This is a genomic window from Lactiplantibacillus daoliensis (genome assembly GCF_005405005.1).
GTDB lineage: Bacteria > Bacillota > Bacilli > Lactobacillales > Lactobacillaceae > Lactiplantibacillus > Lactiplantibacillus daoliensis.
The window spans coordinates 1-57,671 of sequence record NZ_BJDH01000001.1 but is presented as its reverse complement, the minus strand read 5'-3'; the positions used below and the strand labels follow the sequence as shown (position 1 = coordinate 57,671).

General features: G+C 44.7%; 50 protein-coding genes and 1 tRNA gene (1 of these 51 running past the window's edge). 37 read left to right on the top strand and 14 right to left on the bottom strand.

From position 1 onward, the window contains the following. Nucleotides 1-1,642 carry the 5' portion of a KxYKxGKxW signal peptide domain-containing protein gene (locus FFM64_RS00255; RefSeq protein ID WP_137606009.1) on the bottom strand. Its footprint begins 719 nt before the window's first position, so only the first 1,642 of its 2,361 coding nucleotides appear in the window; it begins with the start codon at nt 1,640-1,642; its stop codon lies beyond the left edge, outside the window. A 456-nt stretch (nt 1,643-2,098) separates the two neighbouring features. Here FFM64_RS00255 and FFM64_RS00250 point away from each other — a divergent pair, with 456 nt between their 5' ends. From FFM64_RS00250 to cydC, 4 genes are all read left to right on the top strand, one after another. After that, entirely contained in the window at nt 2,099-3,538 is a 1,440-nt protein-coding gene (locus FFM64_RS00250) for a cytochrome ubiquinol oxidase subunit I (protein WP_137606008.1), read from the top strand. Further along, nucleotides 3,531-4,526 (top strand): cytochrome d ubiquinol oxidase subunit II, encoded by a 996-nt coding sequence (gene cydB / locus FFM64_RS00245; RefSeq protein WP_137606007.1) that lies wholly within the window; start codon nt 3,531-3,533, stop codon nt 4,524-4,526. The genes FFM64_RS00250 and cydB overlap by 8 nt, the downstream gene beginning before the upstream one ends. A 117-nt stretch (nt 4,527-4,643) precedes the next feature. Next, on the top strand, nt 4,644-6,377 hold the full coding sequence (cydD, locus tag FFM64_RS00240; protein WP_137606367.1) for a thiol reductant ABC exporter subunit CydD: 1,734 nt from the start codon (nt 4,644-4,646) through the stop codon (nt 6,375-6,377). After that, the gene (gene cydC / locus FFM64_RS00235; RefSeq protein WP_137606006.1) at nt 6,377-8,119 is read left to right on the top strand and encodes a thiol reductant ABC exporter subunit CydC; all 1,743 of its coding nucleotides are present in this window, start codon (nt 6,377-6,379) and stop codon (nt 8,117-8,119) included. Before cydD ends, cydC begins: the two co-directional genes overlap by 1 nt. Before the next feature lie 540 nt (nt 8,120-8,659). On the opposite strand, the gene FFM64_RS00230 is transcribed toward cydC, so the two are convergent. Both FFM64_RS00230 and FFM64_RS00225 read right to left on the bottom strand, forming a co-directional pair. Then, complete coding sequence (locus tag FFM64_RS00230) at nt 8,660-8,908, bottom strand: DUF3781 domain-containing protein (protein WP_137606005.1); 249 nt, start codon at nt 8,906-8,908, stop codon at nt 8,660-8,662. Nucleotides 8,909-8,925: 17 nt separating this feature from the next. After that, nucleotides 8,926-9,903, bottom strand: coding sequence for a polyprenyl synthetase family protein (locus tag FFM64_RS00225; protein ID WP_137606004.1), 978 nt, complete (start codon nt 9,901-9,903; stop codon nt 8,926-8,928). 120 nt (nt 9,904-10,023) lie between these two features. Between FFM64_RS00225 and FFM64_RS00220 the strand changes: the two genes are divergently transcribed. Both FFM64_RS00220 and FFM64_RS00215 read left to right on the top strand, forming a co-directional pair. Beyond that, nucleotides 10,024-10,935: a 1,4-dihydroxy-2-naphthoate polyprenyltransferase gene (locus tag FFM64_RS00220; protein ID WP_137606003.1), complete on the top strand. Its 912-nt coding sequence runs from the start codon at nt 10,024-10,026 to the stop codon at nt 10,933-10,935. Nucleotides 10,936-11,020: 85 nt separating this feature from the next. Further along, the gene (locus FFM64_RS00215) at nt 11,021-11,497 is read left to right on the top strand and encodes a hypothetical protein (protein WP_137606002.1); all 477 of its coding nucleotides are present in this window, start codon (nt 11,021-11,023) and stop codon (nt 11,495-11,497) included. A 99-nt stretch (nt 11,498-11,596) separates the two neighbouring features. Here the strand turns inward: FFM64_RS00215 and FFM64_RS00210 are convergent, their stop codons facing one another. Next, nucleotides 11,597-12,571 carry a Gfo/Idh/MocA family protein gene (locus FFM64_RS00210; protein ID WP_137606001.1) on the bottom strand — a complete coding sequence of 325 codons (975 nt, stop codon included), beginning with the start codon at nt 12,569-12,571 and terminating at the stop codon, nt 11,597-11,599. A gap of 133 nt (nt 12,572-12,704) precedes the next feature. Here FFM64_RS00210 and FFM64_RS00205 point away from each other — a divergent pair, with 133 nt between their 5' ends. From FFM64_RS00205 to rlmD, 12 genes are all read left to right on the top strand, one after another. After that, the gene (locus FFM64_RS00205; RefSeq protein ID WP_137606000.1) at nt 12,705-13,346 is read left to right on the top strand and encodes a glycoside hydrolase family 73 protein; all 642 of its coding nucleotides are present in this window, start codon (nt 12,705-12,707) and stop codon (nt 13,344-13,346) included. Between the two features lie 76 nt (nt 13,347-13,422). Further along, nucleotides 13,423-14,007 carry a xanthine phosphoribosyltransferase gene (locus tag FFM64_RS00200; RefSeq protein ID WP_137605999.1) on the top strand — a complete coding sequence of 195 codons (585 nt, stop codon included), beginning with the start codon at nt 13,423-13,425 and terminating at the stop codon, nt 14,005-14,007. Between the two features lie 22 nt (nt 14,008-14,029). After that, nucleotides 14,030-14,575: a DUF2179 domain-containing protein gene (locus FFM64_RS00195; RefSeq protein WP_137605998.1), complete on the top strand. Its 546-nt coding sequence runs from the start codon at nt 14,030-14,032 to the stop codon at nt 14,573-14,575. A gap of 101 nt (nt 14,576-14,676) precedes the next feature. Further along, entirely contained in the window at nt 14,677-15,849 is a 1,173-nt protein-coding gene (locus FFM64_RS00190) for a 5-(carboxyamino)imidazole ribonucleotide synthase (RefSeq protein WP_137605997.1), read from the top strand. Nucleotides 15,850-16,248: 399 nt separating this feature from the next. Continuing rightward, nucleotides 16,249-18,507 (top strand): DNA helicase PcrA, encoded by a 2,259-nt coding sequence (gene pcrA / locus FFM64_RS00185; protein ID WP_137605996.1) that lies wholly within the window; start codon nt 16,249-16,251, stop codon nt 18,505-18,507. 23 nt (nt 18,508-18,530) lie between these two features. Continuing rightward, the gene (ligA, locus tag FFM64_RS00180; protein WP_137605995.1) at nt 18,531-20,573 is read left to right on the top strand and encodes an NAD-dependent DNA ligase LigA; all 2,043 of its coding nucleotides are present in this window, start codon (nt 18,531-18,533) and stop codon (nt 20,571-20,573) included. Next, nucleotides 20,570-21,745, top strand: a complete 1,176-nt coding sequence (locus FFM64_RS00175; RefSeq protein WP_137605994.1) for a CamS family sex pheromone protein — start codon at nt 20,570-20,572, stop codon at nt 21,743-21,745. The genes ligA and FFM64_RS00175 overlap by 4 nt, the downstream gene beginning before the upstream one ends. 40 nt (nt 21,746-21,785) lie before the next feature. After that, nucleotides 21,786-22,100 (top strand): Asp-tRNA(Asn)/Glu-tRNA(Gln) amidotransferase subunit GatC, encoded by a 315-nt coding sequence (gene gatC, locus FFM64_RS00170; RefSeq protein WP_137605993.1) that lies wholly within the window; start codon nt 21,786-21,788, stop codon nt 22,098-22,100. Beyond that, the gene (gatA, locus tag FFM64_RS00165) at nt 22,100-23,563 is read left to right on the top strand and encodes an Asp-tRNA(Asn)/Glu-tRNA(Gln) amidotransferase subunit GatA (protein ID WP_137605992.1); all 1,464 of its coding nucleotides are present in this window, start codon (nt 22,100-22,102) and stop codon (nt 23,561-23,563) included. The genes gatC and gatA overlap by 1 nt, the downstream gene beginning before the upstream one ends. Beyond that, nucleotides 23,563-24,987 carry an Asp-tRNA(Asn)/Glu-tRNA(Gln) amidotransferase subunit GatB gene (gatB, locus tag FFM64_RS00160; RefSeq protein ID WP_137605991.1) on the top strand — a complete coding sequence of 475 codons (1,425 nt, stop codon included), beginning with the start codon at nt 23,563-23,565 and terminating at the stop codon, nt 24,985-24,987. Before gatA ends, gatB begins: the two co-directional genes overlap by 1 nt. Before the next feature lie 184 nt (nt 24,988-25,171). Next, the gene (locus tag FFM64_RS00155) at nt 25,172-26,182 is read left to right on the top strand and encodes a diacylglycerol kinase (RefSeq protein ID WP_137605990.1); all 1,011 of its coding nucleotides are present in this window, start codon (nt 25,172-25,174) and stop codon (nt 26,180-26,182) included. Nucleotides 26,183-26,400: 218 nt separating this feature from the next. Continuing rightward, nucleotides 26,401-27,771, top strand: a complete 1,371-nt coding sequence (gene rlmD, locus FFM64_RS00150; protein ID WP_137605989.1) for a 23S rRNA (uracil(1939)-C(5))-methyltransferase RlmD — start codon at nt 26,401-26,403, stop codon at nt 27,769-27,771. 62 nt (nt 27,772-27,833) lie between these two features. Here the strand turns inward: rlmD and FFM64_RS00145 are convergent, their stop codons facing one another. From FFM64_RS00145 to FFM64_RS00130, 4 genes are all read right to left on the bottom strand, one after another. Beyond that, nucleotides 27,834-28,166: a type II toxin-antitoxin system RelE/ParE family toxin gene (locus tag FFM64_RS00145; RefSeq protein ID WP_137605988.1), complete on the bottom strand. Its 333-nt coding sequence runs from the start codon at nt 28,164-28,166 to the stop codon at nt 27,834-27,836. Between the two features lie 3 nt (nt 28,167-28,169). After that, complete coding sequence (locus FFM64_RS00140; RefSeq protein ID WP_223876864.1) at nt 28,170-28,469, bottom strand: type II toxin-antitoxin system RelB/DinJ family antitoxin; 300 nt, start codon at nt 28,467-28,469, stop codon at nt 28,170-28,172. A 563-nt stretch (nt 28,470-29,032) separates the two neighbouring features. After that, nucleotides 29,033-29,782, bottom strand: a complete 750-nt coding sequence (locus tag FFM64_RS00135) for a DUF4811 domain-containing protein (protein ID WP_137605987.1) — start codon at nt 29,780-29,782, stop codon at nt 29,033-29,035. Beyond that, a complete protein-coding gene (locus tag FFM64_RS00130) occupies nt 29,779-31,221 on the bottom strand; it encodes an MDR family MFS transporter (RefSeq protein WP_137605986.1) in 1,443 nt (480 codons plus the stop codon). Before FFM64_RS00130 ends, FFM64_RS00135 begins: the two co-directional genes overlap by 4 nt. Nucleotides 31,222-31,387: 166 nt before the next feature. Here FFM64_RS00130 and FFM64_RS00125 point away from each other — a divergent pair, with 166 nt between their 5' ends. After that, nucleotides 31,388-31,945 (top strand): TetR/AcrR family transcriptional regulator, encoded by a 558-nt coding sequence (locus tag FFM64_RS00125; RefSeq protein ID WP_137605985.1) that lies wholly within the window; start codon nt 31,388-31,390, stop codon nt 31,943-31,945. Between the two features lie 215 nt (nt 31,946-32,160). Then, the gene (locus FFM64_RS00120; protein WP_171000242.1) at nt 32,161-32,994 is read left to right on the top strand and encodes a helix-turn-helix domain-containing protein; all 834 of its coding nucleotides are present in this window, start codon (nt 32,161-32,163) and stop codon (nt 32,992-32,994) included. Here the strand turns inward: FFM64_RS00120 and FFM64_RS00115 are convergent. After that, complete coding sequence (locus FFM64_RS00115; RefSeq protein ID WP_137605983.1) at nt 32,985-33,914, bottom strand: zinc-binding dehydrogenase; 930 nt, start codon at nt 33,912-33,914, stop codon at nt 32,985-32,987. The two genes, FFM64_RS00120 and FFM64_RS00115, sit on opposite strands and share 10 nt — an antisense overlap. 203 nt (nt 33,915-34,117) lie before the next feature. Here FFM64_RS00115 and FFM64_RS00110 point away from each other — a divergent pair, with 203 nt between their 5' ends. The 4 genes from FFM64_RS00110 to FFM64_RS00095 all read left to right on the top strand — a co-directional run bounded on the left by FFM64_RS00110 (nt 34,118) and on the right by FFM64_RS00095 (nt 38,577). Next, entirely contained in the window at nt 34,118-34,477 is a 360-nt protein-coding gene (locus FFM64_RS00110) for a PadR family transcriptional regulator (RefSeq protein ID WP_137605982.1), read from the top strand. Further along, a complete protein-coding gene (locus FFM64_RS00105; protein WP_137605981.1) occupies nt 34,461-35,828 on the top strand; it encodes a DUF4097 family beta strand repeat-containing protein in 1,368 nt (455 codons plus the stop codon). Before FFM64_RS00110 ends, FFM64_RS00105 begins: the two co-directional genes overlap by 17 nt. A 555-nt stretch (nt 35,829-36,383) precedes the next feature. Continuing rightward, entirely contained in the window at nt 36,384-37,709 is a 1,326-nt protein-coding gene (locus FFM64_RS00100) for a PTS transporter subunit EIIC (RefSeq protein WP_137605980.1), read from the top strand. After that, nucleotides 37,699-38,577 carry an alpha/beta hydrolase gene (locus FFM64_RS00095; protein WP_137605979.1) on the top strand — a complete coding sequence of 293 codons (879 nt, stop codon included), beginning with the start codon at nt 37,699-37,701 and terminating at the stop codon, nt 38,575-38,577. Before FFM64_RS00100 ends, FFM64_RS00095 begins: the two co-directional genes overlap by 11 nt. A gap of 76 nt (nt 38,578-38,653) precedes the next feature. Here the strand turns inward: FFM64_RS00095 and FFM64_RS00090 are convergent, their stop codons facing one another. Further along, nucleotides 38,654-40,153 carry a gluconokinase gene (locus tag FFM64_RS00090; protein WP_137605978.1) on the bottom strand — a complete coding sequence of 500 codons (1,500 nt, stop codon included), beginning with the start codon at nt 40,151-40,153 and terminating at the stop codon, nt 38,654-38,656. 106 nt (nt 40,154-40,259) lie between these two features. Here FFM64_RS00090 and FFM64_RS00085 point away from each other — a divergent pair, with 106 nt between their 5' ends. Together FFM64_RS00085 and FFM64_RS00080 are read left to right on the top strand one after the other, a co-directional pair. After that, the gene (locus tag FFM64_RS00085; RefSeq protein WP_137605977.1) at nt 40,260-41,150 is read left to right on the top strand and encodes a MurR/RpiR family transcriptional regulator; all 891 of its coding nucleotides are present in this window, start codon (nt 40,260-40,262) and stop codon (nt 41,148-41,150) included. A gap of 30 nt (nt 41,151-41,180) precedes the next feature. After that, complete coding sequence (locus FFM64_RS00080) at nt 41,181-41,957, top strand: GH25 family lysozyme (RefSeq protein WP_137605976.1); 777 nt, start codon at nt 41,181-41,183, stop codon at nt 41,955-41,957. A gap of 141 nt (nt 41,958-42,098) precedes the next feature. Here the strand turns inward: FFM64_RS00080 and FFM64_RS00075 are convergent, their stop codons facing one another. Continuing rightward, nucleotides 42,099-42,482 (bottom strand): DUF4828 domain-containing protein, encoded by a 384-nt coding sequence (locus FFM64_RS00075; protein WP_137605975.1) that lies wholly within the window; start codon nt 42,480-42,482, stop codon nt 42,099-42,101. A gap of 295 nt (nt 42,483-42,777) precedes the next feature. Between FFM64_RS00075 and FFM64_RS00070 the strand changes: the two genes are divergently transcribed. The 4 genes from FFM64_RS00070 (at nt 42,778) to FFM64_RS00055 (ending at nt 45,993) form a co-directional block, all read left to right on the top strand. Continuing rightward, nucleotides 42,778-43,788 carry a Gfo/Idh/MocA family protein gene (locus FFM64_RS00070; RefSeq protein WP_137605974.1) on the top strand — a complete coding sequence of 337 codons (1,011 nt, stop codon included), beginning with the start codon at nt 42,778-42,780 and terminating at the stop codon, nt 43,786-43,788. A 12-nt stretch (nt 43,789-43,800) separates the two neighbouring features. Continuing rightward, nucleotides 43,801-45,147 (top strand): DEAD/DEAH box helicase, encoded by a 1,347-nt coding sequence (locus FFM64_RS00065; RefSeq protein ID WP_137605973.1) that lies wholly within the window; start codon nt 43,801-43,803, stop codon nt 45,145-45,147. Nucleotides 45,148-45,197: 50 nt separating this feature from the next. Next, nucleotides 45,198-45,270, top strand: a tRNA-Arg gene (locus tag FFM64_RS00060). A 186-nt stretch (nt 45,271-45,456) separates the two neighbouring features. Further along, nucleotides 45,457-45,993 carry a DUF1697 domain-containing protein gene (locus FFM64_RS00055; protein WP_171000241.1) on the top strand — a complete coding sequence of 179 codons (537 nt, stop codon included), beginning with the start codon at nt 45,457-45,459 and terminating at the stop codon, nt 45,991-45,993. Between the two features lie 181 nt (nt 45,994-46,174). Here FFM64_RS00055 and FFM64_RS00050 read toward each other — a convergent pair whose 3' ends face one another. After that, the gene (locus FFM64_RS00050) at nt 46,175-46,615 is read right to left on the bottom strand and encodes a universal stress protein (RefSeq protein ID WP_137605971.1); all 441 of its coding nucleotides are present in this window, start codon (nt 46,613-46,615) and stop codon (nt 46,175-46,177) included. Between the two features lie 138 nt (nt 46,616-46,753). Between FFM64_RS00050 and FFM64_RS00045 the strand changes: the two genes are divergently transcribed. Continuing rightward, the gene (locus FFM64_RS00045; RefSeq protein WP_223876862.1) at nt 46,754-48,070 is read left to right on the top strand and encodes a PTS transporter subunit EIIC; all 1,317 of its coding nucleotides are present in this window, start codon (nt 46,754-46,756) and stop codon (nt 48,068-48,070) included. After that, nucleotides 48,057-48,923, top strand: coding sequence for an alpha/beta hydrolase (locus FFM64_RS00040; protein WP_137606364.1), 867 nt, complete (start codon nt 48,057-48,059; stop codon nt 48,921-48,923). Before FFM64_RS00045 ends, FFM64_RS00040 begins: the two co-directional genes overlap by 14 nt. Nucleotides 48,924-48,978: 55 nt before the next feature. Here FFM64_RS00040 and FFM64_RS00035 read toward each other — a convergent pair whose 3' ends face one another. Further along, nucleotides 48,979-49,179, bottom strand: coding sequence for a hypothetical protein (locus FFM64_RS00035; protein ID WP_137605970.1), 201 nt, complete (start codon nt 49,177-49,179; stop codon nt 48,979-48,981). 193 nt (nt 49,180-49,372) lie between these two features. On the opposite strand from FFM64_RS00035, the gene FFM64_RS00030 reads away from it, so the two are divergent. Both FFM64_RS00030 and FFM64_RS00025 read left to right on the top strand, forming a co-directional pair. Beyond that, the gene (locus FFM64_RS00030) at nt 49,373-49,819 is read left to right on the top strand and encodes a hypothetical protein (protein ID WP_137605969.1); all 447 of its coding nucleotides are present in this window, start codon (nt 49,373-49,375) and stop codon (nt 49,817-49,819) included. Nucleotides 49,820-50,693: 874 nt separating this feature from the next. After that, entirely contained in the window at nt 50,694-51,257 is a 564-nt protein-coding gene (locus FFM64_RS00025) for a hypothetical protein (protein WP_137605968.1), read from the top strand. 78 nt (nt 51,258-51,335) lie between these two features. Here the strand turns inward: FFM64_RS00025 and gdhA are convergent, their stop codons facing one another. Continuing rightward, nucleotides 51,336-52,691 (bottom strand): NADP-specific glutamate dehydrogenase, encoded by a 1,356-nt coding sequence (gene gdhA / locus FFM64_RS00020; RefSeq protein WP_171000240.1) that lies wholly within the window; start codon nt 52,689-52,691, stop codon nt 51,336-51,338. Nucleotides 52,692-53,011: 320 nt separating this feature from the next. Between gdhA and FFM64_RS00015 the strand changes: the two genes are divergently transcribed. The 3 genes from FFM64_RS00015 (at nt 53,012) to wecB (ending at nt 57,521) form a co-directional block, all read left to right on the top strand. Then, a complete protein-coding gene (locus FFM64_RS00015; protein WP_223876861.1) occupies nt 53,012-54,088 on the top strand; it encodes a serine hydrolase domain-containing protein in 1,077 nt (358 codons plus the stop codon). A 149-nt stretch (nt 54,089-54,237) separates the two neighbouring features. Continuing rightward, nucleotides 54,238-56,271, top strand: a complete 2,034-nt coding sequence (locus FFM64_RS00010) for a serine hydrolase (protein WP_137605966.1) — start codon at nt 54,238-54,240, stop codon at nt 56,269-56,271. 131 nt (nt 56,272-56,402) lie between these two features. Continuing rightward, on the top strand, nt 56,403-57,521 hold the full coding sequence (wecB, locus tag FFM64_RS00005; protein ID WP_137605965.1) for a non-hydrolyzing UDP-N-acetylglucosamine 2-epimerase: 1,119 nt from the start codon (nt 56,403-56,405) through the stop codon (nt 57,519-57,521). Nucleotides 57,522-57,671 lie beyond the last annotated feature (150 nt).

Genomic DNA, 57,671 nt, shown 5'->3' with positions numbered 1-57,671 from the left:
CTGCCAATTCTAATGAATTTGTATAAGGAATAAAGTTGTCATCTTCGGTGTGAATTAACATCAATGGTACCGTGACCTTGCTTGCTGCGGTGGTCCCAGAAATATCAGCCAATGAGAAGCCTTGCTTTTGCTGTAATTCAGCATCAATGTCGGCTACAATTTTATCGTAAGACAGGAATGGCAAGCTAGTAATGGCTGGTAAACCAAACGATTGTAACTTAGCAGAGATTGCGCCGATGGCATTTTGGTAAAGGCTACTGCCCAAACCTGGCATCGTTGCATAACCGGCATCAGAAATAACCGCCTTAACAGATTTAGATAGGCCAGGAACGGATGCAGCTTCGATAACGGTATCGGCTCCTAGAGATTGACCATAGAAGACAACTTCACTATCAGCACCGTTCCGAGCGTCAACCATTTTAACCCAGTTGAGCCAGTCATATTTATCTTGATAGCCAAAAGTGATGTCGTTGCCGTCACTTAAAAATTGACCACGTTGACTTGGCATTAAGACGTTGTAGCCCAAGTCATACCAAATTTTAGAAACATAGCCGATCCAATCGGGTTCTTCAGTCCAGCCTTGTCCGATGACCACGGTCTTAGTTGAATCACCATTTTGGATATAAGTGGCCCGAACGAGCTGAGTTGGGTTGTTGTATTCTGGTAGTTCCCAAGTTTCTTTATTAACATTTTTATACCAAGTGACCGCTTCGGGATAATAGGTCTCAGAAGCAGCACGGTCAGCAGCGTATGCTACTGGGTCCAAACCAGTCCAAAAGTCTGAAACCGCGTAACGGCTAGGATCAAGCAGTGTACGGAACTTAGAGAGGGCTTGCGACCCAGAACCGGTAAAGGCAACCTGATACAGTGCCTTGGCAACCAGTGAACTGGCAATGTCGGTTGGCAACTCTTTTAAGTTGCTGATCATTTCGTCTAATTTGGCTTTGACAGCGGGGAATTTGCTACTGTTCTCTGCAGTTGCCCCAAGATCTTTCACGGCTGCCACGATATCGCTTACATCTAAGGTGACTGTCTTAGTGACGGTTTTAGTTGTGGTGTCAACACTCTTCCAAGTCACGCTGTAAGGGCCGTTCTTGGTTACCGTGATGGTGCCATGGTTATCTAATGTCGTGTCATCGGTGGTGTAGACGGGACCATGTTCGTTAGCAACCACTGAACTAGCCTGCACTGCCGGGGCAGTTGTTGGTTGAACTTTCTCAGTTAGCGTCGTAGTTGGTTGCGTGCCATCGTTGACAGTTGTGTTCGCAGCTGGTTCAGCAGGCACAGCCGGCGTGGTTGGTTTGACATCATCGTTAGTCACTGTCGTCGGTTGTGTCTCTTCGACTGGTGGTGTCACAACTGATGGGACTGTGGTAGGCATATTTGCCGTTGTGGTTGTTGGTTGAGTAGCCGGTGCTTCGACCGTTTCAGTTGGTGTCGTCGGCGCTGCCGTGGTAGGTTGAACGGTTTCTGAGACGGTTGTGGGCGTTGGTAAGGCATTGGTTGCCGCCATGGCATTTGTGGTCAACATTAAGCCACTTCCAAGCCCAGCGACAGTGATGCCGGCGTAGACCCAACGTCTGCCAGGCTTAAACATCTTGAAATGTGTTGTGGTGGGAATCCCCGAAGTTGTTTGATTCATATACTTACTCCTCTTAATAATTTATTCTATTCGACATTATGAATATACCATGTGAAAATGCGTTTAGTTCAATTTACGCAAGGATTCACCGACAAATAAGGCGGTTTTCAATGAACCCGGTAAGTTGTTCATAGTTAAAACGATTAATTGTGAAAAATAGTTACAAAAAGACTGATATACCGCTATTTGATTGAATTTGGCTCATATCGTTTTTGTGTAAAATTGTTCAATCTACCGTTATCCCACTGTTAGCAGCAATCTGGGCAAAAATGATTGTCAACTAACAAACTGAATAACAGGACCAACGCGGGTTTGAAAATTAGCGTATTTGACTAATTTTCGAATAAAAGTTGAGATTGATTGAATTTTCACTTATCAGTTGATATGATAGGGGTGAATCGATTGGTTCCGCTTACGCAGGTGAACCAACTAGTTTAATAAAAAGGGGGGACCTTTATGAATCTCGGATTAAGTATTTTATCCTTAGCGCGGTTCCAATTTGCGATGACAACGGTGTTTCATTTCTTCTTCGTGCCATTATCAATTGGGTTAGCATTAGTTGTTGCAATTATGGAAACAATTTATGTTGTAAAGAAAGATGTGCTTTACAAACATATGGCGCAATTCTGGGGACGGATTTTCTTACTTAGCTTCGCCGTCGGGGTTGTGACGGGGATTATTCAAGAATTCCAATTTGGGATGAACTGGTCTGATTATTCACGTTTTATGGGTGACATTTTCGGGGCGCCACTAGCGATTGAAGCGTTAGTTGCGTTCTTCATGGAATCCACGTTTATTGGGCTTTGGATGTTTGGTTGGGATCGTTTCAATGCCAAAATCCATTGTGCATTTATTTGGTTAACATCGATTGGGACTATGATCTCAGCGATGTGGATTTTAGCGGCAAACAGTTTCATGCAAAATCCAGTCGGGTTTATGATCAATGCTAAAACTGGCCGTGCACAAATGACCAGCTTTAGCGCAGTTATCAAGAACCCGCAGCTCTGGGTCGAATTACCACACGTGTTATTCGGTGCCTTTGTGACTGGATCATTTGTGGTTGCTGGGATGGCGGCCTTTTCACTACTCAGGAAGAAGAATGTGACCTTCTTCCGTAAGTCACTCAAAGTCAGTTTGATTATTGGCCTGGTTGCAACTTTAGGCGTTGTTGCTGTCGGTGATTTGCAAACGCGTTATATCATTAAAGAACAACCGATGAAGTTTGCGGCAACCGAAGGCTTATACAAAGACTCTGGTTCGCCAGCCGCTTGGTCCATTATTTCTGGTATGGATACCAAGAATCATAAAACCAATTGGTCTGTTGAAGTGCCATATGTCTTGGATATCTTGAGTTATCACAAACTATCTGGGAATGTTAAAGGTCAGAATACGATCAATAAGGAATTCCACGCGAAATATGATAAGAAGTTTGGTAAGAACATGAACTACTATGTGCCAACCAAGACTTTGTTCTGGAGTTTCCGGGTAATGACGATTTCTGGTGGGTTATTCGCCTTAATTGCGATTGTCGGGTTGATCTTTAATCGCGCCAGTTCAGATTTGATTATGCGTCAACGTTGGTTCTTATGGGTCCTTGGCATTTGCACGTTCTTACCATTTGCTGCCAATACAACTGGCTGGTTGATTACTGAATTAGGTCGTTATCCATGGGTTGTCTATGGGTTGTTAACGATTGCTGATGCGGTTTCACCAAATGTCAGCGTGGCGTCCTTATTAATTTCCAACATTGTTTACTTCTGTGTCTTCAGTGGTCTTGGCGTTGTCATGATTGTCTTATCACGACGGGCTTTGCATCATGGTCCAGATGACTTGTTGAAAGCCGCTGATGACGCACCATATGATCCTTATGGTAAGGGGGCGCTCAGTCATGAGTAACTTACAACTATTATGGTTTGTGCTAGTTGGCGTTTTATTTAGTGGTTTCTTCTTCCTGGAAGGATTTGACTTCGGGGTTGGGATGACGATTAAGAGTTTGGCCCAGACACGTGCTGAACGAGATGTTGTGATTCACACCATTGGTCCACATTGGGATGCCAATGAAGTTTGGTTAATTACTGCTGGTGGGGCGATGTTCGCTTCGTTCCCAATGTGGTATGCGAGCTTATTCTCCGGTTTTTATCTGATTTTACTTTTGATCTTGGTTGCCTTGATTATGCGGGGCGTTTCGTTTGAATTCCGAAGCCGGATGGAAAGTGATGCCGGTCGAAACTTTTGGGAATGGGCAGCTGCGATTGGGAGTTTCTTGGCAGCCTTCCTATTTGGGATGATGTTCACCGCGATGGTCAAAGGGATGCCAATCAATGCGCATGGCGACATGACCGCGCACTTCACTGACTACGTCAACCTATTCTCGATTGTTGGTGGGGTTGCAGTTACTTTGCTCTGCTACTTGCATGGGTTAAACTTTATTCGCCTAAAGACGACCGGGACATTGCGTGCCCGGGCCTTACAATGGGCTAAACCATTATATTGGGTATTGTTTGCTGGTGAAGTGGTCTTTGCCATTCTCTTGTACTTCAATACTGACTTCTTTACGAAGAAACCAATTTCAACTTTGATTTTGGTGGTGGTATTAGTTGTCTTGACTTGTTTAGCCACTTGGGGTGTTTATGGTAATCATGAATGGTTATCATTTATCAGCAGTGGGTTATCTTTGATTGATGTCGTTGTGCTGTTATTTAACGGTTTGTTCCCACGGGTCATGGTCGCTAACAATTCAGTTAACAGCATTTTAATTAAGGATGCTTCGAACTCACCATACACGTTACACTTGATGACTGTGATTGCTTTGAGTGTCTTACCAATTATGTTGGTTTACTTCATTTGGAGTTATTGGGTTTTCTACAAGCGTTTAGCTTCCTAGTGAGTTTTACCCACCAAATCATTAAAGCGGTGGTACAATTAAATTGCACGAACAGGGTCGTGACTTGGCCGAGTGCCAAGTCACGGCCTTTTAATATTTTAAGCGGGGGTGACGGAGATGTTTGATCCGGCGCTATTTAAACTTCCCGGAATGCGGCGGTTAACAGTGATTTTAGCCTTGTTGGCCGTGGTTGAGGGAATTTGTATTATTATCCAGGCTCAATTTCTATCCCTAGCGATTGTCGGGCTTTGGCAACTTAAGACGTTGGCAACGATCGTCCAACCAATGCTAATCTTTGCAATTGCTTGGACAGCTCGTCAATTGTTAGTTGTCTTTAAAAACCGATTGATGTATCCCATTGTTGAGAAAACCAGTGGTGACATGCGTCGTCAGGTGATGCAAAAATTATATCGGTTAGGACCAAGTTACGTTGCCAAGACCGGGACGGGTAATGTCGTGACCACCGCGTTAGAAGGCATTGATAAGGTGCAGACTTACTTAATGCTGGTGGTCATCAAGGTGATCGATATGATGATCATTCCGTGGGTGATTTTAATCTATATTGCGTGGCTACGTTGGCGTGAAGCGTTATTCTTGTTAGCTATCTTTCCATTAATTATTGTTTTTATGATTATTCTTGGTTACGCAGCGCAAGCGAAAGCCGACAAGCAATATGTCGGGTACCAACGGATGTCGAATCATTTTGTCGATACGTTACGGGGACTGCCAACTCTGAAGCAATTGGGGCTCAGCAAACAGTATGCTTCAAATGTTTATCAAGTGAGCGAGGGTTATCGTAAGCAAACGATGGCGGTTATTAAAGTTGCGATGTTATCCACATTTGCCTTGGACTTCTTCACAACACTATCGATTGCCGTAGTGGCAGTCTTCTTAGGCTTTGGTTTAATCAATGGCACGATTACGTTGTTGCCAGCGTTGGTCATCTTGGTGTTGTCACCAGATTACTTTTTGCCATTACGGACGTTTGCGAGTGACTACCATGCGACGTTGAATGGTAAAAATGCGTTTGCGGATGTGCAAAAGATGTTAGCGCTGCCGGTACCGACTCATCGTGATCAATTAGGTACAGAACCATTGGATTGGCAAGCTGGCAGCCGTTTGAGCTTAAGTCAGGTCGATTTTAGTTATGATGACGAACAACCGGCTTTAAAGCAACTGAATTTAACCGCGCATGGTTATCAGCGAATCGGGATTATCGGGGCGTCTGGCTCAGGTAAATCGACCTTGATCAACTTGCTGGGGGGCTTTTTATCACCAATGCCTGAACATGGCACGATTGAAGTGAATGGGCAAGCGGTCAGTCATCTGAATCAGACCGCTTGGCAACAGAGTTTCTTCTATATTCCTCAAAGTCCATATTTATTCCATGCGACACTGGCGGAAAATATTGCCTTTTATCAGCCAGATGCTGGCGTGAGTGCGATTGGACAGGCGGCAGCCAAGGCTGGTTTGACTGATTGGATCAAGACACTACCAGATGGCTTAAACACGCAAATTGGTGAAGGTGCCCGTGGGGTCAGTGGCGGACAAGCCCAACGAATTGCATTAGCCCGAGCATTCTTGGATAACTCACGGAAGATTCTCTTGTTTGATGAACCCACAGCCCATCTAGACATTGAAACCGAAGCTGAATTAAAGCAGACGATTTTACCCGTTTTTGAAAATCACTTGGTCTTTTTTGCGACTCATCGGTTACATTGGATCAATCAAATGGATTATGTGTTAGTGCTGGATCACGGTAAAATTGTCGAACAAGGCACGCCAGCTGAACTGGTAGCGCACAACGGCGCGTATGTTCGATTACGTGATGAAATGGTAGGTGCGATCTGATGAAAGCCTTTTTTGAAACTTTTAAGCATGATACTTGGGTAATGCCTTATCTGCGTAAGTATAAAAAACTATTAACATTAACACTCTTTCTGGGACTAATGACGTTTTTCTGTGGGTCGGCACTGATGTTTAACTCCGGTTATCTGATCAGTAAGGCGGCTCGCCATCCATATAATATTTTGATGATTTATGTCCCGATTGTGCTAACCCGTGCCTTTGGGATTGGTCGTCCTGCTTTTCGCTATGCAGAACGAATCACAAGTCACAATTGGGTGCTGCGTATCGTTTCAGATTTCCGAAAAAAGCTCTATCAAGCAGTTGCGAAGCACGCTGTAGCGATTCGCCAGAACTTTCAAACCGGTGATGTCCTCAGTATTTTAGCGGATGACATCGACCACATTGAAAATCTCTATCTGCGGACCGTTTTTCCAACAGTGATTGCCTGGCTGATGTATCTGGTTATTGTGATTGCACTGGGCTTCTTCAGTTGGTGGTTCGGGTTATTGATGTTACTAATGCTTGGATTGATTGTGATTGTCATGCCATTGTGGTCGGTATTGCTAAATGGCGCGCGTGAAACACAGAGCCGTAAGATTCAACAGACGTTTTATACACAGTTAACGGATGCTGTGATGGGCTTAGGCGACTGGTTGATCTCTGGTCGTCAAGCTGATTTCAACGATCGACAAACGGCGCCAATTGACCAAATTGCGACCATCCGGCGTGCGGATCACCGTTTCCAGTGGTGGCGCGACTTTACAATTCAATTGTTATTTGGAGTGATTTGTCTGGCATTATTAATTTGGAGTAGCTTTTATTGGACGACCGACAAGGCCAGCTCGAATTGGATTGCGGCATTCGTTTTATCGGTCTTTCCATTAGTGGATGCGTTCCAATCTGTGAGTCAAGGGGTCAGTGAATGGCCAAGTTATCAGCGCTCAATTCGGCGGGTCAACGCGTTGGATACGACGCCGACGGATGAAACTGATCAGACGAGTTTGACGGAGCCTTTTAGCAGTTTGCAGGTTGCAGATTTGGATTTCCAATACACGGCCGGCAATCGTCAAATCTTTAAACATTTGAATTTGAGTTTGACTGCGGGCGAAAAACTAGCTCTATTAGGGCCATCGGGTACCGGGAAGAGTACGTTGCTTAAATTAATTTTGGGCGATTTACAACCAACCAATGGCAGTATTCAGTTAAATGATGTGCCGATTAGCCGTCTACAAAATGAACGCGCCAAGTTATTCGGTGTGCTCGACCAACAGCCGTACTTATTCAATACGTCGATTATGAATAATGTCCGGATGGGAAATCCAGACGCGACGGATGAACAAGTTAAAGCGGCCTTGAAATCGGTCGAGTTAGCGCCACTGATTGAAAGTTTGCCGGCCGGTTATGACACGGTTGTCGAAGAAGGTGGCGCGCGTTTCTCTGGTGGTGAACGTCAACGGATTGCGTTGGCTCGTATCTTGCTGCAAGACGCGCCAATCATTATCTTGGATGAACCAACGGTCAGTTTGGATCCGATTACGGAAGCGCATTTGTTGGCAACTGTTTTCCGAGTCTTGCAGGATAAAACAATCTTGTGGGTCACCCATCATTTGGCCGGAATTAATTATGTCGATCAAGTTCGTTTCCTGGAAGCTGGGCAGTTCGATATGGCGGGGACACCGCAGGAACTTTATGCGACCGCGCCTCGGTTTAAACGGTTGTATGATTTGGATCAAGGGAACGACTAAAGTCTTTCTAAATTTCAAAAACAGTGTAACGACCCCGCAACCGAGTCGTTACACTGTTTTTGAGTTAATTACTAAAGGCTGTAAGCTAAAAGTTACCAGTCTGCGCCACGCTGTCAATAATCAGGTGGTGAGAGCTAGTCGATTGATACCGCTTCCGGTTGTTGCTGATAACATGCGAACGAGGGACCGGTTCAAGCCTCAGCAACGTCTTGAACCTCGCCCGGAAGCTTTGCCAAAACCGCAAATCTCCCGGACCGTCCGTGGTGTAAGACCGGCAGAAAACACCGGTCAAACGCCACCTGCACGTTCGATGCTATCAGCAACAACCTCCAGCTAATCAGTGGTTATCAGTTGATTACGTTTAGCAGAGTCAGTCAAAATCGGTGTGCAGTACACCAGACCGTGCTGTGGCTGGCGGTGTCCCCCACAGCACACTGGCTTTGACTGACGGAGTGCTAAATTTAGGTGAGTCTAGACGTAATGGTTACTGCTACCTTTGCGATGTTTTTGAGCCTTTCAACTTTTAGTTAATTAGGCAACTTAAAGGGCGTTTACCGTAATTAAGCGAGTGTTATTTGAATTAATGACAAGTTGGATTTGATGGCGCAGATTACTGACATAGTAATTTTTACCGCGCTTTTCAATTGAACTGGTCATATCAGTGAGAATTGTGGCGACCAATGTTCGGATCTCGGCTGGACTCAGATTGGTTCCAAGCTTCTTATTCACTCGTTGATAGACGAGTTCAGTGTAACAAACAGCTTTTTCGAGTTCAGTTAATTTTGACATGGCTTTACTGACTTGCACTAGTGATTTCGAACTAGGAGTTGTGTGACCAGTCGGCGGATGGTTTGCTGCGTTGCGCCAGCGGGCAAGTCGTTAATTAAGCTCAAGGCTTGTTGCGTGTACCCAGTCGCCAGCTGTTGAGCCTGTGTGACGCCGCCGAGTGCAATGACTTGATCGCGAATGTTCAGGAGCTGGTCGTTGTTAATCTCAGCACCTGGCATAGGAAGTTGCTCAGCTAAGCTAGGATCGGTTTGCAGGGCATAAATTAGGGGGAGTGAATAGACACCATCTTTCAGGTCACTCAAGACCGGTTTGTGGGTCAACTTTTCATCGCCTGCATAATCCAAAATATCATCAAGCATTTGATAGGCGAGTCCAAGTTGGTGTCCAATCTGTCGCGCTAATTGAACGATTTCTGCGGGAGCCTTGGCCAAATGGGCCCCTTGTTCACAGCTCAAACTAAATAAACGAGCGGTTTTGCCAGTAGCGACGGCTAAGTAATCGTTCAGTGTGGTGCTTGGATTAAAGTTATGTGCCATTTGGTCAAGTTCACCTTGCAAGATACCACGCATGGCCGCAGTGTTGCGAGTCACGTCGTCGCGACTCAGCGCTGCAATCAGCACTTGGTCAAAGTAACAGGTGAAGAGTAAATCACCGGCATAGATGGCGTTGCGCTGTCCATAGTCTTGATGAATGGTCGTAACGTGCCGCCGTTCTTTCGCTTCGTCGATCACGTCGTCGTGAATTAATGTGGCAACGTGCAATAACTCCATTGCTGCCGCACCAGCTTGTAACCGTTCAGGATTCTGGTCGGTGCCGTACGTGCTAAATAAATAAAAAAATCCTGGTCGTAAAAATTTTCCCCCGGCAGCTAGAAGCTCGTGAACCCGATCGTTAATCTCAGGGTTGTTTATTTGAACTTGCGCTAAAAGGTACGGTTTTAGCGCCTTTAACTGTTGATGTACTGGTGTATTTGGTTGCCAGATACTCTGAATCATACTTGTTCACCCCGTCGGTGGGGGTGTGTCAAAACTTGCAGCCCCACGCATTCTAAAATACAATCTAACTTAAAGGTACAAAACACTTGAAAACTTGTCAATCAAAAGGAGAGTCAATTCTTGAAACCGAAAGTTTTTCTAGAGTTCGTGGAGATAAAATCACTCATTGCGAGTGTCTTACCATTTGTCTTGGGTAGTTTGTATGCTGTTTATAATTATCATCAAGTTCATTTGGGTTATTTAATCTTATTTTTTATTGCTTCTTCATTATTTCATATGGCAACGAATGCCAATGATAATTATCAAGACTTTTTACATGCGCCACGGGACGCTGCCAACCAAGAATTCTTGGAAGATACTAACGTCGTCGGTGCCAATCAGATTTCAATCAAACAGGCGCGCACATTGACCTTTGGACTGGGTGGTATCTCGCTGATTTTGGGAATTTGGCTAGTGACGCAGACCGGTTTGCCGCTATTGTGGATGGGAATTTATTCTTATGCTGTGGGTTACTTTTATGCCGGCGGACCCAAGCCAATTTCATCGGGGCCTTTCGGTGAATTTTTCTCGGGTTTCACGATGGGATTTATGATCTTCTGGATTTCGGTTTATATCAATACTTATGATGTTGCGCCAATTACTTGGCAGTCGACATTGAATGTTTTGGTTTCTGCGGGATTGGCAATTTTTGCGATTTCAAATATTATGCTGGCTAACAATATTTGTGATATGGATGAGGATATTGCGTTGGGTCGGCATACCATCGTCTCCTATTTTGGTAAACCAGTAATGCTCCAAGTTTTTGCTTGGAGTTACATTGTAGGTTATATTTGTCTGATGGTCGCGGTTTGGATTGGTGTCTTACCAAAGCTTAGTTTGTTGACCTTACTAAGTGTGATTCCAGTGTTGAAAAATACGCGTCAGTTCATGCATAAGCAAGTTAAACGAGAAACCTTTATCTTAGCAATCAAGAATGCCAGCATTATTTGCTTGTCATTCGTAGTATTCATGGGTCTTGGGTTGATTTTTTAAGCTGTAATTTGAAACAGCTGGGGTTACTTCTGTGGCAATGATTGTTACAATAAGAGTCATAACGTGGAAGTGAGGTGAACGACACATGTTAATCTTAAACGGAATTTTAGCTTTGATTGCGATCCGCAACGTCGGTGCTGAGTCGCAATTGGAGATTCGTTCAAAATATCGTTGGGGACAATTAGTTGTTGCTGGATTATTGGTTATTTTTGGTGCTGGCACGACTGGCGGGTTGACAAGTTTTGCTGACCTGTTGTTTTGGTCATTATTTATGTTGATCAATATTATGATGGGGACCGGTGGGGTTGCAGCTCACAGACTTGTTCTACCTGGTGCTTGGTTTCGGCGAACAATTAAGTTTGATGAGATTGCTGGCATTGAAATTGCGGCGATCCCAACGATTCCTGCCCTTGAGAAGAAGACCCGCGTAATCGTGAAGTTCATCTTAAACTCACATCGAGAAATCAGTCTAGTTTTTAGTGGGACGGTTACAACAGTTCAGGCAGCGTTACAGGCGAAATTTGGGCAACGTGTTGCCATTGAAGTTTCTAAATTTGAATAGTGAATGATAAGTACGCTGATGATGAGTCATAATCGGCGTGCTTTTTTGATGTTCAAAGCAAAAAGAGCCTGATTTCTCAGACTCCTTAGTGATAACTATTTATTTTTCAAATGGATACTGGTAATCCCATTGGTTGCGTGCTGCCGTCATGACAGCCATGACATCCGTGGTTTTGACCAAACTTGTATTTAGCAGTTGGCCTGCAACCATCTTCTGCATGTCAGCAATTTCATAGTTCATGGCTTGTTTACTGTCACCCGCCTGAATGACAGTTGTTTCACCTGATGAATCCGTGAACAACGCTTGAGCAGCGCGAGGATAGCTTTCAATGGTAAAGTAGCCTTTTTCGTAGGCGACAATTCCTTGTTTAGGCATCTTGGCCCGGAAGGTCAGTGCGACGGTTGCCAGTTCGTTATTGGCGGTGCGTAAGCTAATGGTTTCGGCTTCATCGACGCCCGTTTCGGCGCGATGCATGGTCGTGCCGGTAATATAAGGCGTTGCGGTTAAAAATTCACGTACAAAGGCGAGGGCATAGACCCCAATATCTAATAATGCCCCGCCTGCCAGTGCGGGATTGAAGAAACGATTGGTTGGGTCCAATTTCTTATAACTGCCAAAACTAGCCTGAACCATTTTTAAAGGACCTAAGTCATGTTCACGCGCGAAGTCATGCAATTTTTGATATAGTGGCATGTGATAGAGTGTCATAGCTTCGGCTAAGACTAGCTGATTTTTGGTAGCTAAGTCAGTTGCTGCGGTCAATTGGGCACTTGTCATGGTGATGGCCTTTTCACTAAAAACATGTTTACCGGCTTCAAGTGCTGGTATAATCGTGTCAATGTGATAATTGTGAGGTGTCGCCACGTAGATGATGTCAACCAAGGGGTCAGCAAGTAGGTTGTCGAGCTGGTCATAAGCTTTAGGAATGTGATGTTCTGCTGCAAATACATCCGCTTTGGCTTGTGAACGTGAACAAACTGCATAAATCTCACCATCAGGTTGATCAAAATACTTAACGAAACTGTGAGCAATATTGCCGAGTCCGACAATCGCCCAGTGAAATGTTTTAGGCATAGCAAGATCCTCCTCAGCCTAGTTTTAGGAACACGTTCATTTTAGCAGAAAAATGACTTTTTTAACGTTTTAATTTAGATGAAAAGTCGTTAAAATAGGAAGTAATCACGATTTGTAGAAAGGAGTCGCTCGCATGGCCAAAAAACGGCAACCAGCAAGAGGCATTTTAATCAGAAATCAGCGGATTCAATGGGTGAATGTCTTAGTTGCCATTTTAGTTCTTGGCAGTTTGGGTTGGTCAATCAAGGCTAAACTATTAGCGACTTCCGAGCCAAGTACGACTGTCAGCAAGCCCGCGACACCGATTTTGACGCACACGGCGTTTATTCAAAAATTAGTACCAGATGCGCAGGAGATGCAGGCGAAATATCATGTGTTGGCGAGTATCAGTTTGAGTCAGGCCATTCTTGAGTCAAATTGGGGTCGGAGCACGAATGCAACTCAGAATAATAACTTGTTTGGTGTCAAGGCTAACGCTGGTGAAAAAGGAAAGCTGATGACGACTCAAGAATATCATGATGGGGACTATCACAATGAAAAGCAACGTTTTCGAGTGTACGACAGTTGGCATGAGTCGATGGTGGGACATGCAAGAAAGCTAGCGTATGGGACGACTTGGGACAAAAATCACTACCAGGCAGTCATTCAGGCCACTGATTATCAGACTGCAGCCGAGGCGCTAGTGACTGCTGGTTATGCGACCGATCCGAGTTATGCACAAAAATTAATTAATATTATTCAAAAATATGACTTACAACGGTATGATAAGAAGTAAGTCAGTTAAAATTAACTAAGTATGAAAAGGCTACCGGTTTAATCCGTTAGTCAATCAGAATTTTCAGGAGGCTATTATGCGACAACTTGAACAACGCATTTTGCAAGACGGTCGGGTGTTACCTGGCGAAGTATTAAAAGTCGATGGTTTTTTAAATCATCAAGTTGATCCCGATTTAATGTTTGCCATCGGTTCTGAATTTGCGCACTTATTCCGAGAACTCGGTATTACCAAAATTTTAACCGTTGAATCTTCTGGAATTGCACCGGCCGTGATGACCGGATTACAGCTCCATGTCCCAGTGGTGTTCGCGCGTAAGCACAAATCTGTTACGTTGATTGACGACTTATTCACGGCTGAAGTTTATTCATATACGAAAAAGACGTCGAATCAAATTTCGATTTCTAAGAAGTTTTTAGGTGCGGCTGATAAAGTTTTGATTATCGATGATTTCTTAGCGAATGGTCAAGCGGTACAGGGATTATTTGAAATCTGTGACCAAGCGCATGCGGAAATTATGGGCGCCGGGATGGTGATTGAAAAAGTCTTCCAGACCGGTCATCAAATGATTAAAGATCGTGGTGTACGGTTGGAGTCCTTGGCACAAATCACTTCATTTGAGGGCAATCGGGTTCACTTTGCTTCTGAAGCGACTGATTAGTTAAGTGAAAGCTGGCGATAAGATGCAGATTGATTTTGGCATGTTGGGCCTTATTTTTGTCATTAATTTTGCTTATATTACGTTGAATACTTTGCGTTTTTTACTGGTCATGCGCGGGTATCGTTATTTTGCCGCATTCATGTCAGTGATAGAAATTACAATTTATGTGCTCGGCTTATCATTAGTCTTGAATCGACTAGATAATCCGATTAATTTAATTGTATATGCGCTAGGTTATGGGGTCGGTGTCTACGTTGGGATGATGCTGGAAGACAAGCTGGCACTTGGTTACACTATGATTTCGGTTATCTTACCGGACCCGAAGTCACCGTTGCCGGCTGTCCTGAGAAGTAACGGGTTTGGCGTCACTCAGCACGTTGCCTATGGTTTGGAGGGTGAACGGTTAGCCCTAGAAATTTTAGCCCCCCGTAAGAATGAACGCCGGTTGTATGATTTGATCAAGACAACCGCCCCGAACGCCTTTATTATTGCGTATGAGCCTCGCTATATCTCTGGTGGTTTTTGGTTAAAACGAGTCAAACGTCGAAATGCTCGTGGAAAAAGGTAAGCTAGGGCTTGCAACCGCGCGGTGTGGAACGTATGATTATAAACGGATAAGAATTCCGAAAAAATTTAAATTGATTTAATGAGAAGAAAGTAGGGACGAATGTGGACAACTCGGTTTTAAATCCAGGTGGTACTTTAGGCATTATTGGGAATAGTACCAACGGTGTTGGATTGGTAATTGCCGCGCGTAATGCTGGCATTAATGTCGGGGTTTACGGTGATGACGAAAATACTGAGACCATGGAACTGGCAGATTTTCGTGTTGTCGGAGCCCTCAATGATCAACAACAGTTACAAAATTTTGCTGAACGCTGTGATGTCGTGACCTATGAGTCAGAAACAGTTGATGCGTCAGTGGTTAACTTTTTAGCCGGCCATACGACCGTGCCACAAGGTGCAGATGCTTTAGAAATTATGCAAGACCGTTCACTCGAACGCGCTTTCTTTAGTCAATTAAACTTGAATGTGGCGCCTTCCGCAACCATTGTAAGTTTAGATGATGTTTATCAAGCGATTGGGTCAATTGGTTATCCAAGCATTTTGAAGCCAATCCAAAAGGGACTGGGTCAAAATCGCCAGCTTGCCATCAAGACGCAAACTGATATCGTTAAAGCGGCCGATTTACTCGACTGGGGGACTTATTTGTTGGAATCCCTGATTCCCTATGATAAAGAACTTTCGGTTGTTGTTGCGAAAACACCGACTAGTACAGAGTATTTTCCAATAGTTGAAAATCGGTACCGTGATCATCAACTGATGACCACGATTGTACCGGCTCAAATTGATGGAGCAGTCGCTGATGAAATCTTACGGATTACGAAAGAAATCAGTGACAATCTCAGCTACACTGGCGTGTTTGAAGTTGCCTTCTTCTTAACTGAGAGTGGTAACTTATATGTTAAACGGGTGGTACCCGCGATGCATCAAGCTGGGTATGTCTTTGACCGGGCGACAAATATTAGCATGGCTGAGCAGCATTTGCGGGCAATCGCTGGATTACCGTTGATGCCGATTAAGTTATTACAGCCAGTTGTTGTGGTCTACTTCACGACGGCTCAGGTGAATGGCATTCGAACCCAATGGCAGATTAAACCAAACTGGTTCTTTAATTTCTATCATCGAACGAAGTTACAATCTGAAAAAGCAGTGGTTGCTGGCCATGTCTTGGTCGAAGCTGAAACTGTGAAGGAAGCCTTGGATCAGATTGATGATACTGGGATTTGGCGAATTGATCGTCCAATTAACATCAATGATGCCACGCCCACGAGTGAGTAGAATAAAATGATTTTTTTTGATAGTCGTTGAACCTGAAATGGTTGACGGCTATTTTTCGTTTTTTTTTACCGCCAGGGGATCTCAATTCTGATTGCCCCCAATTGACCTTGATTTTAGTTGTCCAATTGGTTTGTTCTGAAGTGAGGACGGTTATAATGAACTTAGTGTGTAGGGGTTGAACTCAGATAGCGTAGGTTGAATTAAATAGCCGAAACGTGCAAAAATCGGCCGACCACTCCGCTTGCTACGCTAGGCCGTGAATGCCTAACCCGCATTGACGACTTAGTTAGGCAATACTCATGGTCGAAGCGCCGGTTTTTACACTCTTGTCCCGAGCATAAACGCCCAAAATTTGCTATAATATTTACTGACTGATTTTTAGAAAGGGTGGCGAACAGCGTGTCGAAAGAAAGCCTATTGGCAGGAATGAATGACAAGCAGCAAGAAGCCGTATTAGACACTGAAGGACCGCTACTAATTATGGCCGGTGCCGGCTCTGGGAAGACCCGAGTTTTAACGCATCGAGTAGCCTATTTAATTGAAGAAAAAGGGGTTAATCCCTGGAACGTTTTAGCAATTACATTTACGAATAAAGCTGCCCGCGAAATGCGTGAACGGGTCGGTAAGTTATTGGGTGAATCTGCTCGCGATGTATGGGTTTCTACGTTCCATGCTCTGTGTGTACGGATTTTACGCCGTGACATTGAGCAAATTGGATATAGTCGTGCTTTTACGATTGCCGGAACGAGTGAACAACGGACATTAGTTAAACGAATTTTGAATGATCAAAATATTGATTCTAAAAAATTCGATCCGCGTTCAATCTTATCCGCAATCTCCAATGCGAAGAATGATTTGCAGACCCCTGCGATGTATAAGGAGTCGGCAGCCAGTCCTTTTGAGAGCATTGTGGCCGATGTTTACGATCAATATCAACATGAATTAGCAGCAGATCAGGCAGTCGATTTTGACGACTTGATCATGTTGACAATTCAATTATTCAAGAGTCATCCAGAGACATTAGGCTGGTATCAGGATAAATTCCATTATATTCATGTCGATGAATATCAAGATACCAATAATGCGCAATATACCTTAGTCAATCTGCTCGCTGAGAAATATAAGAATCTCTGCGTGGTTGGTGATGCAGATCAATCGATTTATGGTTGGCGTGGCGCGAACATGGAAAACATTCTTGATTTTGAAAAAGATTATCCACAGGCTGACAGTGTCATGTTGGAACAAAATTATCGTTCCACGAAGACGATTTTAGCGGCGGCGAACAAGGTGATTAATAACAACACCACGCGTCGTCCTAAAAAATTGTGGACTGAAAATGATGAGGGTAGTCAGATTTCTTATTATCGTGGTCAAAGCGAAAATGATGAAACCCACTATGTCATTTCTAAGATTCAAGAAGAAATGGCAGAAAATAAATATAATTATGGCGATTTTGCTATTCTTTATCGAACCAATGCGCAATCCCGTGTCATGGAAGAATCACTGGTTAAAGCTAATGTGCCGTATACGATGGTCGGTGGTAACAAATTCTATGATCGTAAGGAAATCCGGGACGTGTTGTCGTACTTAACTTTAGTCGTCAATGACCAAGATTCCATCAACTTTGAACGGGTCGTGAATGAACCGAAGCGTGGCATTGGTCAGACGAGTGTCGATAAGTTGCGGGCATTTGCGGATGAAGCGGGCTACTCCATGTTGGAAGCCGCTAGCAACGTCGATATGGCGAATGGCATTTCAACCCGCGCGAAGGGTGGTATTGCCAAGTTCGCCGCGACGATGAATGAGTTGCGTGCGATGCGCGAATTCTTGTCAGTTACTGATTTGACGGAAGAAATCTTGAAGCGTTCTGGCTATATGAAGGCTTTGAAGGATGCCAAAGTAGCCAAACCACTGGAATCACAGACACGTATCGAAAACATTGAAGAATTCTTATCTGTCACGAAACAATTTGATGATAGTTATCAACCTGAAGATGAAGAAAGCGACAAGTTTGTTGATTTCTTAGCCGATTTAGCGCTGGTTTCTGATGTGGATAACGTGGAGGAAGAACCCCAAGCAGTAACGCTAATGACGTTGCATGCGGCCAAGGGACTCGAATTCCCGGTTGTTTTCATGATTGGGATGGAAGAAGGTATCTTCCCGTTGTCTCGTGCCATGATGGACGAAGATGAGCTGGAAGAAGAGCGTCGATTGGCCTACGTTGGGATTACGCGAGCGGAGCAGAAACTCTACTTGACCAATGCGTACTCACGGATGCTGTATGGTCGCCGTCAAAGCAACCAGGCCTCACGATTTGTTGAAGAAATTGATCAAAGCTTGATTAAGAATGATAATCAATTAGAAGGCGGCATGACCGGTGGACCAGAAGTGCCATTTGCCACCAAGAAAGCTTTGACACCACGCTATAAGAAGAATCCGGTCGGGACTCGCCCAACCGTTAAAAAGGCTAGTGGGACTGGTGCTGATAAGAACAGTTGGCGCATTGGTGACAAAGTCACCCATCGTAAATGGGGAACTGGGACAGTTGTTAAAGTCACTGGTGCCGGTGAAGATGCTGAGCTGGACATTGCATTCAAATCAGAAGGTATCAAGCGTTTATTGGCAGCCTTTGCGCCAATTCAAAAAGTCCAAGATTAAAAATCTTTGAGGGGGCTAAACAGATGGCAAAAGAACCCATTGCATCTTTAAATGCAACCGCGGCAGCCGCTGAAGCAGCGGACTTACGGGTTGAGCTAAATCAGTGGCGGCGCGACTATTATGATCAGGATGCGCCTAAAGTTGAAGATGATGTTTATGATCGTGAGTATGCTCGCTTAGTCGCGTTAGAAACGGCTTTTCCAACCCTTGTGACGCCGGATTCGCCAACCCAACTCGTTGGCGGGACGGTTAAAGCTGGCTTTACAAAGGTTCAGCATGAAATTCCAATGTTGTCACTTGGTGATGTCTTTTCGCACGGCGAGTTACAAGAATTTGATGATCGTTTGCGTCAAAATGTGACGGAACCCTTTGACTATAACTGTGAGCTCAAAATTGATGGCCTGGCGCTCTCATTGCGCTATGAGAATGGTCGACTTGTTCAAGGGTCGACGCGTGGCAATGGGACGATTGGTGAAGATATTACGCAAAATATCATGACCATCGACTCTATTCCACATCAACTCAGTCGTCCATTGACGATTGAAGTTCGTGGCGAATGCTACATGCCTAAGGCGGCGTTTGCCGCACTCAATGAGCGCCGTGAAGCTGCCGGTGATCCTATCTTTGCGAATCCACGGAATGCTGCGGCTGGGTCATTGCGGCAATTAGATACCAAGGTGACGGCTGAACGTCAATTGAGTACGTTTATGTATAACGTGGCAGATTACGACGTGTTAACGGCACGGACACAAAGTGAAATGCTGACAGAGTTTGCAGATTTGGGCTTTGCAATTAATCCGGACTTCAAAGTCGCTAAGTCGATGGCGGATGTTTACAGTTACATTGACCATTATCAAAATGAACGGCCAGACCTGCCTTATGGCATTGATGGTATCGTCATTAAGGCTAATCCATTGCCTTTACAACGGTCATTGGGTGCGACGGTCAAAGTACCACGTTGGGCGATTGCATTCAAGTTTCCACCTGATGAGCAACCAACCTTGCTTGAGGATGTAGAATGGACGGTCGGTCGGACCGGGGTAGTCACACCAACTGCGGTGATGACACCGGTTCAGTTAGCCGGAACAACGGTAGCTCGGGCTTCGCTGCATAATCCAGATTACGTGCAAGCTAAAGACGTACGGCTTGGTGATACAGTGCTGTTGCACAAGGCTGGCGATATTATTCCAGAAATTGCTTCAGTCGATTTGAGCAAGCGGCCTAAGGATGCCGAGCCGTTACCAATCCCAACGCACTGTCCATCCTGTGGGGCACCGTTGGTCCATTTGGAAGATGAGGTCGCATTGCGTTGTATTAATCCTAAATGCCCCGCTCAGGTTCAAGAAGGCCTAGTCCATTTTGCCTCACGGAATGCGATGAACATTGACGGCCTTGGTCCCAAATTGATTGCGCAACTCTATACCAATAAATTGGTTACCGATGTTGCTGATTTATATCGGCTGACCAAGGATCAATTATTGGGATTAGATAAAGTAAAGGATAAATCTGCTGAAAATCTCTTGACAGCGATTGACCGTAGTCGCAATAATTCACTAGAACGGTTATTATTCGGCTTGGGTATTCGGCATGTTGGGGCCAAGGTCGCCCGATTGATTGCGCAACATTTTGGCGCCATTGAGCCGTTAATGGCTGCCGATCAAGCTGAAATTGCGGCAATTGATTCGATGGGTGATATTATTGCGAATGCGGTGGTGCAATATTTTGACAGTGCGGATGTTCAAACACTGATTAGTGAGTTGCAAGCTGTACAAGTTAATACCACTTATCAGGGCCCTAGTGAAACAGCAACCGAAGATAGTCAAAGTTGGTTTGCTGGTAAACGAGTCGTCTTAACCGGGAAGTTACAAAGCTTTACTCGTCCAGCCGCAACTGAATGGCTGGAAAAACACGGTGCCACCGTGACTGGCAGTGTCTCCAAAAAGACCGATTTAGTTATTGCGGGCGCCGATGCGGGTAGCAAGCTACAAAAAGCACAACAATTGGCAGTGACTGTCTGGGATGAAGCTCGGTTCAGCACGACAATGAGGGAGGATACAGAAGCGTGAACATTAAACGCATACGCACAGTTGGGTTAGTCGCGGTTGTTGCGATTGCCTTAGCAGCTTGTGGAAATTTAAAAAACTCATCTTTTGGGTCGAATAGTACGAGCACGACCACCACGGGTTCGAAGGAAACGACCACGACGGGGACGACGGATACAGATTTTTATCAAGGGGTTATTAAAAATGGTCGCTACACGACGAGTAAGTCGCGGGGTGTCGTTGTGGCTCAAAATGATAATGTGATGAACTTGAAGAGCTTTGAAACCGGCCTCTTGGATGTCTCGAAGAAGCAATTCTCGACGAGTAAGTACGTTTACCAAGAAGGGCAGTATCTGAATACGGCTACGGTCCAGAAATGGTTAGGTCGGAAATCAAGCTCAAATCCAAACGGGTTAAATCCGGTTAACAATGGTAAAAAAGACGCGAATACGCGGAATCCAATTTATTTACAACAATTGGAAGAACAAGATTATATGATTCAAAATGGGAGTAAAGTGAGTCTTGGCGGGGTCACCGTTGGACTTGGGATGAACTCAGTCGATTACTATACGAAGGTTCAATATGGTGCGACTTATCAGACAACGATTTCAGATACGGTCTTAACTGAACAAGGTAAGAAGATGGCGAATACCGTGCTACAACGGTTGCGTCAAAAGACGGCCTTGAAGAACGTCCCAATCGTTTTAGCACTTTACAAGCAGTCTTCAAATGATAGTCTAGTAGGTGGGAACATGGTGGCCTATGCGGTTTCAAAGAATGGGTCAACGTCCATTTCTAACTGGAAGGCGTTGAATTGGCAAAACTATGTGTTCCCAGCAACTTCTGAGTCGAAGAACACTGGCGCGAATAGCAATGATGAAGCTGATTTCAGCTCATTTAAGTCGCACGTTCAGAACTTCTTCCCGAACTTGTCAGGTGTGACGGCGAATGCCCATTACAAAGACAAGTCCTTGAGTAAGTTAAGTGTTAACATCACCACTAAATTTTATAGTGAGACCGAAATTATCAGCTTTACGCAATACGTTGCGACTGCTGCTAAGCGGTACTTGCCATCTGGTGTGCCGGTTGAGATCACCGTCAAGAGTGCCAATGGTGACGTCCAAAGCTTCTTAGCGCGGACGGCCAAAGGGAGTTCTTATTACACCCATGTCTTTAGTGACCAAGGCGATAACTAATTAATTGATTAAGTAAGCAATGTAGAAAGAAGGAAATTTGATGGCTGAAGAACGCATTAATGCTGAACAAGTCGCCCACGTCGCTGGGTTGGCTAAACTTGAATTCACGCCGGACCAACTAGAAACCTTTACTGGGCAACTTGAAAAAATTATTGGCATGTTTGAAGAGTTAAGCACCGTTGATACTGAAGGAGTTCCTGTGACATCACGTGTTACCGATCGTCACAACGCTTTGCGTGAAGATGTGGCAGTCAAGAGTGACGAACGGGCCGCTTTATTAGCCAATGCGCCTGAAACGGCAAATGGCTTAATTAAAGTGCCAGCAATTATTGATGAAAGTGGGGACGGCGAATAATGGATTTTTTCAACCAAGATTTGACTAGTCTACACAGTGACTTAGTGGCTAAAAAGCTGAGTGCCGAAGAATTGACGAAGGCGACTTTTGCGAATCTGAAGCAGACGGATGCCAAAATCGATTCTTTCTTGAATTTAAATGAAGATGCGGCTTTAGCAGCGGCCAAGGCCTTAGATGCTAAAGGAATTAATGCTGAAAATGTTTTAGCGGGGATTCCAGTGGGGGTCAAGGATAATATCGTGACCAAAGACTTAACTACAACCGCGGCATCCAAGATGCTTGAAAACTTTGTGCCCGTTTATAATGCGACGGTCGTTGATAAAATGACCCAAAATGACATGATCATCGTCGGTAAAACGAACATGGATGAATTTGCCATGGGTGGTTCGACCGAAAATTCTGCTTTCAAAGTGACTAAGAATCCATGGGATGTTAGTCGGGTACCAGGTGGTTCATCTGGTGGTTCTGCCGCTGCCGTTGCTGCTGGGATTGTCCCCGTTGCTTATGGTTCAGATACTGGTGGCTCAATTCGTCAACCAGCGTCCTTTAACGGTATCGTTGGGATGAAACCAACATACGGTCGGGTTTCTCGTTGGGGCTTGATTGCGTTTGGGTCTTCTTTAGACCAAATCGGCCCAATGACCCGCACAGTTAAAGATAACGCCGCTGCCTTGAATCTGATTGCAGGTAACGATGTTCATGATGGGACTTCTTCTGAACGTGAAGTACCTGATTTTACTGCTGGTTTGACTGGCGATATTAAAGGAATGAAGATTGCCTTACCAAAAGAATATATGGATGACGGGATTGATCCAAAGGTTCGCGAAGTCATCAAAGCTGCCGTTAAGCAGTTTGAAGATTTGGGTGCAACGGTTGAAGAAGTTTCGTTACCACATAGTCGTTATGGGGTTTCCGCTTACTATATCATCGCTTCTTCTGAAGCTTCCTCAAACTTACAACGGTTTGATGGGATTCGGTATGGTTTCCGGGCAAAAGATGTCAAAAACTTGGAAGACGTTTATGTACGCAGTCGTTCAGAAGGCTTCGGTGACGAAGTTAAGCGCCGGATCATGCTAGGGACGTTCTCCTTATCCGCTGGTTATTACGATGCTTACTTCCACAAGGCTGGTCAAGTTCGGACCATGATCATCAATGATTTCAATAAAGCCTTTGAAGATTATGATTTGATTATCGGACCAACCGCACCAACACCAGCATTTAAGATTGGTGATGAAATTTCCGACCCAATCACAATGTATATGAATGATGTTTTGACGATTCCAGTGAACTTAGCTGGTTTGCCAGGGATGTCAATTCCAGCTGGTTTTGCCGATGGCATGCCAGTCGGTTTACAATTGATCGGTAAATCGTTTGATGAAAGCACGCTTTATAAGGCGGGTTATGCCTTTGAACAAGCGACTGATTTTCATCAAGCAACCCCAGATTTAGGAGGTCAGCATTAATGAATTTTGAAACAACTATTGGACTTGAAGTCCACGTTGAATTAAAAACGAATTCAAAGATCTTTAGTCCATCACCAGTTCAATTCGGCGCTGAATCCAACGCCAATACGAACGTGATCGATTGGGGCTATCCTGGGGTCTTACCAACGGCGAATAAGGGTGTTGTTGAAGCTGGTATCAAGGCAGCAACGGCACTACATGCTGAAATTGAGCACGAAACTTATTTTGACCGGAAGAACTACTTCTATCCTGATAACCCCAAGGCCTATCAAATTACGCAACACGAAAAACCAATTGCGCATGATGGCTGGATTGAAATCGAAGTTGATGGTCAGAAGAAAAAAGTCGGTATCGAAGAAATGCATATTGAAGAAGATGCTGGGAAAAACACCCATGAAAACGACTATTCCTACGTCGATTTAAATCGTCAAGGGACGCCATTGATTGAAATCGTCTCGAAACCAGAAATCAATTCACCAGCCGAAGCCTATGCCTACTGTGAAGCGCTTCGTCAACGGATTCAATTTACTGGGGTTTCAGACGTTAAGATGGAAGAAGGTTCTATGCGGGTCGATGTCAACATTTCCATCCGACCAGCCGGTTCTGATAAATACGGTGTTAAAACCGAAATGAAGAACTTGAACTCGTTCAACTATGTGAAGAAATCACTCGAATTTGAAGAACAACGCCAACAACGCGTGCTCATGTCTGGTGGTCAAGTCCAACAAGAAACCCGGCGTTTTGACGAAGTTTCCGGTCAGACTATTTTGATGCGGGTCAAGGAAGGTAGCGACGATTATCGTTACTTCCCAGAACCAGATGTTCCAGCCGTTTCAATCAGTGATGACTGGATCAAGGACGTTCAGAAGACAATTCCAGAAATGCCAGGTTCTCGTCGTGACCGTTATGTGAATGACTTTGGCTTAACTGCTTATGATGCCGGTGTCTTGACACAGACGAAGGAAATGTCTGACTTCTTTGACGCAACTGTCAAAGAAGGGGCTGATCCGAAGTTAACTTCAAACTACTTGCAAGGGGACGTAAACGCGTTCTTGAACGAGAACAAAGTTGATTTGCAAGACACGAAGTTGACCCCAACCAATTTGGCAGGCATGATCAAAATGATTTCCGACGAAACGATTTCAAGTAAAATCGCGAAGAAGGTCTTCAAGGCCATCATGCAAGGAACTGAACCCGTTAAGTGGGTTAATGACAAGGGCTTGATCCAATTATCAGACCCAGCCAAGTTACAACCAATTATTGATAATGTTTTAGAGAACAATCAACAATCAATTGATGACTTTAAGAATGGTAAAGACCGGGCAGTTGGTTACTTAGTGGGTCAAATCATGAAGCAAACCCATGGCCAAGCCAATCCTAAAGTAGTTAACAAGTTGTTGATGACATCATTAAAAGCACGGTAATCAAGAAGAGTGTGTTGATGGGCGGGAGCTGCTGAGCATTGCCTAGCCATAAGTATCATGCGTGTTTGGCATGGTGCTTATGGCGTAGCAAGCGCAGGCCGCTGCCCATCATAAGCACGTTTCGGCTATCTAGCTAGAAACGGCGTCACTAATTCTTTACTGCGAGACGCGGAGGAAAAGAAACATGCGTAAACGGGCACGGATCATTTATAACCCGACATCGGGGCGTGAAGCTTTAGCTCATGACCTCGTTGAAATTCTTGGAATTTTTGAACAAGCTGGGTACGAAACCAGTACCTATGCAACAACGCCAGCGCCCAATTCAGCGGCTGATGAGGCGCGCCGGTGTGCCAAAGACGGGTTTGAGTTACTCGTAGCGGCAGGTGGTGATGGGACCATCAATCAAGTTGTCAACGGGATCGCCGGCTTAAAACGGCGGCCACGCATGGCAATCATCCCCGCTGGTACGACCAATGATTATGCCCGGGCGCTACGCATTCCGCGTAATGATCCGGTCGCGGCGGCGAAAGTCGTCTTGAAGAATCAAACGGTCAATATGGATATTGGTCAAGCTGGCGAGCAGTATTTTATTAATATTGCAGCGGGTGGTTTGTTGACGGAACTCACTTATGATGTGCCGTCACAACTGAAATCCATTTTTGGCTATGCGGCGTATTTGGCCAAAGGGGCTGAATTGTTACCACGGGTTAAACCGGTTGAAATGGACCTGAAGTATGACGGGGGTCATTTTACTGGGAAAGCTTCGATGTTCTTCTTGGCGTTGACGAACTCGGTCGGGGGCTTCGAACAAATCGTACCGGATGCCTCATTGGATGATGGCAAGTTTACCATGATTATTGTGAAAACCAGTAACGTGGCTAAGATGCTACACTTGATGACATTGGTCTTAAACGGTGGGAAGCATATCAATGACCCAAGTATCATTTACGTGAAAACACGTAAGGTGGTTGCTCGGGCTTTAGATGATCGTTTAATGATCAATATTGATGGGGAATATGGTGGCGATGCGCCGATGACGTTCCGGGATTTGAAGCAACATATTGAAATGTATGCGGACACGGATCGGATTCCAGATGAAGCGATTACGGACCCAGAATTACAAAATGCCGAACGTAATTTTGTGTCAGCAGTCGATCAATTGCCAGAAGCAAAAGCCGAATCAGAAACTGAATAACTTGCTTAAATTACCGTTTACCGATACAATGGTGGACGGTAATTTTTTTAGAGTGCGTTGATGGGCGGTAGTTGGTGAGCAAGGCCTAACGGTTGACTTAATGCGGTTTGTGCATTGAGTTGGTCGTGTAGTCTACGAAGCCAACTGCCCATCATGAGCACGTTTTAAAAAATAAACAGTTCGCGTAACCAAAGAAAGTAAAAAGAGGAAACCAATACATGAAAGTTGATTTACCAGTTTATAAAGGCGAAGTCTTAGATGTGACCATCATGGACTTAACTTATCAAGGGATGGGTGTTGCTAAAGTTGACAACTACCCAATCTTTATTGAAAATGCTTTACCTGAAGAAAAGATTTCGGTTAAGGTCACCAAGACAACCAAAAACTTTGCATTTGGTGAAGTTGAAAAGATTGAACAAGTTAGTCCTCATCGGGTCAACCCTAAAGGCCGTGTATACCGCCAAACCGGGATCGCACCATTACAACATCTGGAATACTCTGAACAATTGAAGTTCAAGCAACATCAAATTGCTGAATTATTTGCGAAGGTTCATATGGATGATGTGGAAGTCTTGCCAACTATCGGGATGGAAAATCCTACCCAATATCGGAACAAGGCTCAAGTCCCAGTGCGCCAAGTACAAGGCAAGTTAACGACTGGCTTCTTTAAGAAGAGCAGTCATCAATTGATGCCGATTGAAGATTACTACATTCAAGATCCAGCGATTGATCATGCCATCATTGTGGTGCGTGACATTTTACGTAAATATCATGAAGCGGCCTTCGATGAATTTCATCACAGTGGGACGATTCGGACAATTATGGTTCGTCGTGGTTACTACAGTCATGAAATGATGGTTGTCATCGTGACGCGGACGAAACATTTACCAATGGCTGATGTCGTTGTAGAAGAGATTCAAGCGGCTTTACCTGAAGTCGTCTCAGTGATTCAGAATGTGAACCAAAAGCGAACTAACGTCATCTTAGGACCGGTTAACAACGTGTTAGCTGGTAAGTCAACCATTAATGACCAATTATTGGGCTTAACGTTTGCAATTTCTGCACAATCATTCTATCAGGTGAATCCACAACAAACCGAAAAATTGTATCAATTGGCAATTGACCAAGCTGGTTTAACCGGTAATGAAACTGTCATTGATGCTTATTCCGGGATTGGGACAATTTCATTAACCATGGCGCAACATGCCAAGCAAGTTTATGGTGTTGATATCGTGCCAGCTGCGATTGATAATGCGCGTCAAAATGCTGACAAAAATGGCATCAAGAATGCTAAGTTTGTTCTGGATAGTGCTGAAAAAGCCATGGCTAAATGGGCCGAAGATGGCATCAAACCAGATGTTGTCGTTGTTGATCCACCACGTAAGGGCTTAGACGAAGCCTTTATCGAAAGTGCCGCTGAAATGGGGCCAAAGCGTGTGGTTTACATTAGTTGTAACCCATCAACGTTAGTTCGTGACGTCCAACGTTTTGGCGAACATGGCTATCATATTGCCGCACCAGTACAACCAGTGGACCAATTCCCACAAACACCACATATTGAAAGTGTTACCGTGTTAGTTAAAGACTAAATTTAAGTTAAAAGCAGCGTGAAAATCGATTTGATTTTCGCGCTGCTTTTTTATGTCGTCAATTACGGATGATTCAAAGAGAGTGACTGGCTGAAATTGTTTTTGCTAGTCATAATGCGGCTAATCAGAATGTTTTTTGAACGGTTGTCGGGCAAGTAAAAGACAATAAAGTTATCAATTGGCATAAAGCGGATGCCGTAACTATACCAAGGCTCATCCATATAACGCTGATGTCTGTTTGGAAAAGTAGTAAGTGTGTCAATGGTATCAAGAATTTTCTTAACTTTTGAGTTAATTAGTGTGTGTGATAGTGATTTAAGCAAAAAATAGTTTTTGATGCTTAAAATATCTTGTCTTGCTTCCTTGGAATAATTAATATGCCAGTTTTCACTCATTATTTAGTTGTCCTCAGTCATTTCAGCTCGTATCTGAGCGGATGAAAAGGTTTGGTGTTGATCGAGTCCTTTTTGAATAGCGGCATCAAAATCCGCCTTAGAAATATTGTCGTAATTAAGTGGCAAGTCAGGTAGCTTGATTTCAAATGGAATTTTACGTTGAATCACAACTTGTTGTAAGAACATATTTAGTGCCGTGGACATTGGAATCTGCAACTGATTAAGGACAGTTTCGGCCTGAGCCTTTAATTCTGGGGTTACGCGTGTATAAATACTAGTCGTTTTTTTTATTTCAGTTGGCAAAATACATCACCTCTATTTTGTAGAATAGGATAATATTATCATCATTACTGATGATATGCAATTCAAAAGATTGCATATAGATGGCAAATGTAATTTTAACCGTGTTATCAATAATGAAACATAGGCTTCAGGTTAAAGTTAGGCAAGGCTATTATTTACTAAAGAAAGACTCAAAACCATCACACCTAAAGTAGACTTGCCAATTTTGACTGCCTCCGTTAAACGTAATCAACTGATAATCACTGATTAGCTGGAGGTTATTGCTGATAGCATCGGACGTGCAGGTGGCGTTTGACCGGTGTTTTTACCGGCCATACACCACGGACGGTTCGGGAGATTTGCGGTTTTAGCAAAGCTTCTGGGAGAGGTTCAAGACGTTCCTAAGGCTTGAACCTCTCCCTCGTCCGTATGTTATCAGCAACAACCGGAAGCGGCAGTAATCGACTAGTTTTCAGTGCTTGATTGTTGAAGTAGCGGTGTAGACCGGCAATTTTTAACTTTCAACTTTTAGTTATTTTAAAAAAAGGCATAAACCCTCAATTGAGTTTATGTCTTCTGCTAATTTAATGGATTGAGCGTGCTTGGGCTTGTTTGATTAATTTAGCAATCAACACTGGTTCTTGCTGTTTTGCTTGCGCAGAAGCTGCCTGCTCAATATTTTTAGTCAATGCGGCGACTTGTTTGGTGGAAAGGCTAGGGTCAGCGATTCGCGCCGCTTGAACTTTAGCAGTGACCGTTGCCTTGATGGTCGCATTAGCTTTGGTTGATTCAGACTTAGCTTGGTTATCAAGCCATTTTGCTTGGCTAACACTTAATGTTGCCCAGGTCTTGGGTAGTGTAAAGGTGTTCTGCCGTTTGACGAGGGTTTTATGACTACCTGTGCCAGCATATAGCCAGCGCCAGAAATTATTTTTATAAGTCCAACGGGTTGTTTTCGTCGTCAGGCGGGCCGTTTTGATATGGGCTGTTTTCACACGATTAACGGTTTTTAAACTAACTGCGGTATGTTGCCGTTGATGGTTAGTGGTGGTGCGATAGACATAGACTTTTTCTGTATCAGATTTTTTAACTGGTTCAAAAAGTAACAGTTTAACATAGGGATTAGCAACGGTAGATTTTAAGGTGGTCGTTTGGCTAGTCGTAGTTTGCCGCATGCCCCAATGCTTGGTATCATTGCCAATCATCAATACCGCGGCGCTGACCAATAAAATCAAACCTAAATCACCGATGAGATGTCGTTTCCAACCTTGCTTGAAGGCTAGGTAACCGACAATAAAACCAATTAGCCCTAGACTTAAAATAATGATAATCATTGAATATCACCAGCTTTCGGAGTTCGTTTAACCATTAACGCAAAGATCATGGCGAGGATGCCCATTGCAGTGGCAACTAGAAAAGCCGCGTGAAATCCTTGCATGGCCGCTGCGTAGCTTTGGTCACGATAAGCCAGTGGGGCACTGGTCAACAGTGCCTTAGCTGGTTTAGCAGCAGCCATGACGTTTGCTAGCACACTCCCAAGAATGGCGGTCCCCATGGAGGTCATAATCTGACGCATCGTGCTATTGATTGCGGTCCCATGACTGAGCTGAATGCCGGTCAAATCAACGGAACTAGCTGCGGTTAGAGGCATTGCAACCAACGCGACACCGCTCATTAGGACGATATACTCCATAACGATATATGAATAGGGCGTGTGCTGTGTGAGTAATGCAAACGGCAACGTACCAAGTGTTAAGAGAAACGTTCCCATCAGGGCGAGACGACGGCCACCAATGTGATCGTACGCACGGCCACTGATTAGACTGATAATGCCGTATAGTAGCGCTCCAGGTAAGATTGTTAACCCCGATTGCAGTGGTGTTAGGCCACGAACATTTTGCAAATACATCGGTAGGACAACCTGAATCCCAATCATGGCGGTATTAGCTAAGGCAGTAATCATCGAAGCTATCGTAAATGATGGAATTTTTAGTAAACGGATGTTTAACAAGGGCTCGGCTTGGGGCCATTCGCGGTGGACAAAAAAGCCAATGAATAATAGGCCGATTAGGATACTAATAATGACGATTTTTGACGCCCAGCCATCCTTACCAACGGATGAAAAGCCGTACAATAAACTGCCGAAACCGATGGTCGACCAAGCAATGGCCCAACCATCAATCGCGGATTTTTTCAGTGGAATAACTGGTCGTACCGTGTAACAAGCCAGCGCTAAGACGATGGCAACTGGTGGAATCATGAGGCCAAATAAGTCACGCCAGCTGGCATTGTCTAAAATCCAACCGGAAACCGTGGGTCCTAAAGCAGGCGCTAAACCGATCACGATGCCGCCTAATCCCATCATGGTGCCACGTTTTTCAGGTGGATAGATGACGAGCAAGACTGTTTGAATCGTTGGGAAAGTTACCCCGATTCCGACTGCCTGTACGAGTCGTCCGAGTAAGATCAATTGAAAATTGTTAGCTGTGTAACTGATGATTAGCCCGATCAAAAAGCAACTCAGTGCGGCCGTATAGATCAGACGTAAGCTAAAGTTATTCAATAACCACGCGCTGACGGGAATCATAATTCCCATGACTAGTAATGAGCCAGTTGTCAGCCATTGAACCGTTGCACTGGAAATTGAAAAACGCGACATCATCGTTGGATAGGCCGTGACCAGCATATTCGTCGTGAGCGCGGTACAGAAAGTTCCTAAAACTAATGTAATCGTTAGCCAAAGTTGACTATAACGTTTACCATTCGTATCCATTATTTTTAAGCCCCATTTAATCTTGATTTTAAACTGACTAAATCAGTTTAAAGCTATTATAGGCTTTTTCTAAAAAAAAACAAACAAGGGGTGGTGTTCGCATAGCTAACCTAATAAAATAGGTTATAATGACTAGTGAATGAATTTTGAGGGTGAGGGGAATAACATGGTTAAAAGAAGAACACTAACCCAAGCGAAAGTGTTAGCAACGGCTAACCAACTAATCGAAACAAATGGTTTAAATGGCTTGACGATTCGAGATTTGGCAGTTGCTTTAGACGTGCGGCCACAATCTATTTATAATTATGTTGATAGTTTGAGTGATTTGTTGGATCAAGTTGGCTTGCAATTCGTCCAGGGGGTATCGGATCGATTGACTGAAAAGTTGAATGATGCCGGTAAGGAAGAAAAGCTAATGGTCTTTGCACAAGAATTTCGTGACGCTTGCAAACGTCATGTGGGACTAGCACCGTTGCTATTGAGTATGACGGATTCAGTTAAGAGTCCGAAGACCCAGAAAGCATTGATCAAGTTATATCAAGATATGTTCCGACCATTACAATTAGATGATAGTTCGCGAGTTGAAAATACGCTCTATCGATCAACCTTGTTTGGTTTTATTATTCAAGAAATCGGTGGCTTTTTCACATTATCAACTGCAGAATTGGACACGCGTTTTACGCAGGTCATGCAATTAGCGATTGATGAAGAAAATATTGCCTAACCTAAAAAATGACTGTTTCTCCTAATTTGAGGAAACAGTCATTTTTTGATTCGGTTAGCGTTGCTGTTGTCGATAAATATGATAAGCTATCAATACTAATCCAACGATGAGAATTGCGCGAATGAGCCAACCGGTCAACAGTATAGTCAGAATGAGCTGAAACCAGGCAGTTAATGCCAAGTAACCACCACCTTTCAGAATGGGGACTTTTAAAAATGAGTGACGAAAAAACTTTTCTCGCACGGTTGGGACAGACTTTAAAACAAGCACGCAAAGCGCAACACTTGACACAAAAGCAACTTGCAACGGGAATCTGCGCGCAGTCATTGATCAGCGCCATTGAGCTGGGTCAGTATTTACCAAATGCCACGGTGTTTGCCCAGCTCTGTCAACGGCTTGGGTTATCAATGGATCAAGCGGTTTTGGCACATTATCCTCAAATTGCGGAACAAACGGTGTTTAATCGCCAAGTTGAAGCACTGTGTAATCAGCATGCCTACGCCGACTTAGCTGACTATTTGGACGAATTCGAACGGACGATGACCGCGTTAACCGACCATGATTTGGCAATTTTCTACTATTATCGCGCGGTTGCGAGTTACCAGGGGCGACACGCTGTAATTGACGCTCAACGTGATTTGAAATTGAGCTTAGCTTTGGTGGGCGGGCAGGATAGCTTGCGACCACTAATTCTTAGTGCGGCTGGCGTTTTTGAGTCACAAGCCGGTCAGTTGAAATTAGCGCAGCAATGGTTTGATAACGCCCAACAGCTGGTCAAAAAGTTGCCCTATGATGAAAATTTCAACTGTGTCGCCTATCAAATGGGCTTGTGCCAATTTAAAGCGGGTAAGTTTGCGCGCGCGACTCAAACCTTGCAAGCGGGTGTCACAGCCATTACCGCTCAGCAGTCACACTATTTATTAGCGGATACGTTGGTTTTAATGGCGGCCTGCTTGGATCAACTGGGTGACAGTGGGGCGGCCCAAACGGCTGAGACGGAAGGTCAGCTGTTGGCCGATCTGTTTAAGTTGCAGTTGTATCAATTTTGACTGGTATAGCTGAGCAATGTCCGTCCACGTCGACCAGCTTGCTGAGCGGCATGTCGGGCTTGTACAACGGCATGAAAATCATAAGTGCCAGCAATTGCGGCGGTAAGTTGTCCCGTTGCCAGCTGTTCAAGCAGGCGGCGATACGTCTGTGGCCAGATTGGACCACTGACGAAGTGAAAGGATTGTGTGGCATCATGCGGTTGCCATTGTGGTAGGCCAATTGACCAAAGTTTTAGTTGTGGTCGCCCAGCTGCCAGCAGATTTAGCAGTTGGGTATTGCCGACTGTATCTAATAGAACGGTTGGTTTGGGTAGGACTGCTAGTTGTTCATCTAAGGTTGTCGTGTAATCTACCGTAAAATCTGCCCCAAGTTGCAATAACCAGTTGCGATTTGCTGGTCGACTTAGCGCGATGACTGTCACGCCTTGCTGATGCAATAATTGAATTAAATAGCTGCCAACCCCGCCAGCTGAACCCGTCACGAGGACTGTCATTCCGGCCTGGACCTTGGCGGCTTGGATGAGTTTAACAGCCGCATCCGCACCGCCAATTAAAGTGGTCGCGGCAGCTAACGAAACTTGAGTCGGCACGGTTAGTAATAGCGGTGTGGGTCCTAATAAGTTTTGTTCCCGGGCAGCGCCATGAAAGTTAACCGTTAAAACACGTTGGCCGACTAGTTTTGCCTGTCTTAATTGACCAACTGCGGTGACGATTCCAGTGAGCGCATAACTAGGGACATAGGGTGGGCGTGCGGCATTGAGATGAGTAAGTTCACCGGTAGCACTTCGCCAATCCCATGGTAAGACGGGGGTATAGGCAGTTTGAACTTGAACTTGAGTGGCAGTTGGTTGGACGGCAGGTACCGTGGTGAGTTGAATGCCTGCGTCACCGTTGAAGTCAGTTTGCTGAATGAGTTCCATGATGGATGCCTCCTCTGATTAATAGCTTAAGAATAATGAGTCACGACGAAAAATAAAAATCAGTATTCTGATAAAAAAACGCCAGTTTACCAATTGGATTTTTTTTAGACACATTACTTTGACACACACAGTAATTGGTGGTAAATTATGATTATTGAAATTACTATGTGACACACAATACTAAATCTGAAAGGAAGGTCGGCATGCAACCAGAAATTTCAAAAGAGACAATCCGTGGTCATACCACCACGATTGTGCTGAATATTTTGAATCAAGGGGATAGCTATGGTTATGCGATTGCGAAGACCATTAAGTCGCTGAGCCATGGGGCTTATGATATCAATGAAGCGACCTTGTATACTGTTTTTCGCCGTTTAGAAAAAAATGGTGAGATTGCAAGTTATTGGGGCAATGAAACCCAGGGCGGTCGCCGCAAATATTATCAGATTACCGCGCAAGGCCAACAAACGCTAGAACATAATGTGGCGGAATGGCATTTTGCCAAGCAAGTTATTGATGAATTGATCTTAGGGAGGATTGACGCAGATGTCAGAAAAGATTGAACAATTGGTCGCGATGCGGCTTAGCACTTATTTTAAAACGCAAACCATGACGCCAGCGATGACTGAGTTAAAAACGGAGTTAGCAACGGACTTAAACGAGGCTGCTAATGATAAAAAAGAAAGTGGTCTGGATGCGGAGGCCGCTGTCGCGGAAGCTTTTAGTGACTTTGGCGATATCAATGAGCTGATTCAGCAGGTCAACCATGAGAACGGTAACGAGACTAACCTGCATGCCCATCATGTTGTTATGGATAGTGATGGTCTGGAGATTGATGACGGTGACACGTTAAAAATTAATTCTGACGGTATTACCGTCAAGGATGGTCGGGTCTTTAGTGCAGATGCGACGGGCGTTTCAATCAACAATGGTGCCATTAAAGCTGACAAAAATGGCTTAAAACTTGGTGATTTGATCATCAATGATGAGGGGATTCATCAACACACGCAGGCAGCAGCGGAACCTAACTTTGGTACACCGGTACAACCGTTGAATTTAGCTGGGGAATATCACGATAATTTGCCATTAGTGAATGAACAACGGTTTGCCATGGCTGGCCTTGATGACCTGTCGATTAGTTACCGGTCGGCGCGAGTTAAGGTTTTGCCGACAGTCGGTGGCGATGACGAGATTATTATTCGGGAATATATGAATCACAATAACACGACATATCAGGCCACAACGGTTCAGGCTGGCACGACCTTGACGATTGAACAGGGTAAGGTGCCATTTCTAATTCCATTGCGGGTGCATGTGCAAATCTTGGTTCCTACTAAATATCTCGGCAACTTACAATTGGCCAGCGCTTCGGGAACAGTTTTAATGGCTGGCTTAACTCGTTTAAACGTGGTTAATCTACGGGTGACTAGTGGCAGTTGCAAACTGGATACCGTCACGGCGCAAGCGTTGAGTACAGAGGTCGTTTCTGGCAGTCTGGTGATGAGCAGTGTTCACGTGACGGATCAATTTGGGATGTTAGTCAAAAGTGGCCGGCTCAAGTTGGCTAAGGTTCAAGCTGGTCAATTCACGGTCAATGTGACCAGTGGTAGTATCCAAGGCAACGAGCTGGTTGGTGGGGGAAGTTGGACGGCGAAATCCGGGTCAATGAAACTCGCATTTGAGCGTTTGACTGGTGATTTGAACCTCAGTGACAAGAGTGGTTCGATTAAGTTTGGCTTGCCACGCGACGCTAGTTATCGTTATGAATTGGAAGCGCGTAGTGGTCGGGTGATTGCTCCCGCCAATTCGCAACCAGAACATATTGCGGATGGCTATCAAACGGGGCGAGTCGGGACAACGGCTAAGTATACCGTCAAAGGTCGAACGACTTCTGGTTCAATTCGGCTATATTAAAGGTTTTCAAGATTGATATTCCTATGTTGGAACTTGTTTTTTTTAATTCTAAACTAAGGTTGAAAGACTCCAAAATATCACAACTATAGCAGTAACCGTCACATCTAAAGTAGACTTATCCAAATTAAGCGCTCCGTCAGTCAAAATCGGTGTGCTGTGGGGGACGGCGCCAGCTGAAGTACGGTCTGGTACCTCAATTCCAAGCCGACAAAACACGTCTTTGAATTGCCCCGCAAGATTGGTCAGACAAGAACATCGACTAATCTTGCTGACACTGCACACCAATTCCGACTGACTCCGCTAAGCAATAAACAACTGGTTTATCTGTTAAAAAACACTGATTAGCTGGAGGTTGTTGCTGATAACATCGGACGTGCAGGTGGCGTTTGACCGGCGATTTTTAACCTTCAACCTTTAGTTCTAAATCAAAGATGCGACCTTGAAAATAGGGGCGCGTCTTTTTTTCTGAAAATAACGGTCAGTTTTTCTTTTCGTCTGGGGTCGTAAAAGGCTATAATCAAATCAATGAGTAAACGGAAAATGGGGCGTTGCAGCATGGCAATCAGTGAACAACAACTAATTAATCGGTTGGTACCAACTTTTTTACGGGTACGACAGACCGATTTTTATCGTGTCATCCAGCGAACAGTAATGCTAACTTTTCCATTTGTCTTGATTGGCAGTTTTAGCCAGATTATCCAACTAACTTTATTGACAAAAACGGGCTTTTTGGCGAGTATTTTTCATTTGTCGACTTGGGTGCCATATTATAAATATTTACATTATCCGTTTGACAGTCTCACTGACTTGACACTGAATAGCGTGGCGATTATTGCAGCGTTTGGCGCAGCCAAATATTACGCCAAAATTTATCATCGCGATGATCAGTTGGCTGGACTAACTGGGGCAATTGCACTACTGCTAGTGGCCTATGACTACTCGGATCAAGGTCAAGGATCATTTAATCCGGTCTTAATTGGGACGAATGGGCTAACGAGTGCGATTATCATTGGTATGATTGTGGGCGTCTTTTTTCGTTTATTGGGTAAATCGACGGATACGCCGCGCCAAAGCCATACAACGCAAATCTTGGATCGGACATTTGCGTCGCTGTTGCCAATGACCTTGAGCTTTTTACTTGCGGTCGGTGCTGGATTGGCGATTAATTGGTTGATGTTATTGGATTATTCGGAACAGACGTTGGAACAATTACAAAAGATAGCAATGACTAGCCACAGTGTTGGTCTGATGTTCGGTGTGGCGGCATTATCGTTAATCATGGAAATTTTAGGCTTTGCGGGACCTTTTCAACAACGGATTCTTGCTAATACGCCGTCGATGACGACTAATTTAAATTATGCGCTCAGCCATCACTCGGCGTATCACGTGCCATATCCATATACGGCCCATACTTTGTATGAGGCGTTTGGGACCTTTGGCGGGACGGGGATGCTACTGGCGTTGATTATTGCCATTATTATCAGCAGTCATAATCATAATTATCACGTGGTTGCACGTTGGAGTCTTGTACCAGCGTTGTTTAATAGTAATGGCCCAATGATGACGGGGTTACCGATTTTGTATAACCTGATTTATGCCGTCCCATTTGTGTTGGCACCCTTGATTAATATGGCCGTTGCCGCACTGGCAATTTGGTTACACTGGTTGCCACCAATGGTCTATCCAGTGCCATTGGGGACACCGGGGCCATTGATTGCATTCATTGGAACCAACGGGAATTGGATGGCCCTCGTGATTGGGATGCTAGATTTGGCGATCTCCGTTTTGATTTATTTGCCGTTTATGCACTTGGCCGAGGCCACACTGCACGCCGCTCATGAAGAAATTTTGCGATCGGAGATGACCGGCAATGAAAATTAATTTATGGCAACAGCGTCGGCGCAACAGTTTATGGGTGCTGGTCCTCGTAGCTGTCTTTTTAGCCGCGTTAATTTTTCCAGCTTATCAATGGACCCAGGCCAACGTTAAGTCAATGGCTGGTCGCCATGACTCACGAATGTCGCCAGTGATCTTAATACCTGGTAGCAGTGCGACACAAAATCGCTTCGATCGACTCGTGACCCAGTTGAACAAGGCAGATAAGCAACGGCATAGCTTGATTAAGCTGACGGTTAAAACGGATGGGACAATCAAGTCAACCGGAACGTTGCGTCCACGGGATAATGAACCGTTTATTGTCGTCGGTTTTGAAAATAATAAAGACGGCTATGGTAATATTCAGAAACAAGCCAAATGGTTTTCATTGGCATTCAAGCTGCTCGCTCGTCGGTACCAATTTAATAATTTTAAGGCGATTGGTCATTCGAACGGTGGGTTGGTTTACACTTACTTTTTCGAACACTACTTCACTCGTGATGATATTACGGTGAAAAAATTGATGACGATTGGGTCGCCGTATAATTTCTCAGAAGCAAACCTTAGTCATAAAACCCAAATGTTAGCTGATTTTATTAAGTATCGCGATCGGCTACCAAAGCAACTGGCCGTGTTCTCAGTTGCCGGGACTGAAAATTATGATTCAGATGGATTAGTGCCTGCTCGTAGTGTTGAAGCCGGTAAATATGTTTATCAAGGACAAGTTAAGCACTACACAGAAGTCACGGTGACGGGTGACAATGCGCAACATTCGGATTTGCCACAAAATGAACAAATCGTGAGTTTGATTCAAGAGTATATTTTAGACAGCAAGAAGAAGACGCCGACGAAAGCCTTGATGGGCGCAAACTAGTTAGGCGTTAGTGAAGTAAAATAGCAGTCAATTGATTCTCGTTTAGAAAAATCAATTGACTGCTATTTATTTAGAATTACTTAAATTTGGCTAACTGCTGATAAATGGGCTGATAAGCAGTGGCGAGTTGTTCATAAATTGGATATAACTCGCGATAGATGGCAACGTTGGTCTCTTTCGGGAGCTGTTGTTGGTCGTTAGCAACCATTGTCTGAACTGCGCTGAGGTCAGGGATCAACCCTAAGCTTGCTAAACCTAACACGGCAGCGCCTAAACTTGAGCTCTCAAAGCTCGCCGGGATGGTTACGGTCGTATCAAAACTATCAGCTAAGATTTGACGCCAAGTTTCGGAACGGGTAAAACCGCCGCTGGCCTGTAAGTTTGTGAAGGGGCCAGTCAGTGCTTGCACCATTTTGGCGACATGGGCCAGATTGAAGCAGATTCCTTCTAGAGCAGCTCGGGCCAGATCTGCGCGCGAATGCCGAGCGGTTAAGCCAAAGTAGGCGCCACGCGCATTCGCATCCCAAAGTGGGGCACGCTCACCATTCAGATAAGGGTGCATGAGTAACCCGTGGCTACCAGCAGGAACTTGGGTAGCCAGACGAGTAATCTGTTCATAGGTCAGCGGTTTATCAGGATTTTCCGTGGCGAACAACGTTGTTTGGACCCAATGTAAAACGTTACCGCCATTATTGACTGGTCCACCAATGACCCAACGGTTTGGCGCCAGATAATAGCAGAATAGACGGCCTTGTGGATCAAGTTTTGGTTGATCAGTGACGACTCGCACAGCTCCGGAAGTTCCAATCGTGATGGCGGCAACGCCGGGTTCGATGGCATTAACGCCTAAGTTAGCCAGACAACCATCACTGGCGCCGACAATTAATGGTGTATTAGGTGACAGTCCCAATTGTTTGGCAAGCTGTGGTGTTAAGCCAGTTAGTTGGGTCGTCGTATCTACTAGTTGTGGTAGTTGTTCGGCGCGGACTTGGGCCAATTGTAATGCTTGTGAGTCCCACTTGAGCTGATGGAGATCAAACAATCCCGTCGCATTGGCGATTGAATAGTCGGTGACGAGTTGACCACATAGACGCTGTAACACGTAAGCTTTAATATCAACAAACCAGCGTGCTTGCTGATGCAAGGCGGGCTGCGTTTGGGCTAACCAGACCAACTTTGACAATGGCGTCATCGGATGTATGGGAGTTCCCGTGCGCCAGTATAATGCGTGTGCATCTGGCCGTTCGCGTAACTGTTGGGCAGCGGAGGCAGCCCGGTTGTCTGCCCAAGTGTACATACGGGTCAATGGCGCAAAGTGGTCATCAAGCAGAATCAAACTATGCATGGCCGCCGAGAAGCTGATCCCGGCGATTGGTTGGGTAGCTTTAGCCGTTACTTCGGTTAGACCTGTGATGACGGCGTCGTAAATTGCCGCCGGATCTTCTTCAGCCATGCCAACTTCGGTTTGATAAAGGGGGTAGCCATGATTGGCACTAGCGATAGCGGTGCCCGTCTGATCGTATAACACGATTTTAGTGCTGGTAGTGCCGATGTCGACACCAATAATTTCTGTCATAAGCGTAATCCTTTCAAAGCCTTTAATACTCTTAGTTTAGTCAACTTTGGTAGCGGTCGCAATGAGAAATCTACGGGGATTTGAGAAACTGTGGTAAAATTTGGTCATGGAGGTGGGCAGCGTGTCTGCAAAAGCCACACATCGTAATCGCGTTTTGACCTTGATTCGGTCGTACTATCCTAATTTAAGTCACACGGATCGCAAAATTGCGGATTATATCATTCAGGACCCCGTCAAGACGGCGGCCCAATCAATTTCAGATTTAGCAGCGGCAGTGGGCGTATCGACGGCCACTGTCTCGCGTTTTGTTAAACGAATTAGTTTTAATAGCTTCCGAGATTTTTCACGGGAATTAACGGCGGCTGAACCGCTGGAACGAACAAATGCGGAAGCCTTTCAGGATGTTGAAAAACAGACAACGTTGAAAGGTATTGCGGATTCAACGTTTAATAGTATCCGCAGTTCCTTGGACCAGACGAGTCAAGTCATGACCGAGGCTGATCTAGCCAAGGCCGTCAACTTGTTAACGACTGCCCATACGATAGGCTTCTATGGACTCGGTGGATCAGCTGTGGCGGCACTAGATGGTTATCATAAGTTCGTGCGGACGGGTATTTTTTGTGCGCAAAATAGTGACTATGATATGCAACTAATGCAAGCAGCACAAATGACCACTAAAGACGTGGCGGTTGTCATTTCGCACACCGGTCGGAATCAACAGACGTTGCAGCTGTTGTCGACGTTGGTCGCACAAAAAGTGCCGGTCATCGCGCTGACCAGCTTTGGCAACTCTCCGTTGGCACAAGCTAGTACGGTGGCATTTATTTCAGTGGCGGAAGAGGTCAACTACCGTTCCGAGGGGCTTACCTCGTTAATTGCGCAAATGAGTATTATTGATAGTTTATTTTTAATGACAGCTGTCCATGGTAACGGTCAGATGGCAGCTAGTCTAGGGCGCGTCCGGCAGACGATAAGTCGCACTCGGACAGAACTCTAGTACTGATTTTTGTAAGATGGGATGGATTGGATGACAAAACGACAGCATTTTCGACCAGTATATGCGCAGACTCGCGGTGCTAAATGGCGTCGTCGATTGAGCTGGCTGTTCCTTGTGTTGCTAATCGTTGGGCTGGTGTGGAGCGGCTTGCAGTGGCTGCACAATCGCCAGGCAGAGGTAGTTAAAGGTTTTGATGTCCGTGGCATCGCGGTCACGCAAAATGATGGTTATTTAGACTTTGATGCGTTGGAACATGATGGACTCAAATTTGTGTATCTCAAAAGTACGCAAGGGGCTAGCTATACGGATGACAATTTTTCTAGCAATTATTCACGTGTTTTGGGGACTAGTCTAGGCGTGGGCGTTTCACAGGTCTTCAGCTTTTCTAGTTCTGGTAAGGCGCAAGCGGCCTATTTTGAAAAAGTCGTGGATCAGAATATTGGGAATCTGCCAATTGCGATTCAAGTCCAGTATTATGGTGATTACACGGCCAAAACGGTCAATACGCGAGCCGCGCAAACACAATTGCGGGCATTAGTGTTGAAGCTGACTGAGCATTATGATCGCACGTGTGTGATTTGGGCCACACCAGCCGTTGCTAAGCAGTTGGTGGCGCCAGTCATTACTAAATCGCCACTGTGGTTGGCAACGAGTGAGACACATAAACGGCCACAGCGGGTTATCTTCATGAACTATTCTGATCGAGCGGTTTATCGCCAAAATGGTACAACTCAGGAATTCACAGGAGTCGTTTTCAACGGAACCAATCAGGATTATCAAGATTTAGTCGCTGCCGGTTTAAACTAAGGACTGACGGAGCGCTGAATTTGGAAAGGTCTACTTTAGCCGTAACGGTCACTGATACTGCTATATTTGTGATGCGTTTTAGTCTTGTAGCTTTTAGTTAATGAGATAAAAAAATTGCGACCGTTAATTGGTCGCAATTTTTTAGTTGGCAGCTTTATTGAGGCTACTCGGGGAGAGAATCACGTAGTTGCGATTGTCCGCTTCGTCGAATAAACTCACTGGTCGCTGTTCATTGGCTCGCACTTGTAAGTGAAAACCGTATTTATCAAGTAAAACTAGTTCACTAGGTGAAATTGATTCCACCGTTGCTGGCATGGCCCGACCATCGATGCGAATGATCATGTTTGGATCAATTTCGAGCTTGTGATCCCGGTGATGTTCTTCGTCGCGATAGGTCCAAGTCCCAGCATAAAAGACGGCTAAGTCGCCAGTTGCCGTTTTTGAGGGGTGCTGCTTGCGGAGAAATGTGCTTGAGAGTCCTGCCAATAATGATAAGCCAAATAAGATGGCGCCACGTCGCTTCACCGGATCAACCTTCTTTCATTAAGTTTACTCTTAAAATATACCACTAATGAAAGGCGAACGTCACGCAATAACCTGTTTCTTAGCAAAGCTTTTAGACCACTGTTACCTGTTGGTAATGAAAGTAATATTTCGTAAAATTTTGTGCAGGTTACTGCTATTTTTTAGATGGACCAATCTTTTTTATTTTAAGGTTGAAATGTCCGAAATAACGCTCAAAAGGGGTAAACTAGCATTAGTGATTAATTGCGTTTCGTGAAATTTAAAACGGTACCATTCACTTAGAGGAGTGCTGAGTATGTTAAAATTAGGAATCATTGGAACGAACTGGATTACGCAGCAATTTATTGATGCCGCGCAAGCGTCTGGTGCGTGGCAGTTGACGACGGTCTATTCACGACAGTTGGCTCGGGCCAAAGAATTTGCCGCAACGAATCAGGTGGCAGAAACTTTTGATGATTTAGAACAGTTTTTTAGTCAAGGAAGCTTTGACGCGGTCTACATTGCGTCACCAAATAGCTTGCATTTTGAACAGGCTAAGTTGGCGTTACAGTATGAAAAGCACGTGATCGTCGAAAAGCCGGCGGTTGCAAATCCAGCTGAATTTGCACAGTTAGACGCTTGTTTGGCTGCCCATCCGAACTGTCTGTTGTTTGAAGCGGCACGCCAGGTTCATGAAGTGAACTTCAAGCGAGTTAAAGACCAAATTGCTAAAATGACACAGATTCAAGGGGCCACCTTGACCTATATGAAGTACTCTTCACGGTATGATGCTGTTTTGGCCGGTAAAACGCCAAACATCTTCTCGTTAGATTTTGCGGGTGGTGCCTTGCAGGACTTGGGTGTTTACTTAGTTTATGATGCGGTTGGGTGGTTTGGGTTACCGGTTAAGGAGACTTATGTGCCGACGCTGACACGGACTAATGTTGATGGCAAAGGGATCGCAATCTTAAATTATCCAAACTTTACAATTACTTTGAATGTCGGTAAGACGAGTAATTCATTTTTGCCATCTGAGATCAATGGGTTGCGTGATGCAATTGTAATGAACAATCCGGCTGAGCTCGCACAAGTCGCTTATCATGATGTAACCGGACAAGTCAAAACAATTGGGGTGCAACCCGACGCTAATCCCATGTTGGCGGAAGCCCGTGATTTTGCGGCGGTCATCAATGATCCAACTGGTCACAAAACAGATTATCAAAATTGGCGGCAATTGAGCCGCGATGTTAATCAATTATTATTTAATTTACGGCAATCCGGTCACATTTACTTTAATGATGCTGAACGGCAGTTGTCCGCTAAATAGAAATGAGGAACTATGTTAGACGTATTTAAGGAAAAATTTGCCGCGGCGGGCTTTACAGAATTTTCGCCGATTCAAACGGCAGTGGCAACACCGATGGCTGAAGGCACCTCTGTGCTTGGTTTAGCCCCAACTGGCTCTGGTAAGACGTTGGCGTTCACTTGGCCGATGTTAGCCAATATTCGGGTTGGTGAAGGCACCCAAGCAATGATTCTGGCACCATCACAAGAGTTGGCGATGCAGACGACGAACGTGGTGCGTGACTGGGCAAAATTAATTGATGCCAAGGTATTGGCGATTACTGGTGGCGCCAATGTTAAACGCCAAACTGAAAAGTTGAAGAAGCATCCGGAAATTGTCGTTGGGACGCCTGGGCGAATGACGAATATGATTGCGGATGGCAAGCTTAAGCTGGGTCATTTGAAATTGATGATTGTCGACGAAGCGGATGAATTGCTGACGGATGAAACGTTAGATCAAATTCGTGAAATCTTGGATGCGACCTTTGCTGAAACGTTACAATTAGGCTTCTTCTCAGCCACGGAAACCAAAATTTTAGATGAATTGCCACGTTGGTTTGGTCAAGAGGTCGAAAAAATTGACGTGCGCGCAATTGATCAAACACAGGGGATCGTTCGGCACCGCACGATGGAAGTCGGCAATCGACATCGTGTGGATCTACTGAAAAGAATCAGTCGTGTGGATCGAATGCGAGCGTTAGTTTTCTTCAATAAAATGCAAGAACTACAGCATGTTGCGCTCGAACTACGGCATCAACATGTGAGCTATGTCGCGTTAACGAGTAATCAACGCCAAGTTGAACGAGAAAAGGCATTACGCTTATTCCGGCAAGGTAAGGTAGAACTTTTGTTAACGACTGATTTGGCTGCTCGGGGATTAGATGTGCCAGAATTGCCAGCGGTTATTAATTATCAACTGCCGAAAGATGTTACGACTTATATTCATCGTAGCGGTCGAACGGGGCGGATGGGCGCTGAAGGGTTAGTTTTGACGCTCGGTGATGATCATGATATTCGAGACTTCAAGAAAATGATGAAAACGACTGAATACGACCTCAAACCGGGTTATTTGGTCGATTATCAAATCGTTGATACGAAGCCAGACAAGGTCAAGCCTCCGCTAACTTTTGATCATCCAAGTAGTGTGACGGCAGCGGCGACCGGACGGCATCGTGTCGAAGGTGCTGGTCATCCGGACACGGTTAAACGTGGTGCCACACCTAGTCGAGCAGTGCCAGTTAAACCCGACGAATTTAATGCGCCAAAGAAGCATAAAGGGCACAACAAGCATTCCAAGAAAAAAGGCATGCGGAAGAAGAATCGTGACCGTTTCACCAAGTAAGAATTGAAAAATTTTTCAATCCGTGAGATGATATCTTACGGATTGAGTTTGGCCTCATAGCACAACTGGATAGGGCACCCGCCTCCTAAGCGGTTGATTCCGGTTCAAGTCCGGATGGGGTCATTCTGATAACTATTGAATCGCTTCACACTTGCCGATAAGGGTAGTGTGAAGCGATTTTTGTCAGGACCGGTTGGAATGATTAACCCTGATAATGACACTGGCACAGAGTAAACGTCTAGAACCGATCTGATTGATAGCTGTTTTTCTTTCTGAATTTATGGCATATTCATGAAATGGAGGGTGCTAATGACCTATTTATTATTATTACGTGGTGTGAATGTGGGTGGCAATCATCGTGTGCCAATGGCGACATTGCGTGAATTGTTTACCGTTGCTGGTTGTACGCAAGTTCATTCATATATTAATAGCGGCAATTTGTTTTTTACCAGTGGACTTGCCCGTCCCGAAATCGAAGCTTTAGTGATGGCGATTTTGACGACTAACTTTGACTTTCCGATTGATTTTCGGGTGTTGACTGAGACAGAATTCAAAGCAGATTTGGCCTTAGCACCAAGTTGGTGGGGCGCGGATGCAACTTTGCGACATAATGCGCTGTTTAAATTACAATCGTATGATCGAGCACATGATGATTGGTTACCAACCAAGTTAACCGCATACGATCAAGTGTTAATTACCCCGAATATCATCTTTTGGACCTCGACGTTACGCGTGAACTATAGTAAGTCGTTCTATTCTAAATTGCTGGGTACACTTTTTTATCAACAGACTAGTGCTCGCAATTTCAATACCACGATGAAATTGGCCCAATTATTTGAGCCATAGCTGAAGGGCGAAAGTCTCAAAAACATTACAACTGAAGGATTACCAGTAACCGTCACGTCATTAGATGTACCCAAATTTAGTACGCCGTCAGTCAAAATCGGCGTGCTAGGGGAGACTCTAACTTGCAAAGGACCAAAATAAAACGCCACTCCCCAAAAACGGTAGTGGCGTTTGGTGTCGCTCAGCGAATCACAATAACATTGCATGGAGCATGATCGACCACGTAACTCGTTGTCGATCCAACGGCCACGCGGTGTGGGGAGTCTTTGCCAGTTGCACCAAGGACAATTAAATCAATTTCAGGATGTTGTTTCGCATAATCAATAATTAGGCGCTTGGGATTACCATAAGCGACTTCGGTTCTGAAGGCCGTCACTGTCGTTGTTTGAACGAACTGGCGTCGATCGGCCATGGCGGCCTGTGCATGTGCTGCTTCGGCATCTAATAATTCACTCAAAACTGGATCTAACGCGGGTGTATGGTAGGCACTATCATCGACGACATATAGCGTCGTTAAAGCCGCTTGATGGCGTTGGGCAATGATCACGGCTTCGTTGAATGCGGCTTGTGCAGCAGTTGAACTGTCCACTGGAATTAAGACGTGCTGATAAGTGTTTGGCATCATGACCACCTCCATTAATTTGTTTTAATCATAACTGATTTATGAACGCTTAGGAAGCTAAATGCACCTTTAAAGTAAGTCTAGTCGCCAATTAACGGTTGAGCGTGTATATTATGATTAAGCAGGCATATAGAGGGGATGAGTTTGATTAAGCAATTTGCAAATCAATTATTGAACTGGGAAACGTGGCTGAATCGGCGTCGCTATTTTCACGCATTACGGGACACCTTAACCTTGCTATTTCCATTAGTATTGATTGGCGCTTTTATCAATGTTTTTAACCAAGCAATTTTTCAGAAAAGTGGCTTCATCGCCCAAATTTATCACTTAAATCGTTGGTTTCCAGGATTCAAAGCATTGACGACTTATACTACCATGTTGAGTTTGACGCTCAACGGGGTGATTGCTGTGGTCGCAGCATTTACGGCAGCTAATTTTGCGGTCCGGGCGCAACGACGAGATAACTTATTGGCGGGATTAACGGCGGCAGTGAGTTTTTGTCTGTTAAATTTTAATTACGCTGCGTTCACTAAACAAAATCAACCAACGAGTTCACGATTCCTTGAGCAAAATTTAGGTTCGCAAGGAATTTTCCTTGCCTTATTAGTTGGCCTGATTACTGGCTGGCTATTCAATCACCTGGCGTTCAAAACACATACTCATCAATTGATTGAGACTCGCACGCACTTATTGAGTCGAGCAAAAGAGAACTGGTTGCCAATGACCGTCACTTTATTAGGCTTTAGTTTGTTAAGCTATGGGATTAGTTTTGTAAGCAAAAATGGGCTCAATGGGCTATTCTATACGGTATTCCGGTTGCCATTTTTCAATCCGGGCAGCGCTTTTCTGAACATCGTGAGTGTGACTTTTTTGAGTAACTTTTTCTGGGTGATTGGGATTATTGGTCCGATTGATTTTAGTGGTAATAGCTCAGTCAGTACGGTTCAAAATTTGGAATATGCACTGCAACATGGTTCAGCTTGGGGCGCACCAAATCCAATCACACTACATACGATCTTCGATAGCTTTGCCAACGTTGGTGGGCCAGGGATGACGTTGGCATTGGTGATTGCGATTCTGTGGCGTTCTCACAATGCAGACTTTCGCACGGTAGCCAAAGCGAGTTGGCTGCCTAGCTTGTTTAATTTTAATCAACCGTTGTTAGTGGGCTTGCCGATTATGTTTAGTCCTATTTTAGCAATACCATTTTTAATGGCGCCATTAGCTAGTCTATTGATTACTTGGAGTGCGCTGAAACTGGGAGTCATGCCACCAGTGGTCTATCCGGTTGGTCGAACTATGCCGGGATTTTTGGTTGGCTGGTTAGGGAGCGGTGGTGATTGGCGAGCTTTGCTGGTCAGTTTGGTGAATTTGTCAGTGGCAACGGCCATTTATTTACCGTTCATCTTACTAGAAAATCGCGTTGTTGAGGGGAGGCCTACTGATGAAACGTAATTGGTGGCGATGGGCACTCGGTGTGCTCGTGTTGATTGGGATTTGTTGGCCGGCCTATACTTGGTCTAAAGCAAATATCAAGTCACTCAAAACAGCCGGTCGGACACGCATGGCTCCGGTTATCATGGTGCCAGGTTCCAGTGCTAGTCAGAATCGCTTTGATGATTTGATTACGGAATTAGGTAAGGAAACGCCACAGCAACATAGCGTTTTGAAGTTGACCGTGCAGACAAGCGGAAAAATCAAATATAGTGGTAATATCGGTCGGAATGACAATCAACCATTTATTATTGTGGCCTTTGGGAATAATAAGGATGGCAAAGCAAATATTGATCAGCAAGCCGTTTGGCTGAATATCGCCTTCAAGGATTTGGTGAAGACGTATAAATTCAATCACTTTCGCGCCCTGGGACATTCGAACGGTGGGTTGATCTGGACCTTATTCTTAGAGCGTTATCTGAAACAATCACCAAAAGTGCATATTGATCGGTTGATGACGATTGCCGCGCCGTTTAATATGGAATCAACCAGTACTACGACTAAAACGAGCATGTTTAAAGAGCTCTATCAGTATCGTAGCGGATTGCCTAATGGGTTAACGGCGTATTCGATTGCGGGAACTGAAAATTATACGAGTGATGGTACGGTACCCTACAATAGTGTTAACTATGGCAAGTATATTTTTCAAGATGAAATTAAGCATTTTACGGAAATTACGGTCACTGGTGCCAATACGGCCCATTCCGATTTACCGCAAAATAAGCAGATTGTTAGTTTGATTCGGCAGTATCTCTTGGATGAAAATGTCCCAAGTAAAATTCGAAAGCAAAATCAGCAACAACCGAGAAATTGAGCAAAAACGCCAATCATTTAGTCTGAATTTTCAGTCTGAATGATCGGCGCTTGGTTTAACGGTGATGGTTGACGCGGTGACGTTTAGGATTAGTTACCTTATATCGCTTAGCAGTATGCTTAACTTTTAGACGCAGACGCATCATTGTGCGCGGTGCGGGTCGTCGTGATGCCTTAGCAGTCATGATTGGTGTGACGACTAGACTCGTCATGATTCCCAAAGTTAAGCCCATGATTCCGAGTTTTCTAAACTTCAACGTCATTTACCTCCTTGATGAGTTAAGTTAAGGTTAGCTGTTTGTCGTCAGCTGGTCAATGCGAGGTGAACGAATATTTACCAAACTTTTACGCGTCGTTAATAAAGAATTAACGAAAACCAGCGAAATATGATTGTATTTTAGCAGGCTTTCCTTTAAGGTGAAGATATTAACAAAAAGGGAGTTACACAACATGAATATTGAAATCTTAAACTCAGCGATTCAAGATCTCCATTTCCAAATCGTTTACGATCGAGACGAAAGTAAGGATGAACCTGGCAAGGGTAAATTCAGTTATACCCCGGCTAATCCAGATGTTAAGAAGACTTTCGGTGATGATATCGTTCAAGCTCAATTAGAAGTGACCTATAAGGAAGAGATGTATGATCTTTCTGCGACTGTTTTCGCTATCGTGCGTTTGAGTGGTGAAATGGTCGGTATTATTGAACGTCAATCAGGGGATAAAAAAGTTGAAGATGATGAACAAGCAATGTTAGATAACTTGAACAATGCCATCATTCCAGCTCTTTCGGCCAAAGCCCGTGCTTACGCTGCCTTGCTTTCAACTGAAGCTAGCAATTTTGCCATTATGCCAGCCGACTTTGATAACCAACAAGCAAACGATCCCGACGCTGAATAGTTCAGCCATCACCAAAACGACTTGCAGCTTCTTGCAGGTCGTTTTTAGTTTGAATAAGTAAAGGGTGAAAGATTTAAAAACATTACAAATGTCGCAGTACCAGTAGCCAGTACGTCTAAAGTAGACTTGTCTAAATTTAGCGCTCCGTCAGTCAAATGTAAATAATTTGTCAATCACTCCAGACCACTGATTAGCTGGAGTCTGTTGCTGATAGCTTCGGACGTGCAGGTGGCGTTAGACCGGCGTTCTTTTGCCGGCCTTACACCACGGACGGTCTGGGAGATTTGCAGTTTTGGCAAAGTTTCCGGGCGAGGTTCAAGACGTTTCTGAGGCTTGAACCGGTCCCTCGTCTGCATGTTAGCGGCAACAACCGGAAGCAGCAGTGATCATCTGTCTGCCATCACCTGATTGTTGACGTAGTGGTGCAGACTGGCAATTTTTAACTTGCAACCTTTAGTTGGATAAGTTAATTAGTTGAGTATGGAAAACATCTGTTTAGTTTGTGTAACCGTTAACATGAATGGTATAATAAGTTTAAGCCTAGATAAGAACTGTTAGCTTGCATTGGTGATCAGTTGGAAGTGTCAAAAGGTTTTTGGAGGGTTTGCAATTATCGAATTGGTTCGTCGCGCCAAAATGGTTTTGTCAAAGTTGGGGGTGGCGGTTTGAGTGAAGTTGAGCCGTCAGCACACATACTTTTTCATTTCACAAATGCGCACATAGAATTGACAACCAAACGACGATCAAGTAGCGGTGTGAGATTACGGATTTTGCGTAATTCTGCACCGTTTTTTAGTTGCTGAACTCAGCGCGTTAAAATAGCTGAAAACTGAATCGTGAAAGCGTATACTTAATCGTGAGGGGAGTGACCGACATGTTTAAACCAATGGCATCTGTATTTACCAATCATCAAATCGCCGGACATTACCGGGCTATTGATCGGGCTCAAAAGTGTATTGTGCCGTTTCATTTTGAAATTCAAGGGGTCGAATATCCCAAACCAGCCCCTGAGCGTAATTGGTTGCGGCGCTTATCAGGGACTCAGAGTGAAAAGCATGCCGTGGTCGAATTGACGCCGACTAAGGTCGTGTTATGGTCACCAGAACAACGTAATTTAGGTGAGATGGCGTTGGCTGATGTGAAATTGATTCAACTCGGCGCCATTCGCTGGCATGTGACACAGCGACTCGATCCACGACATGCCTTTCGGGCGACGATTTTTGTAGTGACTGATAAAGGAAATTATTATTTTGCAAATTCTGATATGGAAGTCTTACCAGCTATTTTTAAATTCGCACACAAGCACCAGATTCCAGTTGAAGATCCATTACGGTTATTACCATTATTGAAACTTGGCTGGCAGGTCGCTGCGGTGACGTTGCATGAAACCTATGCACAGTTAGTTGAACATACCGGTTATCCTAATTCTAAAGTTTAATGGTTGCTATAAATATAAAAAGAACCGTTTGTCAGTCATAATCGACTTGGCAAACGGTTCTTTTTGTGCTGGTTGCAGTTAAACGAGCCCTTGGGCCAGCATCGCATCGGCAACTTTGGTGAAGCCGGCAATGTTAGCACCACTCAAGTAGTCACCACTAACTTGGTATTCATCGGCAGCAGCTACCGATTGGGCGAAGATATTTTGCATGATTTGCTTCAAGCGCGTATCGACCTCTTCAAAGGTCCAACTTAAACGCAGACTATTTTGACTCATTTCAAGTGCCGAAACCGCAACACCACCGGCATTGGCAGCTTTGGCGGGACCGTACAAGATCCCCGCTGCTTGATAGGCAGCAATCGCTTCTGGGGTGCTTGGCATATTGGCGCCTTCAGCCACAGCTTTCGCGCCATTGGCAATGACCGTTTGCGCTTTGTCGCCGTCGATTTCGTTTTGGGTGGCACATGGTAAGGCAATATCATAACTTAATTTAGCGGTCCAGACAGAGCCTTCATGATAAGTGGCCCCGTCAACACGATCAGCATACTCACTGATACGTCCGCGTTCAACTTCTTTGATCTGTTTAACGAGGTCGAAGTTAATCCCATTTTCGTCAATGACATAGCCATTTGAGTCGGAACAGGTAAGCACTTTGCCACCTAGTTCAGTGACTTTTTGAATGGCATAGATAGCGACGTTACCGGCACCGGAAATGGCGACCCGTTGACTTGCGAAGGTGGCGTGATTGGCTTTAAGCATTTCGTCGGTGTAGTAGGCTAAGCCATAACCAGTGGCTTCAGTCCGGGCAAGTGAGCCACCATAGGAAAGTCCTTTACCCGTCAAGACACCGCGATCGGCACCGCGTAAACGTTTGTATTGCCCATAGAGGTAACCAATTTCACGCCCACCAACGCCAATATCACCGGCTGGCACGTCAGTATCCAAGCCAATATATTTGCTGAGTTCGGTCATGAAACTTTGGCAAAAACGCATGATTTCATTGTCTGATTTTCCTTTAGGGTCAAAGTCAGAACCACCTTTGCCACCGCCAATTGGTAAGCCAGTCAAAGCGTTCTTGAAAATTTGTTCAAAGCCTAAGAATTTTACAATACTTAGGTTGACGGAAGGGTGTAGCCGCAAGCCACCCTTGTAAGGGCCGATGGCTGAATTAAATTGAACCCGGAATCCTCGATTGACGCGGGCATGCCCAGCATCATCTAACCAAGGGACTCGGAATTGAATGACACGTTCTGGTTCAGTTAGTCGTTCCAAAATATTGGCTTCAATATATTCAGGATGAGCTTCAAAAACTGGTGTCATCGTTTTAAAGAAGTCGTGGACGGCCTCTAAAAATTCAGCTTGATTTGGATCACGGTGTTCAATGACACTGTAAACAGTTTGTAAATAGTCGGTTGCTTTACTCAATATAATCATCCTTCCATTAATATGTATATGTTAACTATGATTCATATTCTAATGGTTTTGTTCGGTAATTGCACGAGTTAAATTGACCAACTTTCCTTGAATTTTTGTTGATTGTGCAATATTTCGATAAAAATAATAATGTTTACATATTTAATGATAAATATCTGTTCGCTGGCTTAACATAAGTTTGGTTTTACGTGCATTTCCGTTGTGACCGTCGTATTCTAGCGGCATAAAAGATTGGAGGGGAGACTCATGAGAAACGTCAACCATTGGTGATAACTGTAATTACGGGCTTGCTGGTGATGATTGGACTAAGTAGTTGGGCGGTGAAGAGAACCCTTGCGCCTAAAATGATTCAACGGACAAGCGATAGTGTGGCAATTGTCGTGAAAAAGCCTGCTACTTTAAAGTCACAACATCGTGCCGGCAATTACACGAAGGCACAAGCACTCGCAAAAATTGATACTGTGATGAAAAACGCGCACATCATGGGCACACTGTTGGTAACTAACAATGGGACTGCAGGTGTGATGACACGGTCATACGGTTATGCTGATGTGGCTAGTGCTAAGAAAAATAGCGCTGATGAGGTCTATCCCTTGGCGTCACTACAAAAGGCAATCACTGGCACGGTGATTCAAGGCTTGATCAATCAAGGCAAATTAAAAATGACAACGCCGCTCAGTCTGTATTTCCGCCGAATTCCTTATGCCAAGAATATTACGATACGTGATTTGTTGGACCATCGCTCGGGGTTGCGAATGGGAGAACCCGTGCCAGCCTCAATTTTGCCAAATGAGGCAGCAGAGATTAACTACACCGTTAACCACTTAAGGTCGACTAATAATCATGCTTTCGCCTATTCTAATGCAAACTTCACGATGCTGGCCGGGGTGATCCGGAAAGCTACTGGGAAGTCTTATATGGAAAATGTACAGACAATGATCTTGAAGCCACTCGGCATGCATCACACCTATAATTATAACCAGATCCCGATTAATATCATTGATCCTAATTCTTACCAGTTGACGAAAGGCTATTCTCAGAGTGCAGTGATTTCAAAGTCGTTGCAGTCGAGCGAATTAGGGGCGGGTAGTTTATACAGTAGTGTCGGGGATTATTATAAATTTATTAACGGATTGTTCACGGGAAAATTAGTGGGAAGAGCTGGGTTTAACGAATTATCTGCTGATCAAAAAATTAGCTATGCTGGCGGGATTTATTATTTGGGTCATGGCAATGTACGCATTGGTGGCAGCGACAATTCGTTTCAGACATACTTTATGGGAACAACGGATGCGAAGATTGGGGTTGTTTTATTTGATAATCAAGGGGTATTTAATGGTGACAATAGCGTGGGTTTTGCGATTCAAGCGATTCTTGCCAAATCTGATCCGTTTTGATTGGAGCAGGCAGAAAAACATCAAGCCGGTGCAAAACTGGCTTGGTGTTTTTCTTTGGTTTGTCAGATTAACGAGTTATTAATATTGAGTGACTTTGAAATTTATAGCGACTAAACTAGCGGCAGTCAAAGGATGAGGGGGAGATTTTGATGCGACGATTACAACTGTTAGGTTATCTTGGGGGAATGAGTCTGTTAATTGGTGGGCCGATGACCGCGACGGCTGCGAGCATACCAAATTTTGTTTGGGTTAAGGCTGACTCTGGGCAGGTGGCGGTCTATTCAGAATTACCGCGTAAGTCAGCTAGTAAACCACATGAAAAGCGGGTTTCCAGCACGTCAGTTTTTCGAGTCATTCAGCAGCAGTCGGGGGTGCATGGTGTCTATTTGGACTTAGCTCACTTCGGCTGGGTAGCCAAAGCTGCCACGGTAAAATTAACCCACGTGAAATCAAACGGGACTTTGTCGATTGTTAAGCAGCAACGATTGACGGCCCAGATTGCGAGTCTAAATGGTCGTCAATCGATTAGTTTAACGACTAATGGTCCCATTGCCACGCAAACGCACACAAATTATCGGGAGTTGAAGCGGTCACAATTACAACGCGACGGCGTTCATGTTAGCAAGGTCGCCTGGACTGATTTTGGCCAGTTTTATTGGTTACAAGGTCGGCAGGTCGCTGGCTGGGTCAATGCGAGTCAACTACGGCTAAAGCCTGTGATCAAACGCGAAGCGGTCCGGGTTACTAAACGAGTTGTCGAGCCAACTAAAAAAGTGCCTGTCTCAGCTAAAAAGAAGAGTTTGGTTAAAACGGAAAAGGTTAATCATCGTGGCACCATCTATGTCAAGCCGGTGCGCCAAGTAAGTGTCGCAACTAAGACGCGTGTGACGGCCAAAACGGTTACCCGACCAATACCGGTAAAAGTTAAACTAGTGGCACGACCAGATGTTGTTTCGAAGCCAGCTTTACGAAATAAGCTCAAGCCACAACCAATCGTGGTCAAAAAGGTGACACCAGCAACTACCAAGCCAGCGACACCAGTTAAAACGGCCAATCAAAAGTCAACAGTTCAAACGGCTGTGCCGACCAAGCAGGTAAAGACGAACCCAGTTGTGAGCAAGCCAGTGACGGCAACGAACGTGAAGCCAACCACGCAACCGACAACAGCACCTGCCAAGCCTACATCAACAATCACGCCAGCCGTTGCACCGACGAAGCTCTCGCCAACAATGGCTAAAATCGATGCGATTATGACGCAAAACCATTTTATGGGGACGTTGTTGGTGACGAATAGTGGACCAAGCGGGGTTAAGATTCAAGCATTTGGCGATGCAAATGTCGCTGATAAGGTCGCAAATACGACTGATGAAGCCTACCCGTTAGCGTCGTTACAAAAGGCAGTGACTGGCGCACTCGTCCAGCAGCTGATTAATAGTGGCAAACTGACGATGTCAACCACGTTGGCTAAATTTTATCCAACCGTGCCGTATGCTTCTCAGATTACGATTCGAGAATTACTTGATCATACGTCCGGTATTCGGATGGGAGAGCCGGTGCCAGCGACTATTCTGCCAGATGAAGCGGCAGCAGTTGCGTTTACCTTGAGTCATTTGACGTCAACGAATCAGCACGTTTGGAGTTATTCGAATGCTAATTTCACGTTACTCGCGGGCATTATTAGCCAAGTCACGGGGCAGTCGTATTGGCATAACGTGCAGACTGGGATTATTGCGCCGTTAAAATTGAAAAATATGTATTTGTATAATCAAGTGCCAACCGGTGCAATCACGCCAGCTTCGTACACGTATGAAGCGACGGGATCTAAGGCGGATGCGATTTCGTTGGTCTTGCTTTCTAGTGAGTTAGGTTGCGGTAATTTGTATGCTAGTGTCAGTGATTACTATACCGTGATTAATAGTTTACTATCCGGGAAACTGGATGGACGGGCTGGTATTAACCAATTGGCGGATGATTATGCGTTGCAGTATTCCGGTGGGATTTATTATCAAGCCGGTAATTTGGTTCGAATTGGTGGAGCGGATAACTCATTCCATACAGTTTATGTCGGCACTAATGATGGTCGTGTGGGGGTAGTACTCTTTACCAATCAAAGTGGTTGGACGGCAGCAAACAATGCGGCTAAACAAATTTTAAAGTTGGTTAATACCAATGAACAGTTATAATTATTTCGATGAGACTCGCAGCGATGTGGGCCTTTTTTTAGAACTTTTTTAAAATGATGGAAAAGTTAGCGACACAAGCGGTTTAACGTTATGATAGGTATAATGAGAATTTTGTAGAAAGTGTGTGGACGATGACTAAAAAATTAAGAGTAATGACGATTTTTGGCACCCGGCCCGAAGCCATCAAAATGGCGCCAATTGTGTTGCAATTGCAACAACAGACCGATAAGTTTATTCCGATTACCGTTGTGACGGCGCAACACCGAGAGATGCTTGATCAAGTATTGGCTATCTTTAAGCTAAAACCAGATTACGACCTAAACATTATGAAGCCCAATCAGACCCTTGCAGGCATTACCAGTCGGGTGTTGACAAAACTCGATGCCATCATGGACGAAGCCAAGCCAGATATTGTTCTTGTCCATGGTGATACGACGACGACCTTCGCGGCAAGTGTGTCGGCATTTTATCATCAGATTCCAGTTGGTCATGTCGAAGCAGGCTTACGAACGTGGGACAAATATTCACCTTACCCCGAAGAGATGAATCGGCAGTTGACGGATGTGTTAGCTGATTTGTACTTTGCGCCGACGAAGTTAAGTGAAGCGAACCTGTTGCGAGAAAATCATCCCGCTAGTCAGATCGTGGTGACTGGTAACACGGCCATTGATGCACTCAAACAGACCGTTCGCGAGGATTATCAGCATGCTGCGCTAGATCTTGTTCAACCTGGACATCGCATGATCTTACTCACGATGCATCGCCGTGAAAATCAAGGGGCACCGATGGTAGCTGTTTTTGAGACTATCAAGGCAGTTGTCGCGAGTCATCCAGATGTTGAAGTCGTTTATCCAGTTCATTTGAGCCCAATAGTGCAAACTGTTGCCAAGCGTATTTTAGGCAATACTGAGCGGATCCACTTGATTCAGCCGCTGGATGTCGTAGATTTCCACAATATGTCTGCGCGTAGTTACTTCATCATGACAGATTCGGGTGGCGTGCAGGAAGAAGCACCTTCCTTGAATAAACCGGTGCTCGTTTTGCGTGAGACAACGGAGCGGCCGGAAGGAGTCACTGCCGGTACTTTGAAGCTGGTTGGGACTAAGCCAGAGGTCGTGCGTTCCGCAATGGAAAGTTTGTTGGGCAATCCGGCTGAATATAACCGCATGGCTACAGCTAAAAACCCTTATGGGGATGGACATGCGGCTGAATATATTTTAAAAGCTATTTGGGAACATTTTAATCGATGATATAAAAAGCCCGTCGCAATTTTTGTGTGTACTAGTCCCTGTCAAGTTGACAGGTGAAATAATATAATTTTTCGAGTTCTGTCTAAGCGGCTTTGCCGCGGTATTCTACCGCGGTGAAGCCGCTTCTTTGTGTTGTCCGGTCAATATAGT

What these genes read in the sequence shown, in the direction of transcription:
- FFM64_RS00250 (WP_137606008.1), top strand. Translation starts at nt 2,099, where the DNA reads ATGAATCTCGGATTAAGTATTTTATCCTTAGCGCGGTTCCAATTTGCG.
- cydB (WP_137606007.1), top strand. Translation starts at nt 3,531, where the DNA reads ATGAGTAACTTACAACTATTATGGTTTGTGCTAGTTGGCGTTTTATTT.
- cydD (WP_137606367.1), top strand. Translation starts at nt 4,644, where the DNA reads ATGTTTGATCCGGCGCTATTTAAACTTCCCGGAATGCGGCGGTTAACA.
- cydC (WP_137606006.1), top strand. Translation starts at nt 6,377, where the DNA reads ATGAAAGCCTTTTTTGAAACTTTTAAGCATGATACTTGGGTAATGCCT.
- FFM64_RS00230 (WP_137606005.1), bottom strand. Translation starts at nt 8,908, where the DNA reads ATGTCAAAATTAACTGAACTCGAAAAAGCTGTTTGTTACACTGAACTC.
- FFM64_RS00225 (WP_137606004.1), bottom strand. Translation starts at nt 9,903, where the DNA reads ATGATTCAGAGTATCTGGCAACCAAATACACCAGTACATCAACAGTTA.
- FFM64_RS00215 (WP_137606002.1), top strand. Translation starts at nt 11,021, where the DNA reads ATGTTAATCTTAAACGGAATTTTAGCTTTGATTGCGATCCGCAACGTC.
- FFM64_RS00210 (WP_137606001.1), bottom strand. Translation starts at nt 12,571, where the DNA reads ATGCCTAAAACATTTCACTGGGCGATTGTCGGACTCGGCAATATTGCT.
- FFM64_RS00205 (WP_137606000.1), top strand. Translation starts at nt 12,705, where the DNA reads ATGGCCAAAAAACGGCAACCAGCAAGAGGCATTTTAATCAGAAATCAG.
- FFM64_RS00200 (WP_137605999.1), top strand. Translation starts at nt 13,423, where the DNA reads ATGCGACAACTTGAACAACGCATTTTGCAAGACGGTCGGGTGTTACCT.
- FFM64_RS00195 (WP_137605998.1), top strand. Translation starts at nt 14,030, where the DNA reads ATGCAGATTGATTTTGGCATGTTGGGCCTTATTTTTGTCATTAATTTT.
- ligA (WP_137605995.1), top strand. Translation starts at nt 18,531, where the DNA reads ATGGCAAAAGAACCCATTGCATCTTTAAATGCAACCGCGGCAGCCGCT.
- gatC (WP_137605993.1), top strand. Translation starts at nt 21,786, where the DNA reads ATGGCTGAAGAACGCATTAATGCTGAACAAGTCGCCCACGTCGCTGGG.
- gatA (WP_137605992.1), top strand. Translation starts at nt 22,100, where the DNA reads ATGGATTTTTTCAACCAAGATTTGACTAGTCTACACAGTGACTTAGTG.
- gatB (WP_137605991.1), top strand. Translation starts at nt 23,563, where the DNA reads ATGAATTTTGAAACAACTATTGGACTTGAAGTCCACGTTGAATTAAAA.
- FFM64_RS00155 (WP_137605990.1), top strand. Translation starts at nt 25,172, where the DNA reads ATGCGTAAACGGGCACGGATCATTTATAACCCGACATCGGGGCGTGAA.
- rlmD (WP_137605989.1), top strand. Translation starts at nt 26,401, where the DNA reads ATGAAAGTTGATTTACCAGTTTATAAAGGCGAAGTCTTAGATGTGACC.
- FFM64_RS00145 (WP_137605988.1), bottom strand. Translation starts at nt 28,166, where the DNA reads ATGAGTGAAAACTGGCATATTAATTATTCCAAGGAAGCAAGACAAGAT.
- FFM64_RS00135 (WP_137605987.1), bottom strand. Translation starts at nt 29,782, where the DNA reads ATGATTATCATTATTTTAAGTCTAGGGCTAATTGGTTTTATTGTCGGT.
- FFM64_RS00130 (WP_137605986.1), bottom strand. Translation starts at nt 31,221, where the DNA reads ATGGATACGAATGGTAAACGTTATAGTCAACTTTGGCTAACGATTACA.
- FFM64_RS00125 (WP_137605985.1), top strand. Translation starts at nt 31,388, where the DNA reads ATGGTTAAAAGAAGAACACTAACCCAAGCGAAAGTGTTAGCAACGGCT.
- FFM64_RS00120 (WP_171000242.1), top strand. Translation starts at nt 32,161, where the DNA reads ATGAGTGACGAAAAAACTTTTCTCGCACGGTTGGGACAGACTTTAAAA.
- FFM64_RS00115 (WP_137605983.1), bottom strand. Translation starts at nt 33,914, where the DNA reads ATGGAACTCATTCAGCAAACTGACTTCAACGGTGACGCAGGCATTCAA.
- FFM64_RS00110 (WP_137605982.1), top strand. Translation starts at nt 34,118, where the DNA reads ATGCAACCAGAAATTTCAAAAGAGACAATCCGTGGTCATACCACCACG.
- FFM64_RS00105 (WP_137605981.1), top strand. Translation starts at nt 34,461, where the DNA reads ATGTCAGAAAAGATTGAACAATTGGTCGCGATGCGGCTTAGCACTTAT.
- FFM64_RS00100 (WP_137605980.1), top strand. Translation starts at nt 36,384, where the DNA reads ATGGCAATCAGTGAACAACAACTAATTAATCGGTTGGTACCAACTTTT.
- FFM64_RS00095 (WP_137605979.1), top strand. Translation starts at nt 37,699, where the DNA reads ATGAAAATTAATTTATGGCAACAGCGTCGGCGCAACAGTTTATGGGTG.
- FFM64_RS00090 (WP_137605978.1), bottom strand. Translation starts at nt 40,153, where the DNA reads ATGACAGAAATTATTGGTGTCGACATCGGCACTACCAGCACTAAAATC.
- FFM64_RS00085 (WP_137605977.1), top strand. Translation starts at nt 40,260, where the DNA reads ATGGAGGTGGGCAGCGTGTCTGCAAAAGCCACACATCGTAATCGCGTT.
- FFM64_RS00080 (WP_137605976.1), top strand. Translation starts at nt 41,181, where the DNA reads ATGACAAAACGACAGCATTTTCGACCAGTATATGCGCAGACTCGCGGT.
- FFM64_RS00070 (WP_137605974.1), top strand. Translation starts at nt 42,778, where the DNA reads ATGTTAAAATTAGGAATCATTGGAACGAACTGGATTACGCAGCAATTT.
- FFM64_RS00065 (WP_137605973.1), top strand. Translation starts at nt 43,801, where the DNA reads ATGTTAGACGTATTTAAGGAAAAATTTGCCGCGGCGGGCTTTACAGAA.
- FFM64_RS00055 (WP_171000241.1), top strand. Translation starts at nt 45,457, where the DNA reads ATGACCTATTTATTATTATTACGTGGTGTGAATGTGGGTGGCAATCAT.
- FFM64_RS00050 (WP_137605971.1), bottom strand. Translation starts at nt 46,615, where the DNA reads ATGCCAAACACTTATCAGCACGTCTTAATTCCAGTGGACAGTTCAACT.
- FFM64_RS00045 (WP_223876862.1), top strand. Translation starts at nt 46,754, where the DNA reads ATGAGTTTGATTAAGCAATTTGCAAATCAATTATTGAACTGGGAAACG.
- FFM64_RS00030 (WP_137605969.1), top strand. Translation starts at nt 49,373, where the DNA reads ATGAATATTGAAATCTTAAACTCAGCGATTCAAGATCTCCATTTCCAA.
- FFM64_RS00025 (WP_137605968.1), top strand. Translation starts at nt 50,694, where the DNA reads ATGTTTAAACCAATGGCATCTGTATTTACCAATCATCAAATCGCCGGA.
- gdhA (WP_171000240.1), bottom strand. Translation starts at nt 52,691, where the DNA reads ATGATTATATTGAGTAAAGCAACCGACTATTTACAAACTGTTTACAGT.
- FFM64_RS00010 (WP_137605966.1), top strand. Translation starts at nt 54,238, where the DNA reads ATGCGACGATTACAACTGTTAGGTTATCTTGGGGGAATGAGTCTGTTA.
- wecB (WP_137605965.1), top strand. Translation starts at nt 56,403, where the DNA reads ATGACTAAAAAATTAAGAGTAATGACGATTTTTGGCACCCGGCCCGAA.